Consider the following 57,671-nt stretch of genomic DNA (forward strand, 5'->3'; position numbering starts at 1 on the left):
CCGGTCATCGAAGGCCGCATGTTGCAGGCGCTGGATATGCAGCCGGGCGAAGACGTACTGGAAGTGGGCACCGGCGGCGGCTTTTCCACCGCCTGCCTGGCCGCGCTGGCGCGCGACGTCGTGAGCCTGGAGATCGACCCGGCGCTGGCGGCCGCCGCGCGCGCCAATCTGGACCGCACCGGCCTGGGCAGCAATGTCCGTATCGAAACCGCCGACGTGTTCGGCTGGCAGAGCGAGCGCCGTTTCGATGCCATCTGCGTGACCGGCGCGGTCGACACCCTCCCCGTCCAGTGGCTGCAGTGGTTGCGCCCGAACGGCCGGCTGTTTGTCGTGCGCGGTCACGAACCGGTGATGGAAGCGGTCTTGGTGGGTGGCGACGTCAACGCCCCGCGCATCGAATCGTTGTTCGAAACCGACCTCGCCTATCTCCAGGGCGCCGCACCGACGCCCCGATTCCAATTTTGATTCCCAAGGAAGCTTCCCCGATGATCCGCCGATCCCTCGTTCTGGCCCTGGCCGCCGCCCTGTCTCCGATGGCAGCAAATGCCACCGACCTGCTGCAGGTCTACGAAATGGCCCGCAACGGCGATCCGCAGCTGGCCGTGGCCGAGTCCACGCGGCTGGTCAATCGGGAAGGTCAGGTGCAGGCGCGTGCGGCGTTGTTGCCGCAGCTCAATGGACAGGCGGACTACAGCAAGGCGCATCGTGAGATCGAAGGGGTGCCTGGTCGCATCACCAACTCCTCGCGCTCCCAGCAGATCCAGGGCAGCCAGACCATTTTCAACTGGGCGCAGTTCTCCAACCTGCGCGCGCAGCGCGACGTCGCCAAGGCAGCGGATTTCACCCTGCAATCGGCCAACAACGACCTGATCACCCGCACCTCGGCGGCGTACTTCCAGGTGTTGGTCGGTATCGAATCGCTGGCGGCGGCGGAGACCAACGAAGCGGCGGCCAAGAAGCAGTTCGACTTCGCCGACAAGCGTCTGGAGGTCGGTCTGGCGCCGATCACCGACGTGCATGAAGCGCGTGCCCAGTACGATCAGGCACGCGCCGACACCATCAATGCGCGCAACCTGCTGAAGGATTACTATCAGGCGCTGACCGAACTCACCGGCCAGCCGGTAACGGCCCTGCGCGCTTTGCCGGAGAGTTTCCGCCCCGAAGTGCCGGCCGCCTACAGCAATGTCGATCAATTGGTCGCCACCGCCATCGCCGACAACCCGGAACTCAAGGCCCAGCAACTGCAGGTGAGCGCTGCCGAGGCGCAGGTCAATGCCGCGCGCGCAGGCCACCTGCCCACGATAAATCTGAACGGGAGCATCGGGCGTAGCAATAGCTGGGGTACCTCGAACGCGGAAGCCGGCCTATTCACTACGCAGGGGCGCAACATCGACTCTGATTCGATCGGCTTCACGGTATCGGTACCAATCTTTGCCGGCGGTGCCACCCAATCTGCCGTGCGCCAGGCGTTGTCGCGTCGCGACATCCAGCAGGACACCTACGAGCAGCAGAAGCGCGCGCTGGACCGCAACACGCGCAATGCCTATCAGACCGTGGTGGCCGGCATCAGTGAAGTGGAAGCGCGGCGCCTGGCCGTGGTGTCTGCTCAGGCCGCGTACGACGCCTCGCAGATCGGCCTGGAAGTGGGTACGCGGACGGTGTTGGACCTGGTGCAAAACCAGCGCACGCTGTTCCAGGCGCAACTGGATTACGCGCAATCGCGCTACACCTTCCTGCAGAACCGTCTGCTGCTGGGCCAGGCCATCGGCAAGCTCGACATCGCCGACCTGCAGGACGTCAATCGCCTGCTGTCGCAGGATGCCGAGTCCAAGCTTCAGCGCAGCGGCTCGCTGCAGTAAGACGACCTGAGATGTAACGCACAAGGCGGGCTCAGGCCCGCCTTTTTGCATGCGATTCGTCAGGCAGTGAGTTTCGACTGGCTTGCGAGGGGCTTGGACGCTATGAGCGCGTCGGTTGCAGAGCGAGTGATCTGTGGCTTCGCTGCAAGTACGTCCTTGTAGCTCTGGCGCGGCATCCATGCCGCTCAAGGTCCCGCAATGGTGAGCGGGCAAGGACCGGTCAAGTTGGTCGGTGCGCAGAGCTTTCAATCAAATAGCCTGCAAGCTGCCTGGTGCACCGATTCCGTTCTTCAATGGAGGCACCAGTAAAGTGCCTGGTGCGGTGTCCTCACCGATTGCGGGACCGTTGGCGGCATGGATGCCGCCATCGAGCCCCCATGGATGGGTTAACGGCGTGTCCCGCGAGCGGTGAGGGCAGCGCGCACGCGACTAACGCGGCTTGGAACTCATCAGCTGACGTGAAAAGCGGCCACCACCACCACGCGATCGTCAGGTTTTTTCAGTCGCTCCAAGCCCGCTTGATGATCTAACCTGGCAGGCCTGCAACGGGTGCTCTGCAACGACGCCGCGCGCACGCGAAGACATCTTTCAAGACGGCACAGTCTCAGTCACCACCGGCGGCAGATCCGCTGCGATCTGCACCAGCGTGCGGGCCACTGCGCCCTTGCCGTTGGCGACCAGTGCCAGGCCTGCGGCGGCCATCGCCTCGCGTTGTGCGGGGTCGCCGAGCAGGCGCGCCAGATCCTGGTACACGCCATCGGCGTCCTCGCAGATGGCGACCGCATCGGCTTCGCGCATGCGCCGCGAAATTTCCGAGAAATTATGCAGATGCGGGCCAGTGATCGCCGGTGTCCCGACAGCGGCTGGCTCGAGCAGATTGTGGCCGCCGATCGGTTGCAGGCTGCCGCCAACGAAGGCCACCTGCGCGCATGCATAGAAGCTCATCAGCTCGCCCAGGGTGTCGATGACGAACACCTTGTCGTGTGCCTGCGGCCATTGTTGCGCCTTGCGGGTGGCAACCCGCCAGCTGCGCTCGCGCGACAAGGCCTCCACCTTTGGAAAGCGCTCGGGATGGCGCGGCGCCCACAGCAACAACACATCAGGAAACTGCATCAACAAGCGCGCGTGGATATCGGCAACTGCGGCCTCTTCGCCTTCGTGCGTGCTGGCGGCAATCCACACCGGGCGTGTGGCCGGCACGTGGGTGCGAAATTGCGCAACCAGCGCCTGCAATTGTGCCGGCGCGGCGATATCGAATTTGAGATTACCCAATGCGATCACCTGATCCGGGCGCGCGCCCAAGGTGACGAATCGCTCGGCATCGTCCTGCGACTGCGCCGCCACGCAGGTCACCGTGCGCAGCGCGCGGCTGATCAAGGGCGCCAGCACGCGGTAGCCACGCAGCGAGCGCGCCGACAAGCGTGCGTTGAGGATGTACAGCGGAATCTGGCGATCACGACAACCGAACAACATGTTCGGCCATAGCTCGGTTTCCAGAATCAGCGCCAACCGCGGCCGAAAATGTTCAAGGAACCGACCGACGCTGCCAGGCACGTCGTACGGCAGGTACACATGGTCCACCGCATCTCCCCACACCGCGCGCACGCGCTCCGATCCGGTGGGCGTGATGGTGGTAATGACCCAGCGGATATCCGGGCGCTGCGCACGCAAGGCATTGACCAGCGGCGCAGCCGCATTGACCTCGCCCACCGACACCGCGTGCACCCACACCCGCGGGCGCCCGCAGGCATGCGTGTAGGAGGCATAGCGCTCGTTCCAGCGATTGAAGTATTCGCGCACACGAAAGCCGCGCCACACCAGGTGATACACCGTGACCGGCAACAACAGGTAGAGCAGCGCCGAGTACAGCCCGCGCAACAGCCATTCGATCGGGTCTTTCCGCATCCGTGCAGGATACGGGAGCGTTCGTGCGTGCGCATGTGCACGCTGCCCACTGGGCGCAATCCCTTAGAATTGGCGCATGTCCGAGTCCGCCAACGTCGCCATCCGCCCTTCCCTGCGCAACCCCAAGCATTGGCCGATGTACCTGGGCCTTGCGGTGATGGTGCTGGCCGGGCGCCTGCCCTGGACGCTGCAACGCGCAATCGGCCGTGGCGTTGGCTGGACCGCGATGCGCGTGGCAGGCACGCGTCGGCGCGCGGCCGAGGTCAACCTCAAGCTGTGCTTCCCCGAGCAGGACGATGCCTGGCGGGCGCGGCTGTTGCGCGACAGTTTCGACGCGCTGGGCGTGGGCTTGTTCGAATTCGCACGTGCCTGGTGGGGCAGTATCGAGGCCATTCGCCCGGGCGTGCAGATCGAAGGCCTGGAACAGCTGCAGCAGCTGCAGGAACAAAAGCGCGGCGTGCTGCTGGTGTCCGGCCACTTCATGACGCTGGAAATGTGCGGTCGGCTGCTGTGCGACCACGTGCCGCTGGCAGGCATGTACCGCAAGCACCGCAACCCGGTGTTCGAGTGGGCGGTCAAGCGTGGACGCTTGCGCTATGCCACGCACATGTTCGCCAACGAAGACCTGCGCGCCACCATCAAGCACCTCAAGCGCGGGGGGTTCCTGTGGTACGCGCCGGATCAGGACATGCGCGGCAAGGACACCGTGTTCGTGCCATTTTTCGGGCACCCGGCCTCCACCATCACGGCCACGCACCAGCTGGCGCGGCTGACCGGCTGCGCGGTGGTGCCGTACTTCCATCGCCGCGAAGGCGGCCGTTACATCCTCAAGATCGCACCGCCGCTGGCAGGCATTCCATCAGACGATGTGATCGCCGATACCACCCAGGTCAATGCGGCGATCGAGGACATGGTGCGCGAGGCGCCGGACCAGTACCTGTGGATCCATCGGCGCTTCAAGCGCCAGCCGGGCGGGCGCAGCGCGTTCTATCGCTGATCTCGGTTGGGCGAATGCGTGCCGCAGGCATCGGGGCATCGCGGTTCAGCACGCGAAGACCTACGACATGCCGACTGACAGCACGCGGCGCATTACGGCGGCGCTGACCGATCCGCATCGTCGTTGAGCAAGGCGCCGGCATATAGCCCGGCCAGCATCAGACTCAGCCCGCCCCAGAAACTGGAATAGAACGCCAGATGCGTGTTGAGCGGGAACACCGTCGCCACCAGCGCAATCATTGCCGGACGCGCCTGCTCACGCGCCACCACGCTTGAATAGCGCCAGGCGCGCCACGCCTGCGCCGCGCCGGCCAGCCACAACAGCAAACCGATCACGCCGGTTTCGGCCAGGACTTCCAGCACGATCTGGTGCGCATGGAAGGCCGGCCCGTCGCCCCACGCCGGCGCCTGATCGGGCGCTGGGTTGCAGGCCGGGTAGGCCTGCCGGAACCCGCGCGCGCCGACGCCGTTGAGCGGATGCGCGCGGATCATGCACAGCGCCGCGCCCCAGATCTGGGCACGCCCGGACAAGGCCTGGTCGACACCTTGCTGGCCATTGCCGAACGCCAGCGTGGTGCGCTGGATGCGCTCGCGCGCCTGTGGCGCCGCCGCCACCACCGCAACGGCCAGCAGCGCACCGATCAGCGCAACCCCCAGCAGACGGCGCCCACCCAATAACTGCCAGCCCGACAGCAGCACGATCACCGCGTAGGTGATCCACGATGCGCGCGAGCCCGCCAACACCAGCACGATACCGACCGCCGCCGCCGCACCAGCCCAGGCCCAGGCGTTACGCCGCCCCAGCGCCAGCAACAGGAACGGCGACAGGCTGGCCAGGGTCTGCCCGAACTTGAGGTTGCACGGCCCCAACACGCCGCTCAGCCGGTCCACCAGCGCCAGCTCCTGGGCCGTGCACAGGCCGTGGCCGCTGATCAGCTGCTTGATCTGATCCATACCGAAGAACAATGGGCTGGTACCGAAGACGGCCTGCAGCAGCGCATCCAGCGTCCACACCCCGCCGATCACCGCCAGCCCGGTAAAGGTGCGGCGCCGGCGCTGCGCATTGGCCACGGCGATGGCGCATAACCACATGAAAGGCAGATAGCGCAGATCGCTGGCCGATTTGCGCAACGCGCGCGCCACGTCCACCGCATCGAATGCCGACAGCATCTGCGGCAGCCAATACGCGAAGAACAGCACGCTGGTCAGCGCCCATGCCGCTCCGCTGAGCAGGCGCGTGCCGCCGCGAAAGCGCGCGTGCAACAAGCGATATGTCGCAAATAGCGCGCCCAGGGACAGCACCGTTTCTGCCAGGCCGGGCGTGGGCCAAAGCGCCACGAACAGAATCACCCACAGCGGTGCCCAGCGGCCGGCATCGGGCGTCAACACGGGCGCCTGCGCAAGGGCCTCAGTGGCGGAGTTCGTCATAGACCTTCAAGGTGGCCGTTTGCATGGCCTGCAACGTGTAGGGGAGCACGGCCGGCGCTGCCGGCGCCTGCTGCAGCAACTGCAGCGCCTGCGTGCGCAAGGCCTGGGTATCGAAGGCGGCAACCGCACCACTGGGCTGCAACTCGGCCAGCAATTCGCCGACGCCGCCATGCGCCCAGCCCAGCACCGGGCGACCGACCGAAAGCGCCTCCACCACGGTGCGGCCGAAGGCTTCCGGCTTGCGCGAGAGCTGCAGCACCAGGTTGCTGGCGGCGTAGGCCTCGGCAATGCGCGCGGTGGGCTCGGTAAAGGCGACTGCGCCGGCAACGCCCAAGCGGGCCGCCTGCGCTTCCAGTTCGCGCACGTAGGCTTCGCGCCCCGGCTCGCGCGCGCCCGGCAACCACAGGAAGGCCGGGGTACCCGCCGCACGCACGTCGGCGAGCAGCTGCAGGCCGTCGGCGTGCCCCTTCAGGCGCGTGCCGCGGCCCGGCAGCAGCAGCAACGGTGCATCGGCAGGCAGCCCTGGCAGCAGGGTCTGTGCCCACGCGCGGGCGCGGCGGTCGGGCTGCAGCCGGCGCGGAAACTGGGCGATATCGACCCCGCGCGCAATGGTGCGCAAGCGTGCGGGATCGGTTTGCGGATAGTGCGTGCAGACGTAATCGCGCACCGTCTGCGAGACGCAAATCACCCGCTCGCCGTAGGTCATCACCGCGCTGTAGCGGCTGGGCGAATTGAGCCCGTGCACGGTGGTGACCAAGCGCGGCCGCGTGGCAGCGGGCATGCCGCGCAATGCGTACCACCCCAGCCAGGCCGGCAGCCGCGAACGTGCATGCACGATGTCGGCTCCGAGTTCGGCGAACAAGCGGCGCAAACCGACTACATGGCGCAGCGTCAGCAGCGACTTGCGGCCGATATCCAGGGTGAGGTGTTCGCCGCCGGCATCCAGCAACGGTTGCACCAAGCGCCCACCGGCCGAAACGACCACCGCGCGATGGCCGGCCCGCACCAGCGCGGCGGCGATTTCCAGGGTGGAGCGCTCGACGCCGCCGGACTGCAGCGCCGGCAGCAGTTGCACCACGGTCAGGCGGTGCATCCGGCCAGGATCAGTCAGCGAGAACGAAGAGCGCGCCGCAATACGGGCACTTGGCTTCGCAGTTGGGTTCGTCTTCGATCGGCAGGTACACGCGCGGATGCGAGTTCCACAACGCCATCTGCGGGGTCGGGCAGCTCAGCGGCAGGTCGCCGCGGTGCACGGTGTAACGCGTTTGCGCATTGGCGGGCGCGGTGGCGGTCTGGCTCATGGCGTACATCGCAGGCGGGGGGAACGGCCGGTATTCTAGCAGCGCTAGCCGTTTCGAGAGCGGCTGCGGCACCGATCGATGTCGAAGCACGCCGCTTGGCGCTTCACTCGTTCCGCTTGCCAAAGTTCGGCTTGATCGGATCGGCACGCATGCCGGTGGACTCCGCTTGCTTGGAGGGATCGCAGCGTGAGTCGCGCAGGCTGCGCGCACCCGTTGCACCGGCCGGCGCCACCGGGCCATCGTCATTGCCCACCAGGCAATCGGCAGGCGCGGACGAGGCGCCTGCCGTCCCCCAATCGTCACTCGCGCAGCCCGCCAGCAGCATGCTGGCCGCTACCACGGCGCTCCTGAAACACATCGCCCTCCTCATTGTGCCTGCTCCACGTCAACCTCCCCGACCAGCGAGTTCTGGAGGGTTATATAACAGCATGACCATATGCGTGTTCGATATCTCGAGCGGGAAGCACGTCCGACAGCGCCGCGTGGGGACGAAACTCCTGTACCACGCGCCCTTGCTCAAGCACGATCACCCGATCTGCGCTGGCAATGGTCTCCGGTCGATGCGCCACGATCACCTTGGTTACCTTCAGCCGCTTGACCGCCTCATTGACCAGTCGCTCACGCATCACGTCGAGGTGACTGGTGGCTTCATCCAGAAACAGCAACTTCGGCTGACGGTATAGCGCACGTGCCAGGATGATCCGCTGTTTCTGGCCGCCAGACAGCGAGCTGCCCATGTCGCCAATCAATCCGTGATAACCCATCGGCATTGCAGCGATATCCTCATTGACCGCTGCCAGCCGCGCTGCCGACTCGATACGCTCAAGATCGAAATCCTGGTCGAAGAAACTGATGTTGTCGGCAATGCTCCCGGCGAACAACTGGTCGTCCTGCATCACCGCACCCACGATCGCGCGCACATTCCGCGGGCCGATCTTATGCAGGTCATGACCGCCGATGCGGATGACGCCTTCGGTCGGCTGCAGTAGACCAAGCAACAGCTTCAACAACGTGGTCTTGCCACAACCGGACGGGCCGACGATCGCTACCGATTCACCGGCCTGAATGCTCAAACTGCACTCCTTGAGTATCCAGGGCTCACCTTCTGCATACCGAAACGACAGCCCTTGCAACTCGATCCGCGGCTCCGCCGGTGGCAGCGTCTCCGGCAGCGCGTGATCGTTTTCAGGCTGCGTCAGCACGATATCGGCCAGCCGTTCACCATGCAGGCGCAGCATTCGGAATTCTATCCACTTGTCGATCAGCCCGCTCACCCGCATGGCAAACTGATCCTTGTAGGCCAAGTAGGCAACCAACATGCCTACCGAGAACACGTTATCCAGCGCCAGGGTGGCCCCGATCCAGATCACTGCGATACGTTCGAGGCCAAAAACCACTTGACTGGCCGTGCTGAACCCCAGCCCCATCCGGGCCAACCTCACGTCCTGATTGACGGTGTCGTTGAGCAGATTCTCATAGGTAGAGCGACGCTGCGATTCTTCGCCGGCTATTTTCAAACTCTGCATTCCGCGTAACGATTCCAGCAGATGCGTCTGCTGCTTGGCGGCAGCGACTAGTTGCTGCTCGGTGCGGTCACGCACCGGACGATATGCAACCGCTCGAATGGTCAGATACAGCGTGACCACCACTAATGTTACCAAGGCCAGCTTCCAGCTGTAGATCAGCATGAATCCCAGCGTGACTACTGCCATTAGTCCATCGATGATGGACTCGACGAAACTGGTCGTCAGCGTGCGCTGGATCGTCTGTACCGACGACATCCGCGAGGTGATATCGCCCAGATGGCGTTTTTCGAAGAAATCCAGCGGCAGCTTAATCAGATGGGCAAACACGTTTCCCATCCACTGTAGCCCCAGCCTGGAAGACAAATACACCACTGCCCATCCACGGAGCAGACCAATGCCGATCTGCAACAACAACGCCAGACCAAAGCCGAAACCAACCACTACCAAAAGATCGCGGTCGGCCGACACCAATACCTGATCCACCACCCACTGCATGTAGAACGGCGCCAAAATCACAAAGATCTGCAGCGCGGCAGACAACAGCAGTATCTGTGAGAGCGCGCCCCACAGCCCGCGGATCTGGCCAGTGAGCTGGCGCACAGAGAAGGGAGGCGCAGTCTTTTGTGGTTTGAACTCCGCAGTTGGCGTGAGCTCCAACGCAACGCCGGTAAAGGATCTTGATACTTCATCAAGCGACAAGATCCGCTCACCGATAGCGGGGTCAAGAATCGTCACCTTGGCCTTGCCGACCTTTGCCAGGACGACGAAGTGATTGAGATCCCAATGCAGGATGCACGGCAGCTGGAGCTGGCTCAGGTTCTCCATACCCAACCGCAGTGGGCGGGTCGCAAAGCCGAGTTTCTGGGCCATAGCGATCAGGTGATTGAGTCTGGCGCCCTTAAGCGATAATGGAAACCGGCGACGCAACTCTGATAGCTGAGTCCGCCCGCCATGTATAGATATAATAATCGCCAATGAAGCCAGCGCACATTCAGCAGCCTCAACCTGGCGGATAATTGACTTCATTTAATTCCGCTAGAAAAATTAATAAAAATAATAGCGCAACAATTCCAGGTGGCGTGCAACAGAAGAGTTGAAATGAATGCATTCCCACGCCCCCAACGCCTGGTCAGCCCATACGTGAAAGCGAGAATTCCGCCCCCAATCAATCCAGGAACCACCACTCTGCCCCCCCCCCCAGTATGCGCCAGTAGGAAGACAACCCACGAAACTGCAATAGAAATTTTCGCACCCCATCCAAATCGCAACACTAGCTCTTGGGTGATAAATTGGTACATAACTGTCTCAAGAAAAGGGTAGACGACCACATATAATAAAAATAATCCAAACTTATATTTACCAGAATCAACCGAGCCGAAGAAGAAATAAGTAACAGGGGCACTTAATATAAAAATTAAAGGTAGCAATTTTCTAATAAAAAACATTTGCATGCTCGCATCTAACACTGATATCGCCGGACGTTATAGCCCGGCGATATCGCGTTAAAAATTAAAATAGCTCGCCACGAACATAACCATCATTGATGGCCGCACCGTTTTCCCAGGCCCAGTGTGCTGCGTTACCGGCAAATTCTCCAATCGCACTAAAGACACCACACCCGCTTACCATAGCAGTTTCTTCTTCGGATATTTCCACTAGTGCAAATTCACTCATGACTACATCTCCCTATTAGAAATCTTGCAGTAAAGTTAAGTGAGTGGATGTGCTTTAGATTCGTTCCAGCCTTTAGCAAAACCTTGGCCAATGTGCCAGCTATCGGGGCAACCCCCCAAAACTATTTATCCCTGCCTACAATGCTATTAATCAACACAGCGACTCCCAAGTCCATTCCACCAATCCTCATTGATCTCCAGGGATTTCAGAATTTGTCAAAGTTACTAGAGCAGCTCTGAAAGATTTATCATGCCTAATGCTCATCCATCACTGGAATAAATCACTTGCCGAGTGTCAACAATGGCTCAAAAACCCACTCGATTAGCCTTCTCCGTTCTCCAATGATGTCGGCTTGCAACAGCATTCCTGGCTTGAGCATCTGGGGCTTGCCGTAGGCCATGACGCTTTGCCGCCCCAGGGCAACAGTGACGCGGTAACACGGCTCCCCCTGCCCGGCATTCCCGATCAACGGACCCGATGCACTCCCAACGAGCACGCCGCGGCTAACCTGGCTCAGGCGACCTTGCTGGTGACCAAACTTCTGATACGGGAATGCCTGATAGCGCAGCAATACCGTGTCCCCTGGAGCGACAAAGCCAATGGCACGGCTGGGCACAAGCAATTCGGCTTCCAGGCGCCCATCCCCCGGCACCACACTCAGGGATGGTCTGATCAACGGCGTCGGAGGATGATCTAAACCGCATCAGCCACTCTGATGGCACTCAGACCCTCGATTTTTTGCCATTTCCGCCGCGTTTGCGGGGTGTTGCCTGGATTACAGGCACACCGTCCCCACGACAGGCATCAACTGCTTTCGCTTCAGCCACAGGTTCGACAGCGCAAACAGCGTCAGCACCTGCGCGGTGTTCTTCGCCAAACCGCGATAGCGCACCTTGACGTCACCGAACTGGCGTTTGATCACCCGAAACGGGTGTTCCACCTTCGCGCGCAAGCTGGCCTTGGTGTGCTCCCAACGCTTGGCCCGCTTCAATTCGCGTTGGTTCTTGATCTGCTTCAGCTTGGAGGGCTTGGCTGCGATCAGGTAGCGCAACTTGCGCTTGCTCGCCATTTCCTCGCGCTTGTCCAGCCCGGTATATCCGCCATCCCCGCTGAGCGTGTCTTCCTTGCCATGCAGTAGCTTGTGCGCCTGCGTGATATCGGCGACGTTGGCTGCCGTGCATTCTACGTGGTGCACCAACCCGGACACATCGTCCACGCCGATATGCGCTTTCATTCCGAAGTAATACTGATTGCCCTTCTTGGTCTGGTGCATCTGCGGATCACGCTTGCCGTCCTGGTTCTTGGTCGAACTTGGCGCTGAAATGATCGTGGCGTCTACGATCGTCCCGCTGCGCAGGCTCTGTCCCTTGCGCGACAGGTGCGCGTTGACCCGGTTGAACAGCTTGCGCGCCACATCGTGTTGCTCCAGCAAGTGGCGGAAGTTGAGTATCGTCGTCTCGTCCGGCACCTCATCCAGGCCGCCGATCTTTGCAAAACGCCGCATCGACACCGTGTCGTACAGGGCTTCTTCCGCCGATGGATCGCTCAATGCGTACCACTGCTGCAAAAAGTGGATGCGCAGCATCGTCTCCAGCCGATACGGCTGTCGCCCTGGCTGCCCCGACTTTGGATAATGCGGCTCGATCAGCGCCAGCAGGTCTTTCCACGGCACCACCTGATCCATCTCGGCCAGAAATACCTCGCGCCGCGTCTGCTTGCGCTTGCCGTTGTACTCCGCATCGCCGAAGGTCAGCTGCATCGAAATCGTCCGCTCGGTTCGTTGATCGATTGTCGCAGATCATGCTGCTTTGTTCAGAGCTTCCTCAGCAGTGGTTGCCCGCCTTGGATCGCTTGCCCCGGTTTTGCCATCTGCGTCGCCACCACCCCTGCCACAGGTGCCGTCAGCACCAACGCGCCATTGGCCTGGGTTTGCACCTGCTCCTGTTCCACCGTCGCCGCATCACGGCGATAGTCGGCCTGCACCCCCCCGCGCTGCCCCGGCAATACACGCAATTGTTGTTCGATCTGCGCGGCGTTGCGTCGCATTTCGGTGGCTTGCCGCTGCAACGCCTGCAGCTGGCTGGTGTATTCCAGCGCGCTGGATTCCTGCTGCCTGATCTGCAACACGCTGACGTACTTGTCATCCTGCAACTGGCGCCAACGTTGCAGCACTTCATTGGCGAGGGCGATCTGGCTGCGACGTGTGGCGACTTCCCCGTTCACCTGCACCAATTCCTGCTGGATATTGGACAACTGCGCGCGCAAGCCCTGCTCCTGCGCATCCAACTGCTGCAGCTGTGCCTGTTCAGATGCCTTCAAGCCATCCCCGCGCTGATGCAGATGGCGCTGCAAGGCATGCTCGGTATCGCCACTGGCCAGCGTCGCGCGCGGAACCGTCACGACACCCAGGATCTGTCCGGCCTCGACTCGTTGGCCTTCGCTAACGTCTAGCCTGGTGACAACCCCGGTGGCGGGCGCAATCACCGTAGCCAGGCCTTTAGTTGGTACCAGTTGGCCGGTCACCGTGGACCGGTGCGTGTAGGTGCCAATGCACAGGTATGCAACCACCGCTGTCGCCACAATCGCAGCCACGCTTGCAACCACCCATGACTGCAACGGTTGCACCAACGATATGCCGCCCAGCCAACTGGTACGGCGAGCCTGCAACACCTCCTCGCGGAACAGGCCCTGGCTCATTCCGCATTGCCGCACATTGTGCCGCGCGCGGCATGGCGATTGAAAAGCGCAATCGCCAGCACGGAGGACGGCAGGATCAGTGCTACGACCCGGTGGAACGCGATGGAGATGGATTCGAGCACGCTACGATCCTTGGCAACGAGCAACGGGCGATGGCAACGGGGCCTGGGTCTCCGGCGGACCGAGCTTCCCTGACTCGGCCTTATTAGGCTCGCCACCTGAAGGCGATACAAGCGCTCGGGTGTGGCAAACCTGGCATGGTTTGCCACCCATGTCGCCTCAATGCGACACGGGTGCCGGCTTACTGCCAGCACCTCCATACCCAAGCCAGTCTGGTGCCACATCGCTTCCAAGACACATGGTTGCCGCGCCACCGCCGAGCAGGCGGGGATCACTCCATGAAAATGCTGGCACTCTCCAGTAGCGCAATGACCGTCGAGAGAAAGGACACCGGGGCATGGCGTGAGAGCTCAAGCAGGCGCGCCTCAAGATCGCGGCGTGAACTCGGTAAGGTACTGGACGGCTTCGGTTTGGCCTCATCAGCAATGCCGCCAACCGCCAGCCACTCGAAGCCCACCTGGAGCTCACGGCTTAGCGAGCGCAGATGCTCGACACTCGGAACAAAGCCACTCTCACGTTCCCAATGCGCAATCGTGGCGCGATGCACACCAAGGCGGGCGGCCAGGCTACCCTGCGACAGACCAAGTGCCGCACGCGCAGATTTGATGCGGCCGGATACCGCGACAAGATCCATCTGATCGTTGTTAATCGTGCTCTCCATGCGCATTACCATTTAAATGTGGTAACTGGATTTTGGCGTAAAGGTCGAGCTTGTCAATCGAGTTTCCGCGATTCGGCGAAAGCTTTAAACGGCAGGTCGGCAGGGGATTGCCGTGTGATCGTTTACCGAGGCGCTTTGTCTGGCAAATACCTTCTTCGGCCTATCAAAAAGCGAAATGAATTCCCCGATTGCGAAGGCGCCGGTAAATCCACAGCGATGACGACGCTGCATATCAGCAACAGGCCCAGCTCGCTTGTCTGTTTGAACGTCTTTGGCCAGCATCGAATTCCTCGACTTCGGCAACGGCGGGAACACGCTGCTGTCTAGTCCGCATTTCATCCCCCGCTGTCACCCATCCGCCGCTACTCCATCGCTCAGGAATCTGCACAACGTGATCCGATTGACCATCGCACAAGCAAGCCTGCTCGCTTCAATGCTTGCCTTGCAGCCTCTCACGACCAAGGCGAGCACAGAATCCGGGTTCGCTACGTCGTTCGAGCCAGAAGAGCCCAGTCCGGCGATGGACGCTGCGCAGCGCCTCAAGGTCAATGTCGGCGCCGGACCAGCGGCGCCCTACGCAGCCAGGCCCAATGCCGGCTACAGCGGCGTGCATGCGTTGCGCTATCACGGCGGCGATGCAGACGGCCGACGCACGCTGTTCAGCGTTGACCTCCTGATCGGTGCGGACACCACGCTGTCGTGGATGGTGCTTCCGGAAAGCATCGGCGCCGATCATGTTGCTTCGACCTATGTGTCGCTGGATCTGGTCTTCGACAATGGCACGCGATTGTCCGCTACCTCTGCGCGGGACCAGCAAGGCGTGGCGATGGGCGCGCTTGCGCAAGGTCAGTCGAAGACGTTGTATCCGCAGCAGTGGGCGCGCAAGCAGGTGCGATTGGGGGACGTGGCCGGGTTGCGCGGGCGGCGCGTCGTGGCGATCGAACTGGATGTGGCGCCGCCTGCGGGCGCGAGCGCAGCCGGCTGGGTCGACGATATCTCCATTGCCGAGGTACCGCTGACTCCGCCGGCGCGGCCATCGGATTGGGTGCTGACCACGCGCGGCACGCAGTCCAATGGTACGTTTTCGCGTGGCAACAATTTCCCGGCAACGGCTCTGCCGCATGGGTTCAACTTCTGGACGCCGGTGACCGATGCGGGAACGCTGACCTGGCTGTATCGCTGGAACGAACGCAACGGCACCGATAACCGGCCGCGTCTGCAGGCGCTGTCGCTCAGCCATCAGCCCAGCCCGTGGATGGGCGACCGGCAGACCTTTCAGGTGATGCCTTCGCTCACTGCCGGGGTGCCGGAAGCCGATCGCAGCAAACGCGCGCTGGGGTTTTCGCATGACGCCGAAAGTGCCCGCCCCTATCGCTACGCCGTGCAGCTGGATAACGGCATCCATGCGGAGATCGCGCCGACCGATCATGCGGCGCTGTTCCGCTTTCGCTTCCCGGCGCGGGGCGATGCCAATCTACTGTTCGACAACGTGGATGCGCGCGGCGGGCTACGCCTGGATGCGGCAACGCAGACCCTCTCCGGTTACACCGATGTGCGTAGCGGGCTATCGACGGGTGCCACGCGCATGTACATCTACGCCAGCTTCGATACGCCCTGGCACAGCAGCGGTGCGATCGACACCGGGCGCCCGACCGGCTGGATCAAGTTCGACGCCGGCAGCGCACGACAGGTGCAGATGCGCATCGCCACCTCGCTGATTTCGCTGGATCAGGCCAGGCACAACCTGGCGCTGGAAATCGCACCGCACGCGAGCGTCGAGCAGGTTGCCATGCGCGCGCAGGACGCCTGGGACACGTTACTGGGTCGCTTCGACGTGCCCGATGCCACTGCCGACCAGAAGACCACACTGTATTCCAATCTGTACCGGCTATACCTGTACCCGAACTCGGCGCATGAAAACGTGGGCACTGCGACTGCGCCGGATTGGCGCTACGCCAGCCAGAACAGTTGGTCGGACAACAACATCGACGGCAGCGCGGTGCGCAGCTTCGCACCGATCCGCGATGGCCGGGTATACGTCAACAACGGGCTGTGGGATACGTTTCGTACGGCCTGGCCGGCGTATGCGTTGTTTGCAGCCGATGACGCCGGTGCCTTGGTGCAGGGGTTTGTGGAGCAGTCGCGCGCGGGCGGATGGATCGCGCGGTGGTCATCGCCGGGGTATGCAGACCTGATGGTGGGCACCAGCTCCGACGTGGCGTTTGCCGATGCGTGGCGAAAGGGCGTGACCGGCTTCGACCCGGCCGAGGCGTATGCCGCCGCGCTGAAGAATGCCACGGTGGTCGCGCCGGACCGGCATGTCGGGCGCAAGGGCATGGCGCGTTCGACCTTCCGCGGCTACACCGATACCGACACGCACGAAGGCATGTCGTGGTCGATGGAAGGTGCGCTCAACGACTTCGGCATCGCCAACATGGCCGATGGGTTGTCCAACCAGGCCACGACGGCGGCAGCGCGCGAGCGTTATGCGACCGAGGCGTTGTATTTCCGTCACCGCGCGGCCGGGTATGCGGCGTTGTTCGATCCGGCAGTCGGCTTTTTCCAGGGCCGCACACCCGATGGTGCGTGGCGCGTGGCTGCGGCACAGTACGACCCGCGCGTATGGGGCAACGATTACACCGAATCCAGCGGCTGGACGTTTGCGTTCACCGCGCCGCACGATGGCGAAGGCCTGGCTGCGCTGTACGGTGGACGCGCGGCATTGGCCGCGAAGCTGGATACGTTTTTTGCCACGCCGGAAACCGCAGAAGCCCGCTTTGCAGGCTCCTATGGCGACACCATTCACGAGATGACCGAGGCGCGCGATGTGCGCATGGGCATGTACGCGCACAGCAATCAGACCGCGCACCACATTCCGTGGATGTATCTGTATGCCGGGCAGCCGTGGAAAACGCAGCGGCTCACCCGCGAGATCCTGGCGCGCCTGTATCTGGGCAGCGAGATCGGCCAGGGCTACGCCGGCGACGAAGACAATGGCGAAATGTCGGCGTGGTATCTGTTCGCCGCGCTGGGGCTGTATCCGTTGCGCATGGGCGCGCCGGAGTACGTGATCGGCTCGCCGTTGTTCAAGCATGCCAGCGTGCGGTTGCCCAATGGCGGGACGCTGGTAGTCGATGCGCCGCAGAATTCGCCGCAGAACGTCTATGTGCAATCGCTGAAGGTCAACGGCACACCCTGGCGCAAGAGCTGGCTGCCGCATGCGGCCATTGCCGACGGTGCCAGGCTGGACTTCGAGATGGGGCCGGCGCCTTCGCGCTGGGGCAGCGGTCCGGATGAAGTGCCGCCGTCGTTGACCCCTGCGGGGCAGCGCCCTGCCCCGTTGCGGGATTTGCTTGGAAACACGGCGCGCATCACGCTGGCCGATGGTGGCGATGTGGTTGCGTTGCATGACGACGATGCGGGGACGGTCGCTGCAATTGCAGCGACATCGACACTGACGCTTAGCGGCATTGCGCGCGGCACGCCAACGCTCTACACGCTGACCAATGGCAATGCGGCACTTGCGGCAAGTGGATGGACCTTGCAAGCACGCACGGCTGATGGCGCGTGGAAGGTCATCGACCAGCGCGGTGAGGAGACGTTCGAATGGCCGTTGCAGACGCGGCCGTTTCGTATTGCCACGCCTGGTGCGTATGCCGAATATCGGCTGCGCTTCAGTGCGCCGGCGAAGGTGCAGCTGGCGGAGATCGAACTGCTGGGGGTGGAGCCTGTGCTGCGTTGAAGAGGGCTTTTATCGAAATCTGCGGTCGCACTGCTGTTGATGGGCAGGTGGACTGATGCGGACGCACACAGCGGATGTGCACGACTGCTGCGGGGCTAGGGCCCACTGCAAGGTCGGCAGGTCTGGTGAACCGTACCCTCTCCCCAACCCCTCTCCCGGGGGGAGAGGGGCTTTAAGCCGCGCAGCAACTCTTAGCCGTTATGCTTTTCGACCACCGCGGTTTTCGACTACCGCGGTTTTCGGCTACTGCGGTTTTTCGGTTACTGCGCTTTTCGGCTAGTGCGCTTCTTAGCTTTTCGCTTCTTAGCTACCGCTCTTTTCGGCAGCGTTCTTTTCGGCATCGCGCTGCCGGCGGATCTGTGCGTCCACCGCCGCGATGGCGGTCATGTTCATCACGCGGCGCGAGGTGGCGCTGGTGGTGAGGATGTGCACGGGCTTGGAGATACCCATCAGGATCGGGCCGATTGCCACGCCGTCGGTGAACACGCGCACCAGGTTGTAGGCGATGTTGGCCGCTTCCAGGTTCGGCAGCACGAACAGGTTGGCACGGCCCTTGAGCGTGCTGTTGGGCATGATCTGCTTGCGCAGCGCTTCGTCCCAGGCGGTGTCGCCCTGCATTTCGCCGTCGATGTTGAGCTCGGGCTTGCGCTTGAGCAGGGCTTCGCGCACCTGGCGCATCTTCAGTGCGTCGCGCGAGTCGTGGCTACCGAAGTTGGAATGGGACAGCAGCGCGATGTTGGGTTCGATGCCGAACAATTTGAGGCGATATGCCGCCTGCAGCGTGGCTTCCACCACTTGCTCGACGGTGGGGTCTTCCTGCACATGCGTGTCCAGGAAGAAGAACACACCCAGCTGGTTGATCACACCGGTCATCGCCGAGGTGGAGCTCACCCGCGGTTCCAGCGGGATCACGCTGCGCGCGTAGCCCAGCTTCTTGTGGAAGCGGCCAACCACGCCGGACAGCATCGCATCGGCCTCGCCACGCGCCACCATCACCGCGGCGATCAGGGTCGGACGCGAGCGCATCAACTCCTTGGCGGCAGTGACGGTCACGCCGCGACGCTCGGTGAGCGCGTGGTAGTACTGCCAGTATTCGTTGAAGCGGGGGTCGTCGAGGATGTTGGTGATCTCGAAGTCCACGCCCGCGGTCAGGCGCAGGCCCATGCGTTCGATGCGCGCTTCGATCACGTCCGGGCGGCCGATCAGGATCGGGAACGCCAGGCCTTCGTCGACCACGTTCTGCACCGCGCGCAGCACCACTTCTTCTTCGCCTTCGGCATACACCACGCGCTGCTTGTCGGCGCGGGCGCGGTCGTAGACCGGCTTCATCATCAGGCTGGTGCGGTAGACGAACTGGCTGAGCCTGTCGCGGTAGGCTTCCATGTCGGTGATCGGGCGCGTGGCCACGCCCGAATCCATCGCCGCCTGCGCAACGGCAGACGACAACTCCACCAGCAGGCGCGGGTCCAGCGGACGCGGAATCAGGTATTCCGGGCCGAAGCTCGGGGTCTCGCCGCCGTAGGCTGCGCCCAGGTCGGAGGCCTCGCGCCGCGCCATCGCCGCAATCGCCTTGACGCAGGCGATCTTCATTTCCTCGTTGATGCCGGTGGCGCCCACGTCCAGCGCGCCGCGGAACAGGTACGGGAAGCACAGCACGTTGTTGATCTGGTTCGGATAGTCCGACCGGCCGGTGCCGATGATGCAATCCGGGCGCACCGCCTTGGCCGCTTCCGGGGTGATCTCCGGGTTGGGGTTGGCCAGTGCGAAGATCACCGGCTGGCGCGCCATGCTGGCGACCATCTCCGGCTTGAGGATGCCGGCAGCCGACAGGCCCAGGAAAATGTCCGCGCCTTCGACGATCTCGGCCAGGGTGCGCTTGTCGGTGTCGCGGGCATAGCGCTGCTTGTCCGGGTCCAGGTCGGTGCGGCCGGTGTGGATCACCCCGTCGCGGTCCAGCGCCAGGATGTTCTCCGGCTTCAAGCCCAGCGAGACCAGCATGTTGACGCAGGAAATACCGGCCGCGCCCATGCCGGTGGTGGCCAGCTTGACCTCTTCGATCTTCTTGCCGGTGACCACCAGCGCATTGAGCACGGCGGCGCCGACGATGATCGCGGTGCCGTGCTGGTCGTCATGGAACACCGGGATGTTCATGCGTTCGCGCAGCTTGCGCTCGACGATGAAGCACTCCGGCGCCTTGATGTCTTCCAGGTTGATGCCGCCGAAGGTCGGCTCCAGGCTGGCGATGATGTCCACCAGCTTGTCCGGGTCGTTCTCGTTGATTTCGATATCGAACACGTCGATGCCGGCGAACTTCTGGAACAGCACGCCCTTGCCTTCCATCACCGGCTTGGAGGCCAGCGGGCCGATGTTGCCCAGGCCCAGCACCGCGGTGCCGTTGGTGATCACCGCCACCAGATTGCCGCGCGCGGTGAGCTCGCTGGCCTGGGTGGGTTCTTCGACGATCGCCTCGCAGGCGAAGGCCACGCCCGGCGAATACGCCAGCGACAGATCGCGCTGGGTCAGCATCGGCTTGGTCGCGGTGACCTTGATCTTGCCGGCCGGCTGCTGGCGGTGATAGTCGAGGGCGGCCTGTTTGAAGTCGTCGGTGGACATCGGCTGTGTGGGTCTCGAAGGCGCAGGAGAGCTGAATTCTACCCTCCTGCCTGAACAAGGGCCTGTCGCGCAGCTGTCAGCGCGGCAGGGAAATTGCATGCTGCAGCGCGGCGCGGTGCAGCCGGGGTGCAGCACAAGGCGGCTAATAAAACGTAGAACGGCCCTGCATCCCGCCGGCAAGGCCGACGGAAGACAGGGCCGTAGGAAGCGTCAGCGTGCGCTGATCGGGGCAACCACGTCGGTCGAGGCCACCGGGGCCTGCAGCGGCGGCGAGCCGCCATCCAGCACCAGCTTGAGCTGGTCGCGGTCCAGCGCATTTTCCCAGCGCGACACCACCACCGTGGCCACCGCATTGCCGATGAAGTTGGTCAGCGAGCGGCACTCGCTCATGAAGCGGTCCACGCCCAGGATCAATGCCATGCCGGCTACCGGCACATCCGGCACCACCGACAAGGTCGCCGCCAGGGTGATGAAGCCGGCGCCGGTCACGCCGGCCGCGCCCTTGGAGCTGAGCATCGCCACTGCCAGCAAGGTGATCTGCTGCCCCAGGGTCAGGTCCACGTTGGTGGCCTGGGCGATGAACAGCGCCGCCAGGGTCATGTAGATGTTGGTGCCATCCAGATTGAACGAGTAGCCGGTCGGCACCACCAGGCCCACCACCGACTTCTCGCAGCCGGCCTTTTCCATCTTTTCCATCAGCGACGGCAGCGCCGACTCCGAGGACGAGGTGCCCAGCACCAGCAGCAGCTCGGCCTTGAGGTAGCGGATCAGCTTGAGCACCGAAAAGCCGCACAACCGGCACACCAGGCCCAGGATCACCAGCACGAAGAACAGCGAGGTGATGTAAAACGAACCGACCAGCCAGGCCAGATTGACCAGCGATTCCACCCCGTATTTGCCGATGGTGAAGGCGATCGCCCCGAACGCACCGATGGGGGCGGCCTTCATCAGAATGTGCACCAGGCGGAACACCGGGGCGGTCAGCGCTTCCAGGAAGCTCAGCACTGGGCGGCCGCGCTCGCCCGCCAGGGCCAGCGCGATACCGAACAACACCGCTACGAACAGCACCTGAAGGATGTTGCCATCGACGAAAGCGCTGATCAGCGTGGCCGGGATGATGTCCATCAAAAAGCCGACCAGGCTCAACTCGTGCGACTTCTGCACGTAGGTGTTGACCGCGCTCTGATCCAACTCGGCCGGGTTGATGTTCATGCCGGCGCCAGGCTGCACCACGTGCGCCACGACCATGCCCACGACCAATGCCAGCGTGGAGAAAAACAGGAAGTAGGTCATCGCCTTGGCGAACACCCGGCCCACCGTCTTGAGGTGGGTCATGCCGGCGATGCCGGTGACGATGGTCAGGAAGATCACCGGGGCGATGATCATCTTCACCAGCTTGATGAAGGCGTCGCCCAGCGGCTTGAGGCTTTCGGCGAAGGCCGGCTCGAAGTGGCCCAGCAGGGCACCCAGGACGATCGCCACCACCACCTGGAAATACAGCTGGCGGTAGAAGGGGACGGACGCCGGCAGGGGGCCGGCAGGCTTGCTGATGTGCATGACACCACTCCGAGGGGCGAGAGAGGGTGCCTGAGCAGGTACCCGATGCACGCATTCTGGCCGCACGTCACAGCCGTGGCCGATAGCCCATTGGTACTACCCGATGTGCACCGGCTGAACGTCGGCTTACACTTCAGCCGCGCCACCGCCGGCCGTTAATTCCGTTTAACCCGGACACCGATCCGGTGCTGTCGTCGTCCGGACCCTGCGCGCTTGCTGAAGACAGTCATTGCGACCGCCATGGCAGGACGCCCGGCCCCTTTCCTTGCCGAAGACCATTCCTATGCGCCTCAATCTGCTTGTCCTGGCGTTGGCCATTGCCATCGTCCCCGCCGCTGCCACTGCAGCCACCTCGATCGAAAACTGGCCGACCAAGGTCACCTTCGGTGACGGCACCGAGCTGGGCGTGACCGGCAACTACGCCTACGACGACAACAACTTCTCCGGCGACGACCGCCTGGAAGACCGCACCGACTTCCGCCGCAAGGAATTCGGCGCCACCATCAAGAAGAAGGGCGTCTACGATGCCATGGTGTACTTCGACTTCGAAGCCAAGCTGTGGCTGGACGTGTTCTACCGCTTCGAGACCAAGGCGCTGCTGGGCCAGGACTACGGCCGCGTGCGCCTGGGCTACATGAAGGTGCCGGTGGGTCTGGAAGCGGTGCAGAGCTCGCGCGCGGGCAGCTTCATGGAACTGGGCCTGCCGGTGCAGGCGGTGTTCCAGGGCCGCCGCACCGGCGTGGAGTGGACGCTGGAGCGCCAGCAGTACCTGCTGCAGGCCGGCGCTTACGGCGGCAAGGATCTGCAGGGCGACAACCCGGGCACCACCCAGGCCGTGCATGCCGCCTGGACCCCGTTCAAGGCCGAAGGCGACGTGCTGCACCTGGGCATCGCCGGCTCGGTGGAAAACCCGCGCGGTTTCAGCGACGGCCGCGGCGTGTCGTTCAGCCCGCGCGTGCGTCTGCGTGCCCGCCCGGAAGCCGGCCTGACCGACGTGCGTCTGATCGACACCGGCACCATCCTCGATGTGGACCACGTGATCCGTACCGGCGTGGAAGCGGTGTGGATCCATGGCCCGTTCTCGCTGCAGAGCGAAGCGCTGCGTGCCGAAGTGGCGCGTAATGCCGGCCAGCCGCACTTCATCGCCCAGGGTCAGTACGTGTACGGCACCTGGTCGCTGACCGGCGAGTCGCGCAGCTATGCCGGCGGCGTGCCGGGCAACATCAAGCCGGCGCACGACTACGGCGCAGTCGAGCTGACCGCCCGCTACAGCCGCCTGAACCTGGAAGACAACAACGTGCACGGCGGCCGCCAGCACGACACCACCATCGGCGCCAACTGGTACCTCACCAGCCACTTCAAGTTCCAGGCCAACTACAGCTGGGTGGATTCCTCGCGCAACGGCGTACATGAAACCCCGCACGTGATGGAACTGCGTGCGCAGGTGCAGTTCTAAGCAGCGCTGAGGCGCTGCAGCACGCCGGCGATTCGGTCCGGCGTGCGCTGCGGTACCTGCTTGCCTTGCGCTCGGCGCGCTGCTGCCATCGCTGAGGGCAACAGATGTTCGACACGGCCGCATTCCTGCACGGGTGCGGCCGTTGTCGTTTTTGGGCGTCTGCGCAGCGCACGGTGAGGCGATGGCTGCGCGATCCAGCGGCAGACCGCCATACTTGCAGCCATGTATGCCTCGCAACGCCGCCGCCTGCTGCTCACCCTGTCCATCGTGCTGGGCGGCATGGTCGTGGCCATGTTCGCGGCCGGGCACTTCGTCGAACAAAATGCACTGCACGACGAAAGCGCCACCGTGCGCCGGCAGCTGCGCCTCTACGCGCAGGCGCTGCAGCAGCGTATCGACCGCTATCGCACGCTGCCGCAGATTCTGGCGCTGGACCCGGAGCTGCGTGCGGCCGTGTCCGGCCCGCTGTCGCCAGAGCAGGTGCAGCGGCTCAATCGCAAACTCGAACGCGCCAATAACGTCACCCAGTCGTCCACGCTGACCTTGATCAACCACGACGGCGTGGCGCTGGCGGCCAGCAACTGGCAGGCGCCGCGCAGCAACGTCGGCGTGGATTACGCCTTCCGCCCGTACTACCAGCAGGCGCTGGCCACCGGCAGCGGCAGCTTCTACGGCATCGGCATGACCACCAGCGAGCCGGGTTATTTCCTGTCGCAGGCCATCGTCGATGCTGCCGGCCAGGTGCAGGGCGTGGTGGTGATCAAGATCGCGCTGGCCGCACTGGAACGCGAATGGCTGCAGACCCCGGACATCGTGCTGGCCTCGGACGCGCACGATGTGGTGTTTCTGGCCAGCCGGCCGGAATGGCGCTACCGCATACTGGCCCCGCTCAGCCAGCGCGATCGCCGCGAGTTGCAGAGTACGCGGCAGTACGCCGACCAGGATCTGCTACCGCTGCGGCGCCGGCTGATCGAACGGACCGGGTATGGCGGTGTCCTGGCCGACATCCACGACCCGCCGCTCGGCGCGCAGGTGCTGTGGCAGACCCTGGAAGTACCCGAAAGCGGCTGGCGCCTGCATCTGCTGCACGACACCCGCGCCAGTGCCGCCGCCGGGCGCGCAGCGGCAATTGCCGCAGCCGGTGCATGGCTGGCGCTGGCGTTGTTGTGGTTGTTCGTGCAGCAACGGCGGCGGCTGTCGGCACTGCGCCAGCGCAGCCGGCATGAGCTGGAAACGCTGCTGCAACAACATGCCGAAGAACTGCGCACCGCGCAGGACGGCGTGGTCACCGCCGCGCAGCAGGCCAATGCCGGCCTGAGCCGCAGCCTGGAACATCTGCCGCAGGGCGTGGTGGTGATCGACGAGGCGCTCAATCTGGTGGCGTGGAATTCGCGCTATGTGGAGCTGTTCCGCTTCCCGCCGGAACTGCTCAAGATCGGCCGCCCGATCGAAGACCTGTTCCGCTTCAACGCACGCCGCGGCCTGCTCGGGCCGGGGCCGATCGAAGCGGCGATCGAACGCCGCTTGAACCATTTGCGCAGCGGCAAACCGCATATGCGCGAGAGCGAAAAAGAAGACGGCACCGTGCTTGAGATCCGCGGCAACCCGCTGCCCGATGGCGGCTTTGTCACCAGCTATGCCGACATCACCAGCTACAAGAATGCCGCACGCGAATTGCGTTCGCTGGCCGATGCACTGGAACACCGCGTAGCCGAGCGCACCCGCGACCTGGCTGCAGCCAAGCGCGAGGCCGAAAGCGCCAACCGCTACAAGACCCGCTTCGTCGCCTCGGCAGTGCACGACCTGCTGCAGCCGCTCAACGCCGCGCGCATGTTCGTCTCGGTGTTGCGCGGGCAAGTGCACGAGGCTGGCAGCGCGCGCGTGGTCGACAACATCGACGGTGCGCTGGCTGCACAGGACGCCATCCTCAACAGCTTGCTCGACATCTCGCGGCTGGAAGCCGGCAGCCTGAAGACCCAGGTACGCGACTTTGCGCTGGCGCCCTTGCTGGAAACCCTGGCGCGCGAATTCGGCATCCTGGCCGAAGACCGTGGCCTGACGCTGGAATGGGTACCCACGTCGGCGGTGGTGTTGAGCGATGAAAACCTGCTGCGCCGCATCCTGCAGAACTTTCTTTCCAACGCAATCCGTTACACCCCGCGCGGACGCGTGCTGATCGGCTGCCGTCGTCGCGGCGGCTGGCTACGTATCGAAGTGCACGACCAGGGGCCCGGCATTCCCGACGCCTTGCAGCACGAAATCTTCGAAGAATTCCGCCGCCTGGACGACGGCGTGGCCAACGACCGCGGCGCGGGCCTGGGCCTGGCCATCGTCGAACGTATCGGCCGCCTGCTCGGCCACCGCATCGGGCTACGCTCCACGCTGGGGCGTGGCAGCGTATTTTCGGTGACCGTGCCGCTGGGCGAACGCGCCGCAATCGCACGGCAATTGCCAGCGCCTGCCAGCACCGCCGAACACGGCAACGACCCCATCCTGCACGGCTGCCGCGTGTGGTGCGTGGACGACGAGCCGCTGGTTTGCGAGGCCACCCGCACGCTGCTGGAGCGCTGGGAATGCCGCGTGGATTTTGCCGGCGGCCCCGACGAGGCATTGAGCGCTGCCAATGCCGACGAGGTGCCGGAATTGCTCTTGCTGGATGTACGCATGGGCGCGCATTACGGCCCCATGCTGCTGCCCCAGCTGGTGGAACGCTGGCAACGCGAACCGCGCGTGATTTTGGTCACCGCAGAGCCCGACCCCGCACTGCGCGAGCATGCGCTGGATCTGGGTTGGGGATTCCTTTCCAAACCGGTGCGCCCACCTGCCCTGCGTGCCCTGGTGACGCAGATGCTGATGCGGCGCGGGTGATGCCGCGTGCCATGTACCGAAGCACGTGGCGTCAAAGCACATGGCGTCGAAATGCTGCGTTGCCTGGGTTTCAAAATTTTGGCTTCTTCATTGTAGAAATAGCGAAATAACCGTGGTTTTTCTGATGGTTGCTATGCCGGCATTTGCTGTTACCCGTTGCGATACAGATGGCCGCGCTGTTGTCTGCAGGCTGCGCGGCAAGCCTGCCCGCACAGGCGACAACGCCTGCGGCTGGCGTGCAGCCCTCCGGGCCGATCCGTGCGGACATGAACCCCTACACCGTGCAACGCTTGGACACGGTGCTGGGCCAGGTCTCCCGGCATCGCGGCCTGAGCCCGGGACATCTGATCAAGCGCATCTCTGCACTGTTTCTCGACACGCCGTACCAGGCCAACATGCTGCAAGGCTCTGCGACCACACCGGAAAAACTGATCATCGACTTCACCGGCCTGGATTGCTTCACCTATCTGGGCTACGTCGAAGCGGCGCGCAGGGCGTCTTCGCAGCAGGATTTCGTCGATCGGCTGGTGCTGACCCGCTACGTCGATGGCATCGTCGGCTTTCCCTATCGCAAGCATTTCTTTTCGGATTGGGTGGCCCGCCCCTATGAGCTGGCCGACGACATCACCGCCTCAATCAGCCCCAACGCGGTCAGCGTGGACAAGGCGCTGAATCTGAAAGCCGATGGCAGCAACTACCTGCCCGGGTTGCCGGTGGTGCAGCGGACCATCACCTATATCCCGGTGGCTGCGGTGGACAGCAATGTCGTGGGTCAGCTGCGCACCGGCGACTATGTCGGCAGGTACTCGCCTGCGGACGGGCTGGATGTCAGCCATGTCGGCATCTTCAGCATGACCGACGCCGGCCCGGTGCTGCGCAACGCCTCCTCACGACCGGAAAACAACAAGGTCGTCGACTCGCCGTTCATGGAGTACGTCGCCAGAACAGCCGGCATCGTGGTCTATCGGCCCAAGCCCTGACCTCGACACGCGCGCAGAGCGCAGGAATAAATGTTGGATTGCGCGGTTATTTCCACGGCCGTTGCAGGAGCGGGCCTGGCCGCGAGGGCTTGCCCGTCACGGGGAAGGCCCTCGCGACCAGGGTCGCTCGTACAGGAGCAAGAGCGGCTAACAAAACGTAGCGAGCGGTTGGCAGGAATGTTCCCGATCGACCCCAGCAAGCGTTTGTGGTTGTACCGACGTCCACCCAATCCAGCGTGGCCAGTTCCACATCCTGGCGGTTGCGCCACGCGCGGCGGTGGATCACCTCGGCCTTGTACAACCCGTTGATCGTCTCGGCCAGCGCGTTGTCGTAGCTATCGCCCACGCTGCCCACCGACGGCTCGATCCCGGCGTCGGCCAGCCGCTCGGTGTAGCGGATCGACACGCACTGCACGCCGCGGTCGGAGTGGTGGATCAGGCCACCCTCGGTTGGGCGCCGCGCATGCAGCGCCTGCTCCAGGGCGTCCAGCACCAAATCCGTCTGCGCGGTCGGCGAGACCTTCCAACCCACGATGCGCCGCGCCTACACCTCGATCACGAAGGCCACGTACACGAACCCGGCCCAGGTCGAAACATAGGTGAAGTCGCTGACCCACAGTCGGTTCGGCGACGGCGCATGGAACTGTCGGTTCACCTTATCCAGCGGGCACGGCCGCTTGTCGCTGATCGTGGTCTTGACCACCTTCCCGCGCACCACCCCGTGCAGGCCCGGCTCGCCCATCAGCCGCTCCACCGTGCAGCGGGCCACTTGATAGCCCTCGCGCTTGAGTTGCCGCCAGACCTTGCGCACGCCGTACACCTGTCGGTTCTCCTCCCGGTGCGGTCGCCGCTGAAGCGGGCGCTTCCCCTCGCAGGTGGCGCTGGCCTGGACCTTGCGCCACCCGGCGGTGGTCTCGCCGGTGATGGGCGCACCTACCCTGCAGCAGGCCGAAGACAACTTCGGCGCGTTGGAGATCGTGCTCAGCGACGACCAGCTTGCGCGCCTGGATAGCGTCAGCGCCTTGCCGCCGATCTTCCCCGAACGCTTTATCGGCAGGCCGATGGCGCAGCAGTTGATCTACGGCATCCATCAGTTGCAGCTGCGCAGCTGATCACCACGGCGCAACCATGACCAGACCCTCAGCCATCGCGGCGGCAGCGCTGCTGGTCGCCGCAGCGTTCGCAGGCAACGCCGTTGCCATGTCGAAGGACGCTGCATCCGCACAGGCCTGTGCGGAGCAGCCGGTACACGTGTGCAACCAGCGCATCGTCGAAGCGACGTTTGCGCAGTGGCAGGCCGGCGGCAACGACTTCTTTCAGACGCTGCTGTCGCCCGAGGTGGTGTGGACCATCGAAGGCTCCGGCCCAAGCGCAGGCAGCTTGCGCGGCCGCGCTGCATTGATCGCCACTGCAGTCCGCCCGCTCGCTGGCCGAGCGCCTGGCCCCGCCACTGCGGCAGGTGCACTAGCTGTGTGCGCTGTGGGCCATGTGTGGTGCGGCTGCAGGCCGCTACCCGCAGCGCACGTGCAATCAACCCTCGCCTTCCGGCTCCAGCGCCTTGACCAGCACTGCCGCCTGCGTGCGGCTGTAGCAGTCGAGCTTTTTCAGGATCGCGGTGACGTGCACCTTGACGGTGTTTTCGGCCAGGCCCAGTTCGTGCGCAATCTGCTTGTTGAGTAGCCCATCGGCCAGGCTCAGCAGCACGCGGAACTGTTGCGGGGTGAGCTGGGCGAGCTTGGAGGCCAGTTGCGCGTCGGCCTCCGAGCGTTCGGCGGTCATCGGCGGGAACCAGGTGCCGCCTTCCAGCACGCTGGCCACCGCGGTGCCGATCGATTCGGCCGGGGTGGATTTGGGAATGAAACCGGCCGCGCCGAACTGCTGCGCACGCCGGATCACACGCGGATGATCGTTGGACGAGATCACCACCACCGGGATGTCCGGGTGCTCGCCACGCACATGCAGCAGCGCCGAAAAACCGCGTGCGCCCGGCATCGCCAGATCCAGCAGCACCAGTTCGGCCTGCGGGTGCGAACGCAGCATCGCGCTCAAGGTAGCGGCGCTGGAAGCTTCCACCACATTGGCCTGCGGCAGGGTCTGCTGCAGCACGTGGATCACGGCGGCGCGGAACAGCGGGTGGTCGTCGGCGACGAGAATGGTGAGATCGGCCATACACCAAGTCTGGCACATGGCCGCCGCCGCTGCCTTGCCCTAGCGCGTGCGATGTACCTTGAGGTGAGTGCGAAGCGTCCTGTGGCGCGTCGAGACAAGGCGTGCGCCTTGCCCAGGCTGGCTGCCTGGGCAAGGCGCGCAACGCGGTATCGGCGCGCCACAGGGCGCTTCCCGGAGGGTTGGCCGTCAGCGGCACGGAGCGCGCGCCGCGCGGCTTGCCTTGGCACAAGACAAGCCGCGCCACACAGCACCCGCTGCGCACCGCTGAGGGCCAACGCACCTCATCTCAACGTGCACCACACGCCCTAGCGCGGCGGCTGCGTGCTCGCGCGCCAGGCATCCAGAAACTGACGGCGTTTGAGCTTGTCCAGGTACACCAACAGGCCGGGGCCGAGCGGGATCGGGCGGAACGGCGGCTGCGCGGAGCCGCCGCGGCCGCCGGCCGCCGGCAGGATCGGCATCAGCCGGGCCTCGCGCGAGAGCACCTGCTGGCCGCGCGGCGAGAGCAGGTAGTCGAGGAACCTGCGTGCTTCCGGTGCGTGCGGCGCCGTCTTGGGGATCACTGCGGTGCGCAATGCCACCAGCGTGTAGTCCTGCGGCTGCACGATGCCCAGCGGCGCGCCGGCATCGATGCGGGTCTGCGCATAGGAGCCGAGCACGTTATAGGCCAGCAGCAACTCGCCACGGCTGACGCGGTCGAGCAAGGTGCCGGTGCGCTCTTCCAGCGCCACCCGGTTGGCCCCAAGCGCTGCCAGCAGCGCACCGGCAATGCTGCCCACCTGCCCGTCCTGGGTGGCGAACAGGTAGCCCACGCCGCTGCGTTCCACATCGTAGGTGCCCACCTTGCCGCGCAGCGGTGCATCGGGCGCGCGCAACAGGGCCAGCAATTGCCGGCGGGTGCGCGGCACGCGGGCGGCATCCAGCTTGCGCGTGTTGTAGACGATGGCCACCGGCTCGTAGCTGATGCCGAACACTTCGTGCCGCCACTGCGCCCACGCCGGCAGCGCTTCGGTCTGCGCGGAACGATGCGCCAGCGCATGGCCATCGTTCACCAGCTTGGTCTGCAGATCCATGCTGGCGCTGATCAGCATGTCGGCAACCGGTGCGCCCTTGCCCGGATGCAGATAGCGCGCGTAGATGTCCCAGGCAATCACGTCTTCGTAGATCACCTCGGTGCCTGGATGCAGGCGTTGATAATCCTGGATGACTGCGCCGAACACTTCCAGATCGGTGGAGCCCTGCACGCGCAATTGCGCATGCACCGGGCCCTGCGCAGGGAAGCGCCGCACGTCGCCGGGCGCCGCACAGGCGATTCCGTGGATCAGCAGCAACACCAGCACCCACATCAGCCGCATCACGCGCTTCCTCCAGGAAAATGCAACGACGCGATCAGCCCGCCGCCGATGCGGTTGGCCAGATCGATACGCCCGCCATGCGCTTCCACCACGCGCTTGACGATGGCCAACCCCAGCCCGGCGCCGCCGGCCGGCGCGTCGGGCCCACGCACGAACCGTTCGAACACACGTTCGGCCTCGGCGGCCGGAATGCCGGGGCCGTGATCGGCAATGGTGAGTACGTGCTGGTTGCCGTCGCTGGTGAGCGCCACCTGCAGCGGTGCACCGGCAGCGTACTTGCAGGCGTTATCGATCAGGTTTTTCAGCGCTTCGCGCAGCAGCAAGGCATCGCCACGCAGCAACGCCGGTTGCGGGTCGATGGCCAGTTGCACGCGCGGTGCGCCTTCGCTGCGCGGCAACGCTTCGTGCAAGGCCTGATGCAAGACCTCGGCCAGATCCACGGTGGCAAAGCGCTGCAGATTGGCGCGATGGATCACACTGGCATCGCTGAGCAACTGGTTGAGCAGCCGGCTCATATGGCTGGCATTGCGTTCGATCGCCACCAGGCTGCGTTGCATCTCGCGCGGGTCGTCGTCGTCCATCGCCAGCTGCGCCTGCGCGCGCAAGGCTGCCAGCGGTGTGCGCATCTGGTGCGCGGCTTCGGCCATGAATGCGCGCAAGGTTTCGTTGCTGGACGACAGCCGCGCCATGAAGCGATTGAGCGCGGTCACCATCAACTGCATTTCCTGCGGCGCCGGTACGCTGAGCGGTTTCAGCTCGGACGGTTCGCGCCGCGACAGATCGCGCTCGATGCGCTGCAACGGCCGCAACGCGCGGTACACCCCCAGCCATACCAGGCCCAGCGCCAGCAGCGACAGCACGCCGATCGCCACCAGGGCGTTGAGCACCACATCGCGCGCCACCGCATCGCGCGCACGCCGGGTCTGGCCTACCTGCACGCGCACCTCGCCCTGCCGGGATGCCGATGCCACCCGGTGCATCACCACCGCAAAGCGCACCGGCTCGCCACTGTACTGCGCATCGAACAACAACGGCCGCTCGTCGCGCGGCGAGCGCGGCGGCAGCGGCAGCGCCTCTTCGCCGGTGATCGTACGGCCCTGCGCATCGAACACGCGATAGAACACGCGGTCTTCCGGCGCCATGCCGAGCAGATCCAGCGAGGCGTAGGGCAGATCCACCTGCCAGTCGCCACCGACCAGGGCCACACTATCGATGATCGACAAGGCCGAGGAGACCAGCAGATGATCGTAAGAGCGATTGGCCGCGCGTTCGCCGTAATCGCGTGCGGCAAAGAACAGCACCACCGCACCCAGCAGCGACAGGCTGCCCAGATACAGCAGCAAGGTGCGCCGGATCGACGGCGCCACCGTCAGCGGCTCAGCCATCGACGCCCGGCTCCACCGGCGCGTGCGGGTCGGCCTCTTCGAGCTTGTAGCCGGCGCCGCGCACGGTGACGATGCGCAATGGCGCGCTCGCCAGCTTGCGCCGCAGCCGCCCCACATATAGCTCGATCGCATTGGGCCCGGCATCGTCGTCGAAGCCAAACAGGCCGTTGCCGATCTCGTCCTTGCCGACCACATGGCCCAGCCGCCCGATCAGGATTTCCAGCAGGCGGTATTCGCGGTTGGGCAATTCGATCGGCGCGCCATCGAGCATCACCGTGTGCGCAGCGTTGTCGAACACAAATCCGCCGATCTGCACCACCTCGCTGGCCTGGCCCCGGTTGCGTCGCAGCAACACGCGGCAACGCGCCTCGAACTCACGAAAATCGAACGGCTTGCCCAGGTAATCGTCCGCGCCCACGTCCAGCGCCTGCACGCGGTCTTCGATGCCATCGCGCGCGGTGAGCATCAACACCGGCGTGGTATCGCCACGCTCGCGCATCCCCGAAAGCACGCGCAATCCATCCAGCTTGGGCAGGCCGATATCCAGCACCACCAGATCGAAACTCTGATACCGCAACACACTCGCCGCCGCCAACCCATCAGCCTGCCAATCCACCGCATGCCCGCTACGGCGCATGCGCCGCACGATGGCATCGGCGAGGTCGGCATTGTCTTCGACTAGCAGCAGGCGCATGAATGGGGAATCGGGAATCGGGAATCGGGAATCGGAACGGCGATAGGTCGCGGCCGGAAGGTAACAGGCCAGGCGAACAAAAGCTTCTACGCCCCAACAATTCAGCTGCCCCAATCCCGCTCTTGCGATTCCCGATTCCCCACTCCCCCATTCCCATCCCCCCAACGACAGGTCCATGACAGCTTCGCCGGACTAGGCTTCCGCCAACGCGCCGCAGTGTGGTTGTGCGGTGCATCGCTGAACGTGATTTACACATGTACCTGGGAGGGTCTGTGAGCAACGACACTTTACGTCTGCGCGCCTTCACCGCCTGCGCTGCGCTCTGCCTGGCATCGGCTGCGCGCGCGGCCGATGAGGCAGGCCCGGTCACTGCCGAGGTAGGCGGGCGTGTGCACTGGGACTTCACCATGTTCGACAACGACGAACGCGGCACGCCCGAGCGTAACGACACCCAGTTCCGCCGCCTGTGGTTGGATGTGGCGGGCAAGTTCTACGGCTTCAACTACAAGGCCGAAGCGGAATTTGCCGGCCTGCAATACGAGTCCGGCGGCCGCGGCATCCTGGCGCGCGATGTATACATCGCCAAGAAGTTTTCTGCCGGCACGCTGACGGTGGGCCAGTTCAAGCAGTATTTTGCGCTGGACGATCGCACCGGTTCCAACTATGGCCCGTTCCTGGAACGCGGCTATGCCGCCACCACGCTGGCGCCGATCTATCGCAAGGCGATTTCCTGGCAGACCAATCGCCCGGATGCCACCTGGTCCACGGCCGCCTACAGCCTGGAAAGCATCGACAATTCGTCGACCAAGGGCGGTGCGCTGGGCACGCGCCTGACCTACGCCCCGGAAATGGGCCAGGCACGCTTGCGTCACCTGGGCGTCTCGCTGGCGCACGAGCGCTATTCGCATCCGGGCAGTAGCGGAGCGCCGCCGCTGCTGATCCGCCCGCGCGCCGAGAACGATCTGGCCAACAACAGCCGCATCACGCTGGCGCGCTTTGCCGATGGCCGCGATACCGATTTCGACAAATGGTCGCTGGAATATGCCGAAGTGCTCGGCTCGTGGTCATGGCAGACCGAATTCAGCGGCGGCCTGCTCGACGATGGCGCGCAGCGCGCCAAGGTGCTGGCCAGCTACGGGTTGGTGAGTTGGTTCGTCACCGGCGAGTCGCGCGGTTACGACCGCAAGACCGGGCGTTTCAGCCGCATCGCCACGCCCAATCGCCCGTCCGGTGCATTCGAGCTGGCGCTGCGCTACGACTACATGCGCGGCGACCAGCATCTGGATGGGCAACCGGACTTCCTCAATGCCAGCACGCAGTCGTGGACGCTGGGCGGCAACTGGTATTTCAAGCCGAATTTGCGCGTGATGCTCAATGTGATCGACAGCCGCAACCGCGATCGCATGTTCAATTCGGTGGTCGACCACACGCTGGCGGTGACCGGCCGTTTTCAATACGACTTCTGATGTGTCGTTCATGACCACATCCGTTTCAAGGCAACTGCAAACGCGTCATCGTTCCTGCGCTGCATGCGCACGCTCCACCCTCCCCCTGTTGCACGCCTCAAAGGATTTTCCCGCATGCTGACCGCGCTCGGTTTCGGAATGGTGATCACCTTCATGTACCTGATCATGAGCAAGCGGCTGTCGCCGCTGGTGGCTCTGATCACGGTGCCGATCGTGTTCGCGTTGCTGGGCGGCTTCGGCACCGGCATCAACGAGATGATGCTGGAAGGCATCAAGAAGATCGCGCCCACCGGCGTGATGCTGATGTTCGCCATCCTCTACTTCGGGGTGATGATCGATGCCGGGCTGTTCGATCCACTGGTCGGGCGCATTCTGCGGCTGGTCAAGGGCGACCCGCTGAAGATCGTGATGGGCACGGCGATCCTGGCGATGCTGATCTCGCTCGATGGCGATGGCTCCACCACCTACATGATCACCGTCTCGGCGATGCTGCCGCTGTACCAGCGGCTGGGCATGAACGCGCTCAACCTGACCTGCGTCACCATCCTGGCCAGCGGCGTGATGAACCTGACCCCGTGGGGCGGCCCCACTGCACGTGCGGCGACGGCGTTGCATGTGGACCCGGCCGATGTGTTCGTGCCGCTGGTGCCGGCGATGCTGCTGGCGATCGCCGGCATCCTGGCGCTGGCGTGGTACCTGGGCATGCGCGAACGTCGCCGCCTGGGCGTGGTGCGCTTGCCCGCCGATGGCAACTGGCTGGAGACCAGCATCCCCGAAGACAATGACGCCCTGCCGCGCGTGGAAGACACCGAGGACATGAAGCGGCCCAAGCTGCTGTGGGTGAACCTGATCCTGACCCTGGCGCTGATGGCCGCGCTGGTGGTGGGCATCCTGCCGATGCCGGTGCTGTTCATGATCGGGTTCGCGCTGGCACTGATGATCAACTACCCCAACCTGGCCGAGCAACGCCGCCGGCTGGTCAATCACGCCGGCAACGTGCTGTCGGTGGTGTCGCTGATCTTTGCCGCCGGTATCTTCACCGGCATCCTGTCCAACACCGGGATGGTGGAAGCGATGTCGCGCAGCTTCCTGGCGGTGATACCGGACAGCTGGGGCCCGTATCTGGCGGTGATCACGGCGATCGTCAGCATGCCGTTTACGTTCTTCATGTCCAACGACGCGTTCTACTTCGGCGTGCTGCCGATCCTGTCCGAAGCCGCCGGCCACTACGGCATCACCCCGGTGGAAATGGCCCGCGCCTCGCTCGCCGGCCAGCCGGTGCATCTGCTCAGCCCCCTGGTGCCCTCGACCTATCTGCTGGTGGGCCTGGCCAAGGTCGATTTTGCCGACCATCAACGCTTCACCCTGAAGTGGGCGGTGTTGATCTCGCTGTTGATGCTTGGCGGCGGGTTGTTGTTTGGCCTGTTTCCGTTGGCGCGTTAGGACACGGGACCCGGGACCCGGAAGCGGGGACCCGAAGAACGTCGCTCGCCAAAAACCCCGCCATCTGCGCTTGATTTTGCGGGACCCGGGACCCGGGACCCGAATCCCGATCCACCTCTAAAGGAATCCCAACCAATGACTCTCCGCATCGCATACGTCACCAGCGGCATGGGCAGTGTGGGCACCGCGATTTGCCAGAAGCTGGCGCGCAGCGGGCATACCGTGGTTGCCGGTTGCGGGCCCAATTCGCCACGCAAGGCGTCGTGGTTGCGCGAGCAGCGCGAACAGGGCTTCGACTTCGTGGCCTCCGAAGGCAATGCCGCCGATTGGGATTCCACTGTGGCTGCCTTCGCCAAGGTCAAGGCCGAAGTCGGCGAGATCGATGTGCTGGTCAACAACGCCGGCGGCAGCCGCGACACCTTGTTCCGGCAGATGACGCGCGACGACTGGAATGCGGTGATCGCCAGCAACCTGCATTCGCTGTTCAACATCACCAAGCAGGTGGTCGATGGCATGACCGCACGTGGCTGGGGGCGCATCGTCAACATCGGTTCGGTCAGCGCGCACAAGGGCCAGATCGGGCAGATCAACTTCGCCACCGCCAAGGCGGCGATGCACGGCTTCAGTCGCGCGTTGGCGCAGGAAGTCGCCTCGCGCGGTGTCACCGTCAACACCATTTCGCCCGGCTATATCGCCAGCGCCTCGATCAGCAGTTTTCCGCCCGACGTGCTCGACCGCCTCGCCACCTCGGTGCCCGTACGCCGGTTGGGCAAGCCGGTCGAAGTCGCCGGCCTGTGCGCGTGGCTGGCCTCAGACGAGGCCGCCTATGTGACCGGTGCCGATTACGCGGTCAATGGCGGGCTCTACATGGGCTGACACGGACAGTGGGCCGCAAGCGGTTGTCGGAGTGCACCCCGGCACGCCAGCCGCGATCACCCAATGCGACCAACAAAACGACGCCGCGGCCGGCAGACAGGAGCGGCCGGTGCTCGGCATCGGCAGGTACGACGCATCGCACTCCAGTTCCTGTACGCCGCCCACACCCGCCTGGCAGCCGCCCGCTTTTTATGACGGTTCTAAGCCCCGCATGTCCGGATGCACAATGACGCGCTGTCCAGCCGCGACACTCTCCCGGCACTCGATCCGCAACCGCGATCGCAAGGCTGGGACGCGTGTGCGCGATGGCGCGGCACCTTGGCGCACAAGCAGCCGCCACTGCGCGAACAACCCGCCTCTAGTGCGAACTGATTACACTCTGGCTTTTCCGCACTACGCTGCCATGGCCAAACCTTCAGAACGCACCACGCTCACTGCCCGCCCGCAGATGGCCGATATCGCGCGCATGGCCGGCGTGTCCGAGTCCACCGTGTCGCGCGCACTGGCCGGCAGCCCGGTCGTGGCCGAACGCACCCGCGCCTACATCAAGCAGATTGCCGCCGATGCCGGCTACCAGGTCGACCCGGTCGCGCGCAGCCTGCGCGCCAAACGCTCCAATACGGTGAGTGTGGCGGTGCCGATGATGCACGCACTGGATCAGCCGCTCTCCGACCCGTTCCTGATGACCATGCTGGCGTTGCTGGCCGAAGAACTCACCGGCCGCGGCTACAGCATGCTGCTGTCCAAACTGGACCGGCATCAGGATGGCTGGGTGGAACAGCTTGCGCGCGGCAGCCGCTCCGACGGCGTGATCGTGCTGGGCCAGAGTTCCGAGCACGCCGCGCTGGATGCGGCCGCACGCGACGGCCTGCCGATGGCGGTGTGGGGTAGCAAGATCGACGGGCAGTCGTACATCAGCGTGGGCAGCGACAACTTCCAGGGCGGCGCGCTTGCCACCGAACACCTCATCGCCAGCGGCCGCCAGCGCATCGCCTTCCTGGGCGACGACCAGTTGCCGGAAGTGGCGCCGCGGTTTGCCGGCTACCGCGATGCGTTGACGCGCCACGGGCTGGAATTCGACACGCGGCTGCATGCGTGCAGCCATTTCGTCAGCGAAGATGCCTACCGCCTCACCCGCGCGATGCTCAAGAAGGCCGACCCGCCGGACGGCTTGTTCGCCGCCTCCGACGTGATCGCCGTGGGCGCGATCCGGGCATTGGTCGAGGCCGGCCACCGCGTGCCGCAGGACATCTCGCTGGTGGGCTTCGACGATATTCCGCTGGCCGCCTACAGCCAGCCACCGTTGACCACGGTGCGTCAGGATCTGGGCCTGGCTGCGCGGCTCCTGGTGGACCGCCTGCTTGCCTTGATCGCAGGCGAAACCGTGCAATCGGTTGAAATGCCGGTGAAGCTGGTGGTGCGCGAGTCGGCGTGAAGCGGGGATTGGGGATTGGGAATTTGGAATTTGGAATTTGGGATTTGGGATTTGGGATTTGGGATTTGGGATTTGGGATTTGGGATTCGGGATTCGGGATTGCCGATTCGGAGACACCAGCCGGCAGCCCGCTTCCTTCTCCCGCCTGCGGGAGAAGGTGCCCGAAGGGCGGATGAGGGGGCAGGCAGCCGGCGACGTCAGCTAGGTAGTCCTAAGAATCTGTCAGGATCACTTTCGGCTTACGCAAGCGCACGCACAGCATCGCTACCGCGGCGGCCAGCATCAGCGCACCGGCCAGTTTGATCACGTTGCGCGGGTCCCCGTGCAGCAGGCGCTCGTAATACAGCGGCAAGGTGACGATCTGGATCAGCATCGGCAGCACGATGAACAGGTTGAACAAGCCCATGTACACGCCGGTGCGTTCGGGCGGGATGCTGTCGGCCAGCATCAGGTACGGGTTGCCCATCATGCTGGCCCAGGCCAGGCCAATGCCGATCATCGGCAGCAGCATCAGCCAGCGGTTCTCGATGCCCGGCAGCAGCCACATGCCGATGCCGGCGGCGACCAGACAGGCCGCATGCGTATATTTGGGGCCAAAGCGACGCACCACCGGCACCATCGCAAAGGCCGCCGCAAACGCGACGAAATTGTAGAAACCGCCGATCTGCCCGTTGACCAGGCTGGCCTCGCGGAAGCCGTGCGAGGTGGCATCGGTGGTGCCGAACAAGGTGGTCGACAACGACAGCACGATGTACTGCCAGTAGCAGAAGATCCCGTACCACTGGAACAGCATCACCGGCGCCAGCTGGCGCATGGTGGGCGGCATCGCGCGCAAGGCGCTGCCGATTTCGCGCACGGTCGCGCCCAGCCCGGCGCCGGTCTGGCGCATGCGTGCGATCTCCGCCGGCGCGATCGCAGGCTCGCGCACACTGCGCGCGGTGAGCAGGATCGAGGCCGCAGAAAAGCCCGCGCCGATCACGAACGCGGCGATGGTGACGTATGGAATATGGTGCGCGTTGGCCGCATCCTGGTTCATGCCCAGCCACACCAGCAACGGCGGCGTGAGGTAGGCCAGCGTCTGCGCCAGACCGGTGAAGGCGCTTTGGGTGAGATAGCCCAGCGGCCGCTGCGGCGGCGCCAGCACATCGCTGACCAAGGCGCGGTATGGCTCCATCGCCACGTTGTTGGCCGCATCCAGCATCCACAGCAGGCACACCGCCATCCACAGCGCGGTACTGAACGGCATCGCCAGCAGGCACAGGCTGCACACCAGCGCGCCCAGCACCATGTACGGCATGCGCCGGCCCCAGCGGGTCACCGAGCGATCGCTCCACGCGCCCACCAACGGCTGCAGCACCAGGCCGGTGATCGGCCCGGCCAGCCACAGGTACGGCAGGCTGGCATGGTCGGCGCCCAGGTAGTTGTAGATCGGGCTCATGTTGCTCTGCTGCAGCCCGAAGCTGTACTGCACGCCGAAAAAGCCGGCATTGAGCGCCAGGATGCGCGCGAAAGAGAGCGGAGGAACGGTCGACGACATGCAGAGCCCTGGGCATCGGTGCGGCTCCCAGTGGCCGCAGCGCACTGTACCCTGCCCTCTCTGCAATCGATTGTAACGCTGCGCCGCAGCACGCTTTAGCATTTCGGTGTAGCTAGATTAGAAAACGATCTCCATGCTGCAACGCAAGATTGCAATCGATTGTATTCGGGCGTATTACTGCGCTCGCACTGCAGGCCACACGGCCACTCCCTGGGAGGGGACGATGCAGGCGTCGGCACACCACTATCCGTGAGAGAGAGAATCGCAATGTCCACCTTGCACACCCTGCGCCTGCACGCCCTGGCCTGCGCGGTCGTTTCCTGCCTGTGCGCGCCTGCCGCGCTGGCCCAGGACACCGCCGCCGCTGCGCCGGCCACGCCGCCGGCTGCCGACAGCGCCGCGGTCAATCTGGATTCGGTGTTCGTCACCGGCACCTCCACCGCCACCACCAAGCTGAAATCCAGCGTCTCGGTCAGCACCGTCGGTGCCGAGGCCATCGAACAATCGGCGCCACGCAGCACTGCGGAAATCTTCCGCAACATCCCCGGCATCCGCTCCGAATCCAGCGGTGGCGAAGGCAATGCCAACATCGCCGTGCGTGGCCTGCCGGTGGCCTCTGGTGGCGCCAAGTTCCTGCAGTTGCAGGAAGACGGCCTGCCGGTGATGGAGTTCGGCGATATCGCCTTCGGCAACGCCGACATCTTCCTGCGTTCGGATTTCACCCTGGACCGTATCGAGGCCATCCGCGGCGGCTCGGCGTCCACGTTCACCAGTAACGCGCCCGGCGGCATCATCAACTTCATCAGCAAGACCGGTGATACCGAAGGCGGCAGTGTCGGCGTCAGCCGCGGCCTGGACTACGACAACACCCGCATCGACTTCAATTACGGCGCGCCGTTCGCCGAGCAGTGGCAGTTCAACATCGGCGGCTTCTTCCGCCAGGGCGATGGCGTGCGCGATGCCGGCTACACCACCGACAAGGGCGGCCAGATCAAGGCCAACCTCACCCGTTTGTTCGACAACGGCTACGTGCGCCTGTACGGCAAATACCTCAACGACCGCGCCGCCGGCTACCTGCCGGTGCCCACCTCCGTGCGTGGCCGCGACGGCTCGCCGGACCTGGGCGGTTTCCCCGGCTTCGACCCCGGCAACGACACCTTGTACAGCCGCAATTTCCGCAGCGATGTCGGCCTGGATGGCAACAACCAGCCACGCCGCACCGACCTGGGCGACGGCATGCATCCGATCTCGCGCACCATCGGCGCCGAGGCCTGGTTCGACCTGGGCAACGGCTGGAACCTGAGCGAAAAATTCCGTATTGCCGACAACAGCGGCCGCTTCGTCAGCCCGTTCCCGGCCGAAGTCACCGACGCGGCCACGCTGGCAGCGTCCATTGGTGGTGCCGGTGCGCAGTTGGTACAAGCCAGCGGCGCCGACGCCGGCCAGGCCTATACCGGCAACGCCATCCGCACGCATCTGTTCAACGTGGCCATCAACGACCTGGGCAACGTCACCAACGACCTCAGCGTCTCGCGCGAGTTCGGCGGCGACGGCCGCACGCTCAACCTGCGCATGGGCTATTACAGCTCGCGCCAGACCATCGACATGGACTGGACCTGGAATTCCTACGTGCAGACCCTGGGCCGCGATTCGCGCCTGCTCAACGTGGTCGACGCTGCCGGCGTGTCGCGCTCGCAGAACGGCCTGTACGCCTACGGCACCCCGTTCTGGGGCGACTGCTGCATCACCCGCAGTTACGACGTGCGTTACGACGTCAATGCACCGTACGTGGCGCTTACCTTCGACAGCGGCAAGTTCAGCGTCGACGGCAGCCTGCGTTACGACATGGGCGACGCGCGCGGCACCTACAACGGCACCGCCATCGCGCAGAACCTGGACGTCAACGGCGACGGCGTGATCCAGCCGGTGGAGCAACGCGTGGCCACGGTCGACACCGCCAACTCCCGCCCGGTGGACTACGACTGGAACTACCTGTCGTACTCGCTGGGCGGCAATTACCTGATCACCGACGACCTGGGCGCCTTCGCGCGCATCAGCCGCGGCGCACGCGCCAATGCAGACCGGTTGTTGTTCGGGGTGGTGCGCGACGACGGCTCGGTGTCGTCCGACGAAGGCGTCAACGTGGTGCGCCAGGCCGAAGCCGGCCTGAAGTGGCGCCGCGATGGATTGAGCCTGTTCGCCACCGCATTCTCCGCGCGCACCCAGGAGCAGAACTTCGAAGTCACCAGCCAACGCTTCTTCAACCGCAGCTACGAAGCGCACGGCGTGGAGCTGGAAGCCAGCTACCGCTACGAGGGTTTCACCGTCAACGGCGGCCTGACCTGGACCGATGCAGAAATCTCCCGCGACCAGATCACCCCGGAAAACACCGGCAATGTGCCGCGCCGGCAGGCCGATGTGGTGTGGCAGTTGACGCCCAGCTATCGCGGCGACGGCTACCAGTTCGGCGTGAACCTGATCGGCACCACCGATGCCTATACGCAGGATTCCAATCAGCTGAAGATGCCCGGCTATACGCAGGTGAATCTGTTCGGCGACTACCGCGTGACCGATGCGCTCACCGTCGCACTCAACGTCAACAACCTGTTCAACACCTTCGGCCTGACCGAAGCCGAAGAGGCCACCATTCCGGCCAACGGCATCATTCGCGCGCGCTCGATTGCCGGCCGCACCACCAGCATCAGCCTGCGTTACGACTTCTAAGGACCCCGCGCCGGGTCCAGGCTCGGCGGCTTCCAATGAGCACCTCCCCCATCGATTCCACCGCTCTGCGCGCGGCCTTCGCCGCGCCGCTGGATGCACAGCGCGCCGACCCGTTGCTGGCACGTTTTGACGAACACGCACCGCGCCTGCTGCATGCGCTGCAGTCGCTGTATGGGCAACGCCCCGATTACGCAGCGTGGTTGACGCAGTGGCTGGCCGCGCTCGGCAGCAACGCGCAACAACGTCCGCACGCATTGCAACAGCTCGATGCCACCCGCAAGCCCGGCTGGTTCGGCGCACAGCACATGCTGGGCTACAGCGCCTACGTGGACCGCTTCTCCGGCACGTTGCAGGGCGTGGCCGAGCGCGTGCCTTATCTGCAGGAGCTAGGCGTGCGCTACCTGCATCTGCTGCCGTTTCTGCGCGCACGCGCCGGCGACAACGACGGCGGCTTTGCGGTCAGCGATTACGGCCAGGTAGAACCGAGCCTGGGCAACAACGACGATCTGGTCGCACTCACCACCCGCTTGCGCGAAGCCGATATCAGCCTGTGCGCGGACTTCGTGCTCAACCACACTGCCGACGATCACGCCTGGGCACAGGCGGCACGCGCCGGCGATGCACGCTATCTCGACTACTACCATCACTTTGCCGACCGCACCCTGCCCGATCAGTACGAAAGCACGTTAGGACAGGTGTTTCCGCACACCGCGCCCGGCAACTTCACTTGGGTGGACGACACCGCGCAGTGGATGTGGACCACGTTCTACCCCTATCAATGGGATTTGAACTGGAGCAACCCGGCCGTGTTCGGCGACATGGCGCTGGCCATGTTGCGGCTGGCCAACCTGGGCGTTGAGGCGTTTCGCCTGGATTCCACCGCCTACCTGTGGAAGCGCACCGGCACCGATTGCATGAACCAGCCCGAGGCGCACACCTTGCTGGTGGCGTTGCGCGCGGTCACCGACATCGTTGCGCCGGCGGTGGTGATGAAGGCCGAAGCCATCGTGCCGATGACGCAGCTGCCGCCCTACTTCGGCACAGGTGCGGACCAGGGACACGAGTGCCATCTCGCGTATCACAGCACGCTGATGGCAGCCGGCTGGTCGGCACTGGCGTTGCAACGCGGCGACATCCTGCACGACGTCATCGCGCATAGCCCGCCATTGCCGCGCAATTGCGCATGGCTAAGCTATGTGCGTTGCCACGACGATATCGGCTGGAACGTGCTGCAGCACGAAGCGGCCGGCAATGCCGAGCAGCCACCGTTTGCGTTACGCGATGTCGCGCGTTTCTATGCCAACGATGTGCCAGGCAGCTACGCGCGCGGCGAGAGCTTCCAGAGCAGTGGCGACGGCGTGCATGGCACCAATGGCATGGCCGCTGCGCTTGCGGGCATTCAGGCGGCACAGGAGGCAGGCAATGCGGTGGCATTGGACACTGCGGTGGATCGGTTGGTACTGCTCTATGCGATCGTGCTTGCAATGCCGGGCGTGCCGTTGATCTATATGGGCGACGAACTCGCCTTGCCCAACGACATCAGTTATCGAGGCGACCCGCTTCGTCAGCACGAAGGCCGCTGGTTGCATCGTCCGGCGATGGATTGGCAGGTTGCTGCTCAACGTGAGGCTGCGGATAGTTTGAGCGGCAAGGTGTATCGCCGATTGCGTGCATTGATCCAGCAACGTGCTGCGCTTTCTGCACTCGCTGCCGATCAGGCGTTGGGCAGCGTTCCGCTGGGCGATCCGCGACTGTTTGCGTTGACGCGTGGCGATGGTTTCTTGGCCGTCCACAACTTCGGCGATCAGCCCCTGACGGTGGAGCTTGCTGCGATCGGGCATGGCCGATGGACGTTACTGGCTGATGACAGCGACGCAGCGGTCGAATCGCTGAGCGATGACATGCGGCTGGTGCTGCCGGCTTATGCGGTGCGCTGGTTGGAGCGTAGTGCCTAAGCGGTTTTGGGCAGTAGTGAACGCACTTCAAAGCGGATGATCTGCCAGAGCGGGCGATCTGCGGCCTGACTGCAGGGCCCTTGCCCGCCCACCATCGCAGGACACGCCGCAAGTACGTCCATGTAGGCTCTTACGCGGCATCCATGCCGCGTGAGGTCCCGCGACGGTGGACGGGCAAGGGCAAGGGCAAGTCGAGATCGTGGGTGCGCTTGGTTGCGAGCACTGGATTGCGTTGAGCTATCGGACGTTGCGGCATTCTGAAAACGCAAGACCAAGAGCAGCTAAAAAACTACTGCTCTCACCGTCAGTCAGGTGCAGCCGGTGCTCGGCATCGGCATGTATAACTCGTACATGCCAGCTCCTTCGCCCCGTCCGCACCCACCTGACGACTAATCGCTACGTTGTGTCAGCCGCTCCAAGTCGAAAGGCGCGACTTCCTCCGGCGGTCGATGCACGACCACACGACAACCGCAAAATCAGCGCTTCAACAGCTCGAGCAAGGTCTCGGCGGCTTTTTCGGACGAGGCCGGATTCTGCCCGGTCACCAGCGTGCCATCGGCCACCACATGCACGCCCCAGTCGGCGCCCTTCTCGTAACGTCCACCGAGTTCGGTCAGCATGTCTTCGACCAGGAACGGCACGATCTTGGTCAGGCCAACGCCCTCTTCCTCGCCATTGGTAAAGCCGGTGACGCGGCGGCCGTTGACCAGCGGCTTGCCATCGCTGCCCTTGACCCGACGCAGTACGCCCGGCGCGTGGCAGACCAGGGCATGCGGTTTGTCGGCAACGGCGAAGGCTTCGATCAAGGCGATCGACTGCGCGTCTTCGGCCAGATCCCACAACGGCCCGTGGCCACCTGGATAGAACACGGCATCGAAGTCCTCGGCTTTGACGTCCGCCAGACGATGCGTGCTGGCCAGTGCCTGCTGCGCGTCGGCGTCCTGCTTGAAGCGCTTGGTGGCATCGGTCTGTGCGTCAGGCTCGTCGCTCTTGGGATCCAGCGGCGGCTGGCCGCCCTTGGGCGAGACCAGGGTGATGTCTGCGCCGGCGTCCTTGAACACGTAGTACGGCGCGGCGAATTCTTCAAGCCAGAAGCCGGTTTTCTTGCCGGTATCGCCGAGTTGGTCGTGGGAGGTGAGCACCATCAGGATGTTCATCGCATTTCCTCGTGTCGTTGCCCATCTCGGGCGAGGTGACCAGTGTGTGGATCAGCCCGTTGCAACATCGTGTAGAACGTGTCGCCGCGATGCATACGGTTCAGCGCCACTTGCAGAAGGCCACGCAATCGCGAGGCCCGCTACATCCGCACGGGACGCGCGACTACCAAGAGCGGCTAACAAAACGTAGCGAGCAGTCCACAGGTGGTGCAGACGGCACGGAGGAACCAGGGTGTACGAGTGGCTATGCCGATTCCGAGCATCGGCCGCGACCGCCTGACGGTGAACGCAGTCGTTGTTTCAGCTGCTCTAAAATCGCGGTGCGTGTTCGCAGCTACCCGGCAAGTGGTCGCACCCTGTCGTAACGATTCTCAGACATTCATCGCCGGCGGCTGCAGCTGATCCATGCGGATGCGATTGGCGAACAACGAGAAGGCCAGCATGCCGGCCAGCCCGCTGACCCGGCTCACCCACGGCGGCAGCCAGCGCGGTGCAACCAGCACGCCGCTATCGAACAAGGGCGCAAAGCGCGCCACATCGCCCAGCGCCATCTTGCCGGCAAACAGGTACCGGCACAGCTGCAGCTGATCGCGCTGCAGGGAATGCCGGAAAAACGTGTGCACCGCCACCAGCCCGCGCAGGTAAACGGTGTCCTTGGTGAAGGCACCGCCGCCGCTGGTGGGCACCCCGCGGAACACGCGCTGCGCGGACGAGAAACTTTCTGCAGCGCTCTGGCCACCTGCAGTGAAATAGCGGAACACCTCGATGAAATCCGCACCCGAGCGCGCCATCGCAATCGCCTCGATACGCAGGCTGATGCGCTTCATGCGTTCGATATCGATGCTGCCGGTGATCTGCTCGGCAAACGTCGCCAGGCCTTCCTGCGTCGCGGTGGTCCGCGGCGAGGAAATGCCCAGGCTGGGCAGGTGCACCTGCGCACGCCCGTTGAGCGCGGTTAGCGAATGCACCAGCGCCTCGTGATGGAACAGCTGCGCACGATCGTAATCGCTGAAGGTGGCGCCGCTGCGCAGGCGGATGCGATGCGCGCCGGCCGCCGCCTTGGCCAGCAGATCCGGATCCAGCGTAACGGTGATGACGCGCCCTTCGAAGAAGGCGTCCAGATCGTTCTGCAGCTGCATGCGCAGGGCGGTTGCCGAGACCGGCACCTGTTCTTCCGGCGCCAGCAGTTCGCGGTCCAGCTCCTGCGCGATCTGGATGAAGTGCCGCGCTGCCTCGCGCGTGCTCGGGCCGTTGCCCGGCATCGGGTCGTCGGGCACGCCGAACAGCTGCGCCGAGTAATCGCTGACTGCGGGAGTGCCCAGCGATTCCAGCAGGCCGGCGGCCAGGCCCCAGCTATGCGTCGAGTCGATCAGGTAGGGGCCCAGCGGGTGATGCGGATCGGCCTGCTTGGCAATGGCCGCCAGCTCGCGCCGGGTATCGCCGAAATCCAGTCGCGGATACTCCACCCGCGGCAGCTCCGGCTGCCCACGCGTCACGCTCTGCAGGAACGGCTCCTGCAGCGAGCGCGGCCAGCTGGCCAGCGCGAGGAGGCGCACGCCGCGCACGGCCTTGACCAGGCGCGCATCCAGCGCCGCATGATGGACGATGTCCGGCGGCCCCTTGCGCAACGGCATCAGCGGCGTCCGTTGCGATCGACGCTGGCAGGCCGCCGGCCCGATCCCTTGCCCCGGTTGTTCTGCGCCAGGCGTGTGGCGAGCTTTTCGGCCGCTGCGGCCACTTCCATGCGCAGCTTCATGTAATTGGCCACCCGCTCCGGATCCAGCGTATCGGCCTCGATCGCCGCACGCACCGCGCAACCGGGTTCGGCGATATGCGCGCAATCGTTGAAGCGGCACTGCGCCGCCAAGGCTTCCACATCGGAAAAGCCGCCCTCGGCCAGATCTTCTTCACCGGTGGGCTTGAGCTCGCGCATGCCGGGCGTGTCGATCAGGCACGCACCGGACGGCAGCGGGATCAGCGCACGATGCGTGGTGGTATGCCGGCCGCGCGAATCATTTTCGCGCACCGCATTGGTCTTCATCTTCTGCGTGCCGAGCAGCGTATTGGTCAGCGTCGACTTGCCCGCACCGGACGAGCCCACCAGCACCGCCGTACGCCCATCGCCCAGCCATGGCCGCAACGCGGCCACACTCTCCGGGTCCTTGGCATTGACCGCAAGCAGCGGGATGTTCTGCGCCTCCAGCTCCTCCAGCACCGCCAACGCATCCTCGGCGTATTCGGTCTGGTCGGCCTTGGTCAGCACCACCACCGGTTGCGCCCCGCCACCGCCCACCAGCAACAGATAGCGCTCGATACGGCGCGGATTGAAGTCCGCATCCAGCCCGCACACGATGAACACCGTATCGATATTGGCCGCGATCACCTGCTGGTGATAATGCTCACCGGCCGCACCGCGCTTGATCGAGGTGCGCCGCGGCAGCAGCGCCACGATGCGCTTGCCCTCCATCAGCACCCAATCGCCCACCGCCGCCCGCTCATGGCTCGGGAAGCGCGGCCGCTGCCACTTCGGCAAGGACTCCGCCTTCAGGCTGGCCTCCGGCGTATCGGCCACCACGTAACCGGTGCGGTGCTGCTCCACCACCCGCGCCGGCAACGCCTGCGGATGCGCGGCGAAGACCGCCCGCCAGGCGGGGTCTTCCGGGGGACCAGGCCAGGGCCAGCCGATGGATTGGAGGGTGGGGTAATCGGGGGATGTGTCGCTCATGGGGCGATTCTAGCTGGCCGGCCGCAGCGGCTTGTGCAATCGGTATGCGCGGCAGGCCTGAAGCCCCACTTGACATCGTTGCCGATGCAAGCATGCCCGCATGGCGCATTTCCGCTACCATGCCAAGCCTCACGCCTACAACCGGCCCGTCGCATGTCCACTGCCCCGCAAAAGCCGCTCGCCATCCGCGAGCGTCTGTCCGAAGTCCGCTACGAAATCCGGGGCGAGCTGGCGCGACGAGCGCGGGAGTTGGAGGCGCAGGGCCGCAAGCTGATCAAGCTCAATATCGGTAACCCGGGAGCGTTCGGGTTCCGGGCGCCGGAGCATCTGCAGCGCGCGATCGCCGACGACATGGGCCGCACCGATCCCTACACGCATCAGCAAGGCCTGCCGGAAGCGCGCGAGGCGATCGCCACCGCGTATTCGCGTCGCCAGCACCCGGATGCGCACCCGGACCGTATTTTTGTCGGCAACGGCGTCAGCGAGTTGATCGACCTGTCGCTGCGGGCGCTGCTCAACCCTGGCGACGAAGTGCTGGTGCCCTCGCCCGACTATCCGCTGTGGTCGGCGGCCACCATCCTCAACGATGGTCGCCCGGTGTATTACCGCTGCGCGCCGGAAAACGGCTTCCAGCCAGACCCGGTGGAGATTGAAACGCTGGTGTCTTCGCGCACCCGCGCCATCGTGCTGATCAACCCGAACAACCCCAGTGGCGCCAGTTATTCGCGCGAGCTGCTGGAGCGCATCGTGGCCATCGCCACCAAGCACAATCTGCTGCTGATGGTCGATGAGATCTACGACCAGGTGCTCTACGACGGCGCAGCCTTCGTGCCGGTGGCGCCGCTGGCCGGCGCGCACCCGTGCATCACCTTCAGCGGCTTGAGCAAGGTGCACCGCGCCTGCGGCTGGCGGGTGGGCTGGGCGCTGCTGTCCGGCGAGCAGGCGCGCATCAACGACCTGCGCAACGCGATGGACCTGCTTGGCGCTCTGCGCCTGTGCGCCAACGTGCCGGGGCAGTACGCCATCGATGCGGCGGTGAACGGGCCCGACACCATTTCGGCGCTATGCGCGCCGGGCGGGCGCCTGTATGAGACCCGCCGCGCGGTGATCGAGGCCTGTGCGGCGAGCGAGCATCTGTCGCTGGTGGCACCGGCCGGCGCGCTGTATGCATTCCCAGCGGTGGTCGGCCCGGCCGCACGCAACTTCGACGACCACACATTCGCGCTCGATCTGATGAACGAAGAAGGCGTGCTGGTGGTTCCCGGTTCCAGCTTCAATGTGCCGTACCGTCACCACTTCCGCGTGACCTTGATGCCGGAAGCCAGCGTGATGCGCGATGTGTTTGCGCGCATCGACCGCGCCCTGGCACGCCGCGCCGAAGCGGTGACTAAAGTGGTGCCGCTCAAGCCGCGCAGCGTGGCGTGATGGCGGCACCCGGCACGCCGCTGCGCTATCTGGCGCTAGGCGATTCCTACACCATCGGCGAAGGCGTCGCCCCCGCGCAGCGTTGGCCGGTACAACTGGTCGAGGGGTTGCGCGCTTACGGCTGGAACGTGGCGCCGCCGCAGATCATCGCCACCACCGGCTGGACCACCGACGAACTGCAGGCCGGCATCGATGCTGCCGCACCGCAAGGCCCATTCGAGCTGGTGAGCCTGTTGATCGGCGTCAACAACCAATATCGCGGGCGCTCGCTGGACGAGTACCGCAGCCAGTTCGATGCGTTGTTGCAGCGCGCGATCGCGTTTGCAGGCGCGCACTCCGCACGCGTGTTCGTGCTGTCGATTCCCGACTGGGGGCTGACCCCGTTTGCACACGCGCAAGGCGGCGATGCGCCGTTGATCGGTGCGCAAATCGATGCGTTCAACGCGGTTGCTGCCGACCGCTGCCGCGAACGCGCGGTGCGCTTTGTCGATATCACCGCCACCAGCCGCGATGGCGGCGATGCGGGAGACATGCTGGTCGACGACGGCCTGCATCCCTCCGGCGCGATGTATGCGCGCTGGACCGCGCTGGCGCTGCCTGCGGCGCGCGATGCGCTGGGCGCGGTGGGATCCTTGGACTCGACTGTCTAAATCCCAACGCTCATTTGGCGGGCATCTGCGGTGTGCCTTCGCGTACAAATCGCTGAACCTGCGTTTGTAGCGCAAGATATCGCGCGTGATGTCAGTTGCTTCGCTGGCGCGTAGATGCGGTTGCACTCGCGTCTTCGTCAGTAAGCGCGCCGCAGCACCGCCCCGCCGCGTGCGATTTCGAGAAGAGCGTGCCTTCAAACACGGCCACGCCGCTCAAAACGGTACTCGGCCCTACCCCGATCAGGCCAACAGGCCCTAAGCTAGCCGCGCAGCACGCCTGATTGCCAAGGAACGACATTGCACAGCACCGCCACCCAACCGATGAGCCGCGCGCAGGCGCTGACGATTGCGCGCGCGTTTTTGCCACCGCACCCGCTGGGCAACCGCTACGACTATTACTACACGCAGGCCAAGCTGCGTACCGACCCGCTGTATCCGGGCGTGCTGGCCGAGCTACGCACTACCACTGCGCCGGTGCTGGATCTGGGCTGCGGGCTGGGCTTGCTGGCCCATGCGCTGCGTGCCGATGGTCAGGCGCTGACGTATCACGGCGTGGATGTGGATGCCTCCAAGATCCGCCGCGCTCAACACATCGCGCAGCGCTCGACGCTGGGCAATACCAGGTTCGAGGTGGTCGACCTGAGTGTGGCGTGGCCGCAGCATCAGGGCAGCGTCACCATCCTGGATGTGCTGCAGTATCTGCAATCGGACATGCAGGCCAGCCTGCTGCGCAGCGTGGCGCAGATGCTCACGCCCGGCGCGAAGTTGGTGATCCGCAGCGCATTGGGCGATGCCAGCAGCCGCGGCCGCACCAGCCGCGTGACCGACGTGTTGGCGCACCTGAGTGGCTGGATGCAACGCATGCCACGTAGTTACCCCACCCGCGACAGCCTGCAAGCGCAGCTTGATGCGGCTGGTCTGCGCGCGACGTTTGCGCCCCTGTATGGCAATACGCCATTCAATAACTGGCTGATCGTGGCCGAGCCGCGCTGAGCGCCGCGCCGGGAGCGACCAACGATACGTCACGTGCATTCGTCGAGCGGGCGGAGACCACGCGCAGGAATTGGCGCGCGTAAACGGCACATGTACTCACGCGTACCAGCTGCGCCGCCTGCGGTGGGCGCAACCGTTTTTGGTCGGCCGCTTCGAGTGCCTGGTTCGAGTCGACTCACTCTAAGAACCTGTTCACAATCTTCTGAGTAACAGTGCCAAGAAGGCCAAATGGATGAACTGCAGGCTGGTGTTGAGTTTGCGCTCGCAGTTCTTCCATAGCCTTCGGTTCTTCTCCAGCCAAGCAAAACTACGCTCGACAATCCATCGCTTGGGCATGACCTTGAAGGTGTGCAGTTCGCTGCGCTTGGCAATCTGCACCGTGAGCTGCTCGCCTAAAATCTCTCGCGCGCCGCTGGCAAACGGTACTCCGGTGTAACCGCCGTCGCACAGTAAGCTTTGTACAAGCGTCAGGTTTGACTGACAGCGCTCCAACGCCTGCAGCGCACCTTTGCGGTCGGTCACCTCCGCCGTCGTCACCGCGATTGCGTGGGGCAACCCCTGACTATCAACAGCGATATGCCGTTTGATGCCCGACACCTTCTTGCCTGCGTCATACCCCTTTTGCCCAGCTGTGTCCGTGTTCTTGACGCTCTGCGCGTCCACGATCAAGAACCTGGTGCAAGCGTTGCGCCCCTGTCTCACGCGGGCCACGCCAACCTGATTTTTTGAGCGCCCGCTCCAGCAGGCTCACCCCCTCATCGTCGCACTCGCTCCACTTGGCAAAGTACGAGTGCACGGTCCGCCACTTCGGAAAGTCGCTGGGTAGCGCTCGCCATTGGCAACCGGTTCGCAGCACGTACAACACTGCGCACCACACCTCATATAAATCCACACGGCGTGGCTTGGTGCGCTTGCGCGCTTGTTCCAGGATCGGCAGCACGTGTGCGAACTGCTCCCGGCTCATGTCACTCGGATAGGTCTTTTGGCGCATCCGCATAGTCTGCACTGATCTGCGAAGATCGTGAACAGGTTCTAAGACAACTAACGCATGCACGCCGGATGCAGACGCCCGACAAGTCCGCAGCAACAGCTCTGGCATGCAGCGGTCACCGGCGACCTCGTTGCAGGCGCTGTCAGCCGCCCCCTGAGAAGGGCAGTCGGCGCCCCGCAACGGCTCAGAGCTTCCGGGACACCGTCAACTCCACATCGCGCGGGTCGCCGTAGATCAACTGGCTCTGGTAGACGATGTTGGCGTAGTACTTGCGATCGAACAGGTTGCGTACATTGAGCTGCGCCGACCAGGCCTGGTTGATGTCGTAACGCGCCATCGCGTTGGCGAGCAGCACGCTGCCCTGGGTCAGCCGTTGGGTGTTGCCCTGCGGCCCGGCCATCAGTTCGTGGATGGCCGACTGCCAGCTCACGCCACCGCCCAGACGCCACGGCCCGGTCTGCCGCTGGTGAACAGCGTCGCCTCGCGCCGCGGGCTGGTCGGGTTCACGTCCACACCCGCAGCATCGTTGGCATCGAACTGCGCGAAACCGAATGCGATGCGCCATTGCTCGGAAAGTTGCCCATCGAACTGGACTTCCACGCCCTGACTGACGGTGCCCTTGGCAGCCAGATAGGCTTGATCGGTAGTGCCGGGCACCAGTTGCCCGGGGTCATTGACCGCAAGATTGTCCTGCTCGATCCGGAATAGCGCCACCGCTGCATTGAGCTGGCCGCCGAGGTAGGCACCCTTCGCGCCGATTTCGTAACTATTGCCTTCCAACGGGTCGATGTAGCGCCCGCCGCGGTCGCGAGTGTTCTGCGGTTTGAAGATGCCGGTGTAGCTGGCATAGAGCGAATGGCGGTCGTCCACATCCAGGATCAGGCCGGCGTATGGCGTGGTGCGGCCACGGCGTTCGTAGGAGTTGGCCGGCACCAGTTGGTCGGCGCTTTTCCAGTCGGTGACGCGTGCGCCGACAATGGCCTTGAGCGCATCGGTCAGGCTGAAGCGGCCCGCAGCGTAGGCAGCCACCTGGCGCACATCGCGGTCTTCGCCCTTTGTCAGTGGCGTCCATTGCGGCTGCGCCATCCTGCCGGTCCAGGCATAGACGCTTTCGGCAGTCAGCGGTTCCAGCGGTGCGTTTGACCAGCTGCGCACGTTGCGATTCATCCAGGTCGCGCCGGCCACGACCTCATGCTCGCGCCCCCACAAGGTCAGCGGCAGGCTGGCGAAAGCATCCAGGCTGTTCTGCGCATTGAGCATGGGATAGCGCCCGCCAAAGTTGCTGGTCAGCCCCAGCCCGGTGTCGCGGTCCGGATAGTCGAGATAGCCGAACAGCACCGATTTCCAATCGGTTGCAAACCGCTGATGCGAGTACTCCACATGCAGCTGTGCACCGTTGTCGAAACGGTGGGTAAGCCCGGCAAAGGCATTGGTGGTGTCGGCCACGCCACGCGCCCAGCGCGGGGTGAACGAATCCGAGCGCGCAAAATCGGTGCGGCGACCGTCGCTGAAATACGCAGGGACGCCGCCCCAGGTGGTGCCGCGCCCATCATTGCGCTGCTTGTTGACGCCGATGTAGCCGCTGGTGGCATCGCTGAAGTCCGCATCGACAATGCCGTAGAACAGCGACGACTGCTTGCTGTAGTGATCGCGGAACGACTGCTTGTCTTCGTAACTGGCCACCACGCGGCCACGCACGTTGCCGGCGGCGTTCAATGGCGATTGCAGGTCCGCGCTGCCGCGATAGCGATCCCAGCGCCCGGCCGACAGATCCACCCGGCCGGTGAACACAGCGCTGTCGGCGTGCTTGCGCAGCAGGTCGATCGATGCCGCCGGGCTGCCCGCACCAGAGGTCAGTGCGTTGGCACCACGGACGATCTCGACGCGATCGTAGATCGCCATGTTCTGCTGCACATCGCCGCTGTAATCGGTGGGAATACCATCGATGCGGTAATAGTCCACCTCGAAACCGCGTGCGTTGATGTAGGTGCGCTCGGTATCCCAGGTCGGCGAGTTGAAGCCGGCCACGGTGTCGGTGACGTCCTGCAGCGACTGCAGGTTGCGGTCGACGATCTGCTGGCGCGTTACCACCACCACCGACTGCGGCGTGTCGCGCAAGGAGAGCGCAAGCTTGGTCGAACTGCGCGCGATATCGGCGGTGTAGGAATCGTTGCCTTCGGTGGTGGCGCTGCGATGCGCACTGATCTGCATGCGATCCAGATCGACCGGATCGCGCGCGCTCGACTGCGCCATCGCCGCCAACGGCCACGCACAGGCCAACGCAAGCACGGAGTACGCCACGCGCAGGTGCGGCGAACAGAACGGTACACGCACGCCAACACGCGCGGAAACGATGCAACAGAACATGCAGTCAGCCTCATGAGTGAAACACTGCCGTCGATGACGGCCGATGAGGCTGGCGCGGGCGCACCCTGCAGGGTGGGCACAACAGCTGGCTGGGCGCGCATGGTCGATCCGTGCCGAATCGCTGTCAATAGAGCCGTGCATCGAACACGCTGCAAATGATGATCACGGCATTGCGCTGGTTTGCCTGAAACCTGGCAGTCGCCATCGAACCGAAGCAGCCAGCGCGCCGATCAGATGCACTGCACTGCACTCTCATTCCTGGCGATGCGCGATGCATGCCAGGATGACTTCGCAGCAAGCTCAGCAAACCGATCAGCGCCACAGACAATCCAGCGCCACATCACACAGAGAGTCACAGCGTCAGTAACAGCGAGGACGCCCAAGCGAAACGCCCGCCGTGACGGGCACATTGCTGCATAGCGCTCTACCGCCCAACCTGCGTGTACGGCCAGCGCGTGTCCGAAAGCAGGCTGATACACCGTAGCAAGCAGCCGTCAGGCGGGGGTGGATGGCGTTGACCAACCGCAGCGTCCACGCGCTACGTGCCGATGCTGAGCAGCAGCCACGCCCGCCTGGCGGTGAGCGCAGTCGTTTCGTCGGCCGCTCTATTCCGGCCGCCGCCCCACCAGCCCACGCGCCTGCATCGCCTCCAGCACGCCGCGCAGGATGGTGAGGTTGTGGCCGTGTGCGGCGCCTTCATGCAGCAGCACGATGGCGCCGGGTTGCAGGTCGCGCACGATACGCGCCACGGTGGCGCCCGGTTCGCAACGCACGCCGTCGAAGCCGCGCGCGCTCCAGGCCACGCGGGTCAGCCCGTGCGCGCGCAGCGGCGAGGCGACGAAGGGGTTGGTCATGCCGACCACCGAGCGGTACAGCCGTGGCGCCTGCCCGGTGATGCAGGCCAGTACGCGCTGCGCCTGGCCGATTTCCTGGGCCATGCGGCGCGGCCCCAGCGCCCAGAACCAGGCCTGCGGATGGGTGTGGCTGTGGTTGCCGATGCCATGCCCGCGCCGCACGATCTCGCGCACCAGCTCCGGCCGCTGTTCGGCACGGGCGCCGACCACGAAGAAAGTGGCACTGGCATCGTAGGCATCCAGCAGATCGAGGATGGCCGGAGTGTCGTCGGAAGGGCCATCATCGATGGTCAGCCACACCTGCGGCGCACCGCCGGGCAGGCGCGTCACGACCGGCGCATACAGGCGCGCGCGCGGCAGGAACACAGGCACCACGAACAGCGCATGCGACAGCAGCAACGCCGGCACGCCCCAGGCCCAGCCCAGATGCCACCACAGCGGCGCCACCGCGACCTGCGAGAGGGCAAACAAACCCACCCAGCGGTAGGGGTGGGAGGGGATGCGATACAGCGTTTCCGGCGTGGTCATGCCGCATGATGCCACGCGGCGTAGAATGCCTGCTCTCCACGCTCTTACCGAAGTGCTGCCATGTCCCTCGATCCCGCCCTGCGTTCCCGTATCGATACGCTGCTGCAATCCAGCCGCGTGGTGCTCTTCATGAAAGGCCAGCCGGGCATGCCGCAATGCGGCTTTTCGGCCAAGGCGGTCGGCGTGCTGGACGGGCTGGGCATCGACTATGCCCACGTCAACGTGCTGGCCGACCAGGAAATCCGCGAGGGCATCAAGGCCTACGGCGACTGGCCAACCATTCCGCAGCTGTACGTGGATGGCGAGCTGATCGGCGGCAGCGACATCATCCTGCAGATGGCCGACAGCGGCGAGCTGAGCAGCATGCTCGGCCTGCAGGCGCCCGACCGCAGCCCGCCCAAGATCACCATCACCCCGGCCGCGGTCGAGATGCTCAAGGGTGCGCTGGCCGATGCGCCGGATGCGTCCTTGACGCTGTCCATCGATGCCGATTTCCAGCCCAACTTCCAGCTGGCACCGACCAACCCGAACGCCATCGCAGCCGAATCCAACGGCCTGCGTGTGCAGTTCGACCTGGCCAGCGCGCGCCGCGCCGAGGGCATCACCATCGACTGGGTGGACGACATCCGTGGCCGCGGTCTGGCCATCGACAACCCCAACGCGCCCAAGCCGGTGCAAGAGCTGTCGGTGCGCGATGCCGACGACCGCCTCAAGGCCGGCAACCTGACCCTGGTGGACGTGCGTCCGGCCGACGAACGTGCGCTGGCTACGGTGGCCGCACCGTTCCGCACCCTGGATGCGCATGAGCGTGCCGCCATCGAACAGCTGCCCAAGGACACCCCGCTGGCGTTCCTGTGCCACCGCGGCGGGCGCAGCCTGCAAGCGGCCGAACATTTCCGCGGCATGGGCTTTACCAACGTCTACAACGTCACCGGCGGCATCGATGCGTGGTCGGACGAGGTGGACAACGGCGTAGCGAAATACTGAGCAAGCGCGAGCCGCCCAAGCATCACCAATTGGGCGACTTTAAGAACCTGTTCACAATCTTCTGAGTAACAGTGCCAAGAAGGCCAAATGGATGAACTGCAGGCTGGTGTTGAGTTTGCGCTCGCAGTTCTTCCATAGCCTTCGGTTCTTCTCCAGCCAAGCAAAACTACGCTCGACAATCCATCGCTTGGGCATGACCTTGAAGGTGTGCAGTTCGCTGCGCTTGGCAATCTGCACCGTGAGCTGCTCGCCTAAAATCTCTCGCGCGCCGCTGGCAAACGGTACTCCGGTGTAACCGCCGTCGCACAGTAAGCTTTGTACAAGCGTCAGGTTTGACTGACAGCGCTCCAACGCCTGCAGCGCACCTTTGCGGTCGGTCACCTCCGCCGTCGTCACCGCGATTGCGTGGGGCAACCCCTGACTATCAACAGCGATATGCCGTTTGATGCCCGACACCTTCTTGCCTGCGTCATACCCCTTTTGCCCAGCTGTGTCCGTGTTCTTGACGCTCTGCGCGTCCACGATCAAGAACCTGGTGCAAGCGTTGCGCCCCTGTCTCACGCGGGCCACGC

44 protein-coding genes, 3 other RNA genes and 5 pseudogenes (2 of these 52 only partly in view) are annotated in these 57,671 nt (G+C 64.5%); 20 read left to right on the forward strand and 32 right to left on the reverse strand.

The window, feature by feature from the left end; all coding sequences use genetic code 11:
• A protein-coding gene (locus M3O59_RS16700; RefSeq protein ID WP_116905906.1) for a protein-L-isoaspartate O-methyltransferase family protein crosses the window boundary here: on the forward strand, nt 1-465 show its 3' portion. Its footprint begins 192 nt before the window's first position; only the last 465 of its 657 coding nucleotides appear in the window; its start codon lies beyond the left edge, outside the window; its stop codon occupies nt 463-465.
• Between the two features lie 20 nt (nt 466-485).
• Nucleotides 486-1,859: a TolC family outer membrane protein gene (locus M3O59_RS16705; RefSeq protein WP_064629241.1), complete on the forward strand. Its 1,374-nt coding sequence runs from the start codon at nt 486-488 to the stop codon at nt 1,857-1,859.
• A gap of 588 nt (nt 1,860-2,447) precedes the next feature.
• Here M3O59_RS16705 and waaA read toward each other — a convergent pair.
• Nucleotides 2,448-3,764: a lipid IV(A) 3-deoxy-D-manno-octulosonic acid transferase gene (gene waaA / locus M3O59_RS16710; RefSeq protein ID WP_064629243.1), complete on the reverse strand. Its 1,317-nt coding sequence runs from the start codon at nt 3,762-3,764 to the stop codon at nt 2,448-2,450.
• Between the two features lie 76 nt (nt 3,765-3,840).
• Here waaA and M3O59_RS16715 point away from each other — a divergent pair, with 76 nt between their 5' ends.
• Nucleotides 3,841-4,761 carry an LpxL/LpxP family Kdo(2)-lipid IV(A) lauroyl/palmitoleoyl acyltransferase gene (locus M3O59_RS16715; RefSeq protein ID WP_064629245.1) on the forward strand — a complete coding sequence of 307 codons (921 nt, stop codon included), beginning with the start codon at nt 3,841-3,843 and terminating at the stop codon, nt 4,759-4,761.
• Nucleotides 4,762-4,853: 92 nt separating this feature from the next.
• On the opposite strand, the gene M3O59_RS16720 is transcribed toward M3O59_RS16715, so the two are convergent.
• From M3O59_RS16720 to M3O59_RS16775, 12 genes and pseudogenes are all read right to left on the reverse strand, one after another.
• Nucleotides 4,854-6,188, reverse strand: a complete 1,335-nt coding sequence (locus M3O59_RS16720; RefSeq protein ID WP_249047078.1) for an O-antigen ligase family protein — start codon at nt 6,186-6,188, stop codon at nt 4,854-4,856.
• A complete protein-coding gene (locus tag M3O59_RS16725) occupies nt 6,169-7,281 on the reverse strand; it encodes a glycosyltransferase (protein ID WP_249047077.1) in 1,113 nt (370 codons plus the stop codon). Before M3O59_RS16725 ends, M3O59_RS16720 begins: the two co-directional genes overlap by 20 nt.
• A 10-nt stretch (nt 7,282-7,291) precedes the next feature.
• On the reverse strand, nt 7,292-7,489 hold the full coding sequence (locus M3O59_RS16730; RefSeq protein WP_014504522.1) for a zinc-finger domain-containing protein: 198 nt from the start codon (nt 7,487-7,489) through the stop codon (nt 7,292-7,294).
• Nucleotides 7,490-7,592: 103 nt separating this feature from the next.
• Nucleotides 7,593-7,814, reverse strand: a complete 222-nt coding sequence (locus M3O59_RS16735; RefSeq protein ID WP_064629250.1) for a hypothetical protein — start codon at nt 7,812-7,814, stop codon at nt 7,593-7,595.
• Between the two features lie 91 nt (nt 7,815-7,905).
• Nucleotides 7,906-10,041 (reverse strand): peptidase domain-containing ABC transporter, encoded by a 2,136-nt coding sequence (locus M3O59_RS16740; RefSeq protein WP_249047076.1) that lies wholly within the window; start codon nt 10,039-10,041, stop codon nt 7,906-7,908.
• Nucleotides 10,038-10,466, reverse strand: coding sequence for a CPBP family glutamic-type intramembrane protease (locus tag M3O59_RS16745; RefSeq protein ID WP_249050276.1), 429 nt, complete (start codon nt 10,464-10,466; stop codon nt 10,038-10,040). Before M3O59_RS16745 ends, M3O59_RS16740 begins: the two co-directional genes overlap by 4 nt.
• A 58-nt stretch (nt 10,467-10,524) precedes the next feature.
• Nucleotides 10,525-10,689 carry a hypothetical protein gene (locus tag M3O59_RS16750; RefSeq protein ID WP_249054694.1) on the reverse strand — a complete coding sequence of 55 codons (165 nt, stop codon included), beginning with the start codon at nt 10,687-10,689 and terminating at the stop codon, nt 10,525-10,527.
• 280 nt (nt 10,690-10,969) lie between these two features.
• Nucleotides 10,970-11,359: pseudogene (locus M3O59_RS16755) on the reverse strand (HlyD family efflux transporter periplasmic adaptor subunit); the annotation flags it as partial.
• A 105-nt stretch (nt 11,360-11,464) separates the two neighbouring features.
• Entirely contained in the window at nt 11,465-12,448 is a 984-nt protein-coding gene (locus M3O59_RS16760; RefSeq protein WP_330462230.1) for an IS5 family transposase, read from the reverse strand.
• A gap of 65 nt (nt 12,449-12,513) precedes the next feature.
• Nucleotides 12,514-13,386 (reverse strand): annotated as a pseudogene (locus M3O59_RS16765) (HlyD family efflux transporter periplasmic adaptor subunit); the annotation flags it as partial.
• Entirely contained in the window at nt 13,383-13,508 is a 126-nt protein-coding gene (locus M3O59_RS16770) for a hypothetical protein (protein ID WP_258872258.1), read from the reverse strand. The gene M3O59_RS16770 and the pseudogene M3O59_RS16765, both read right to left, overlap by 4 nt.
• Before the next feature lie 269 nt (nt 13,509-13,777).
• Nucleotides 13,778-14,167 (reverse strand): helix-turn-helix transcriptional regulator, encoded by a 390-nt coding sequence (locus M3O59_RS16775; protein ID WP_239686927.1) that lies wholly within the window; start codon nt 14,165-14,167, stop codon nt 13,778-13,780.
• Nucleotides 14,168-14,687: 520 nt separating this feature from the next.
• Between M3O59_RS16775 and M3O59_RS16780 the strand changes: the two genes are divergently transcribed.
• Nucleotides 14,688-17,909, forward strand: a complete 3,222-nt coding sequence (locus M3O59_RS16780) for a GH92 family glycosyl hydrolase (RefSeq protein WP_249047094.1) — start codon at nt 14,688-14,690, stop codon at nt 17,907-17,909.
• Nucleotides 17,910-18,212: 303 nt separating this feature from the next.
• Here M3O59_RS16780 and M3O59_RS16785 read toward each other — a convergent pair whose 3' ends face one another.
• Both M3O59_RS16785 and M3O59_RS16790 read right to left on the reverse strand, forming a co-directional pair.
• On the reverse strand, nt 18,213-20,522 hold the full coding sequence (locus M3O59_RS16785) for an NADP-dependent malic enzyme (protein ID WP_116905891.1): 2,310 nt from the start codon (nt 20,520-20,522) through the stop codon (nt 18,213-18,215).
• Nucleotides 20,523-20,732: 210 nt separating this feature from the next.
• Nucleotides 20,733-22,079: a dicarboxylate/amino acid:cation symporter gene (locus tag M3O59_RS16790; protein WP_064629261.1), complete on the reverse strand. Its 1,347-nt coding sequence runs from the start codon at nt 22,077-22,079 to the stop codon at nt 20,733-20,735.
• Nucleotides 22,080-22,362: 283 nt separating this feature from the next.
• On the opposite strand from M3O59_RS16790, the gene M3O59_RS16795 reads away from it, so the two are divergent.
• Nucleotides 22,363-23,535, forward strand: a complete 1,173-nt coding sequence (locus tag M3O59_RS16795) for an OprO/OprP family phosphate-selective porin (protein WP_064629263.1) — start codon at nt 22,363-22,365, stop codon at nt 23,533-23,535.
• Between the two features lie 222 nt (nt 23,536-23,757).
• The gene (locus M3O59_RS16800) at nt 23,758-26,403 is read left to right on the forward strand and encodes a hybrid sensor histidine kinase/response regulator (RefSeq protein ID WP_116905890.1); all 2,646 of its coding nucleotides are present in this window, start codon (nt 23,758-23,760) and stop codon (nt 26,401-26,403) included.
• A gap of 70 nt (nt 26,404-26,473) precedes the next feature.
• On the opposite strand, the gene M3O59_RS16805 is transcribed toward M3O59_RS16800, so the two are convergent.
• Nucleotides 26,474-26,671: a hypothetical protein gene (locus M3O59_RS16805; protein WP_249047626.1), complete on the reverse strand. Its 198-nt coding sequence runs from the start codon at nt 26,669-26,671 to the stop codon at nt 26,474-26,476.
• On the opposite strand from M3O59_RS16805, the gene M3O59_RS16810 reads away from it, so the two are divergent.
• Nucleotides 26,670-27,383 (forward strand): DUF1460 domain-containing protein, encoded by a 714-nt coding sequence (locus M3O59_RS16810; protein WP_249050106.1) that lies wholly within the window; start codon nt 26,670-26,672, stop codon nt 27,381-27,383. The two genes, M3O59_RS16805 and M3O59_RS16810, sit on opposite strands and share 2 nt — an antisense overlap.
• On the opposite strand, the pseudogene M3O59_RS16815 reads toward M3O59_RS16810, so the two are convergent.
• Nucleotides 27,365-28,218, reverse strand: a pseudogene (locus M3O59_RS16815) (IS3 family transposase); the annotation flags it as partial. The gene M3O59_RS16810 and the pseudogene M3O59_RS16815 overlap by 19 nt on opposite strands.
• A 2-nt stretch (nt 28,219-28,220) precedes the next feature.
• Between M3O59_RS16815 and M3O59_RS16820 the strand changes: the two are divergent.
• Together M3O59_RS16820 and M3O59_RS16825 are read left to right on the forward strand one after the other, a co-directional pair.
• Nucleotides 28,221-28,495: pseudogene (locus tag M3O59_RS16820) on the forward strand (aldo/keto reductase); the annotation flags it as partial.
• Nucleotides 28,496-28,511: 16 nt separating this feature from the next.
• Nucleotides 28,512-28,829, forward strand: a pseudogene (locus M3O59_RS16825) (nuclear transport factor 2 family protein); the annotation flags it as partial.
• 84 nt (nt 28,830-28,913) lie between these two features.
• Here M3O59_RS16825 and M3O59_RS16830 read toward each other — a convergent pair.
• The 4 genes from M3O59_RS16830 to M3O59_RS16845 form a co-directional block, all read right to left on the reverse strand.
• Nucleotides 28,914-29,552: a response regulator gene (locus tag M3O59_RS16830; protein WP_003483405.1), complete on the reverse strand. Its 639-nt coding sequence runs from the start codon at nt 29,550-29,552 to the stop codon at nt 28,914-28,916.
• Nucleotides 29,553-29,857: 305 nt separating this feature from the next.
• On the reverse strand, nt 29,858-30,907 hold the full coding sequence (locus tag M3O59_RS16835; RefSeq protein WP_064629269.1) for an ABC transporter substrate-binding protein: 1,050 nt from the start codon (nt 30,905-30,907) through the stop codon (nt 29,858-29,860).
• Entirely contained in the window at nt 30,907-32,292 is a 1,386-nt protein-coding gene (locus tag M3O59_RS16840; protein WP_116905887.1) for a sensor histidine kinase, read from the reverse strand. Before M3O59_RS16840 ends, M3O59_RS16835 begins: the two co-directional genes overlap by 1 nt.
• Nucleotides 32,285-32,986 carry a response regulator transcription factor gene (locus M3O59_RS16845; protein WP_064629273.1) on the reverse strand — a complete coding sequence of 234 codons (702 nt, stop codon included), beginning with the start codon at nt 32,984-32,986 and terminating at the stop codon, nt 32,285-32,287. The genes M3O59_RS16840 and M3O59_RS16845 overlap by 8 nt, the downstream gene beginning before the upstream one ends.
• Nucleotides 32,987-33,258: 272 nt before the next feature.
• Between M3O59_RS16845 and M3O59_RS16850 the strand changes: the two genes are divergently transcribed.
• From M3O59_RS16850 to M3O59_RS16865, 4 genes are all read left to right on the forward strand, one after another.
• On the forward strand, nt 33,259-34,452 hold the full coding sequence (locus M3O59_RS16850) for an OprO/OprP family phosphate-selective porin (protein WP_116905905.1): 1,194 nt from the start codon (nt 33,259-33,261) through the stop codon (nt 34,450-34,452).
• A gap of 114 nt (nt 34,453-34,566) precedes the next feature.
• Entirely contained in the window at nt 34,567-35,895 is a 1,329-nt protein-coding gene (locus M3O59_RS16855) for a CitMHS family transporter (protein ID WP_064629278.1), read from the forward strand.
• A gap of 135 nt (nt 35,896-36,030) precedes the next feature.
• Nucleotides 36,031-36,771, forward strand: a complete 741-nt coding sequence (gene phbB / locus M3O59_RS16860; RefSeq protein WP_064629280.1) for an acetoacetyl-CoA reductase — start codon at nt 36,031-36,033, stop codon at nt 36,769-36,771.
• A 403-nt stretch (nt 36,772-37,174) separates the two neighbouring features.
• Complete coding sequence (locus M3O59_RS16865) at nt 37,175-38,206, forward strand: LacI family DNA-binding transcriptional regulator (protein ID WP_116905886.1); 1,032 nt, start codon at nt 37,175-37,177, stop codon at nt 38,204-38,206.
• Between the two features lie 211 nt (nt 38,207-38,417).
• On the opposite strand, the gene M3O59_RS16870 is transcribed toward M3O59_RS16865, so the two are convergent.
• A complete protein-coding gene (locus M3O59_RS16870; RefSeq protein ID WP_064629284.1) occupies nt 38,418-39,743 on the reverse strand; it encodes an MFS transporter in 1,326 nt (441 codons plus the stop codon).
• 267 nt (nt 39,744-40,010) lie between these two features.
• Between M3O59_RS16870 and M3O59_RS16875 the strand changes: the two genes are divergently transcribed.
• From M3O59_RS16875 to M3O59_RS16885, 3 genes are all read left to right on the forward strand, one after another.
• Nucleotides 40,011-42,467 carry a TonB-dependent receptor gene (locus M3O59_RS16875; RefSeq protein ID WP_181920552.1) on the forward strand — a complete coding sequence of 819 codons (2,457 nt, stop codon included), beginning with the start codon at nt 40,011-40,013 and terminating at the stop codon, nt 42,465-42,467.
• A gap of 35 nt (nt 42,468-42,502) precedes the next feature.
• The gene (locus M3O59_RS16880) at nt 42,503-44,422 is read left to right on the forward strand and encodes an alpha-amylase family protein (protein WP_116905883.1); all 1,920 of its coding nucleotides are present in this window, start codon (nt 42,503-42,505) and stop codon (nt 44,420-44,422) included.
• A 336-nt stretch (nt 44,423-44,758) separates the two neighbouring features.
• Nucleotides 44,759-44,834, forward strand: a non-coding RNA gene (locus tag M3O59_RS16885) — sX9 sRNA.
• A gap of 64 nt (nt 44,835-44,898) precedes the next feature.
• Here M3O59_RS16885 and M3O59_RS16890 read toward each other — a convergent pair.
• From M3O59_RS16890 to rsgA, 4 genes are all read right to left on the reverse strand, one after another.
• Nucleotides 44,899-45,579: a type 1 glutamine amidotransferase domain-containing protein gene (locus tag M3O59_RS16890; RefSeq protein ID WP_064629291.1), complete on the reverse strand. Its 681-nt coding sequence runs from the start codon at nt 45,577-45,579 to the stop codon at nt 44,899-44,901.
• A 174-nt stretch (nt 45,580-45,753) separates the two neighbouring features.
• A non-coding RNA gene (locus M3O59_RS16895) (sX9 sRNA) lies at nt 45,754-45,827 on the reverse strand.
• Nucleotides 45,828-45,950: 123 nt separating this feature from the next.
• Entirely contained in the window at nt 45,951-47,213 is a 1,263-nt protein-coding gene (locus M3O59_RS16900) for a flavohemoglobin expression-modulating QEGLA motif protein (protein WP_116905882.1), read from the reverse strand.
• Entirely contained in the window at nt 47,213-48,304 is a 1,092-nt protein-coding gene (rsgA, locus tag M3O59_RS16905; protein ID WP_116905881.1) for a ribosome small subunit-dependent GTPase A, read from the reverse strand. Before rsgA ends, M3O59_RS16900 begins: the two co-directional genes overlap by 1 nt.
• Before the next feature lie 153 nt (nt 48,305-48,457).
• Between rsgA and M3O59_RS16910 the strand changes: the two genes are divergently transcribed.
• The 3 genes from M3O59_RS16910 (at nt 48,458) to M3O59_RS16920 (ending at nt 51,372) form a co-directional block, all read left to right on the forward strand.
• Nucleotides 48,458-49,729: a pyridoxal phosphate-dependent aminotransferase gene (locus M3O59_RS16910; RefSeq protein ID WP_064629300.1), complete on the forward strand. Its 1,272-nt coding sequence runs from the start codon at nt 48,458-48,460 to the stop codon at nt 49,727-49,729.
• Nucleotides 49,729-50,379, forward strand: coding sequence for an SGNH/GDSL hydrolase family protein (locus tag M3O59_RS16915; protein ID WP_116905880.1), 651 nt, complete (start codon nt 49,729-49,731; stop codon nt 50,377-50,379). The genes M3O59_RS16910 and M3O59_RS16915 overlap by 1 nt, the downstream gene beginning before the upstream one ends.
• 321 nt (nt 50,380-50,700) lie before the next feature.
• Entirely contained in the window at nt 50,701-51,372 is a 672-nt protein-coding gene (locus tag M3O59_RS16920; RefSeq protein WP_116905879.1) for a class I SAM-dependent methyltransferase, read from the forward strand.
• Between the two features lie 192 nt (nt 51,373-51,564).
• On the opposite strand, the gene M3O59_RS16925 is transcribed toward M3O59_RS16920, so the two are convergent.
• The 5 genes from M3O59_RS16925 to M3O59_RS16945 all read right to left on the reverse strand — a co-directional run bounded on the left by M3O59_RS16925 (nt 51,565) and on the right by M3O59_RS16945 (nt 56,112).
• Nucleotides 51,565-52,363, reverse strand: a protein-coding gene (locus tag M3O59_RS16925) for an IS5 family transposase (protein WP_373419007.1) whose coding sequence is annotated in 2 segments (ribosomal slippage) — nt 51,565-52,093 and nt 52,092-52,363 — 801 coding nt in all. Because the reading frame shifts where the segments join, the coding sequence is not laid out codon by codon here.
• 184 nt (nt 52,364-52,547) lie between these two features.
• A complete protein-coding gene (locus tag M3O59_RS16930) occupies nt 52,548-52,793 on the reverse strand; it encodes a TonB-dependent receptor (protein WP_258872271.1) in 246 nt (81 codons plus the stop codon).
• On the reverse strand, nt 52,790-54,664 hold the full coding sequence (locus tag M3O59_RS16935) for a TonB-dependent siderophore receptor (protein ID WP_345778809.1): 1,875 nt from the start codon (nt 54,662-54,664) through the stop codon (nt 52,790-52,792). Before M3O59_RS16935 ends, M3O59_RS16930 begins: the two co-directional genes overlap by 4 nt.
• A 534-nt stretch (nt 54,665-55,198) precedes the next feature.
• Nucleotides 55,199-55,274: non-coding RNA, sX9 sRNA (locus tag M3O59_RS16940), on the reverse strand.
• 61 nt (nt 55,275-55,335) lie between these two features.
• On the reverse strand, nt 55,336-56,112 hold the full coding sequence (locus tag M3O59_RS16945; RefSeq protein WP_116907007.1) for a polysaccharide deacetylase family protein: 777 nt from the start codon (nt 56,110-56,112) through the stop codon (nt 55,336-55,338).
• 60 nt (nt 56,113-56,172) lie between these two features.
• Between M3O59_RS16945 and grxD the strand changes: the two genes are divergently transcribed.
• Complete coding sequence (gene grxD / locus M3O59_RS16950; protein WP_116907008.1) at nt 56,173-57,099, forward strand: Grx4 family monothiol glutaredoxin; 927 nt, start codon at nt 56,173-56,175, stop codon at nt 57,097-57,099.
• A gap of 51 nt (nt 57,100-57,150) precedes the next feature.
• Here grxD and M3O59_RS16955 read toward each other — a convergent pair.
• Nucleotides 57,151-57,671 (reverse strand): IS5 family transposase gene (locus M3O59_RS16955; protein ID WP_373419014.1); it runs 278 nt beyond the window's last position. Within the gene, nt 57,151-57,671 belong to an annotated coding region that runs on past the window's edge; the region does not span the whole gene.

The organism is Xanthomonas nasturtii (assembly GCF_023337365.3).
Lineage (GTDB): Bacteria > Pseudomonadota > Gammaproteobacteria > Xanthomonadales > Xanthomonadaceae > Xanthomonas > Xanthomonas nasturtii.

What these genes read in the sequence shown, in the direction of transcription:
- rsgA (WP_116905881.1), bottom strand. Translation starts at nt 48,304, where the DNA reads ATGAGCGACACATCCCCCGATTACCCCACCCTCCAATCCATCGGCTGG.
- M3O59_RS16725 (WP_249047077.1), bottom strand. Translation starts at nt 7,281, where the DNA reads ATGCACCGCCTGACCGTGGTGCAACTGCTGCCGGCGCTGCAGTCCGGC.
- M3O59_RS16780 (WP_249047094.1), top strand. Translation starts at nt 14,688, where the DNA reads ATGGACGCTGCGCAGCGCCTCAAGGTCAATGTCGGCGCCGGACCAGCG.
- M3O59_RS16775 (WP_239686927.1), bottom strand. Translation starts at nt 14,167, where the DNA reads ATGGAGAGCACGATTAACAACGATCAGATGGATCTTGTCGCGGTATCC.
- M3O59_RS16730 (WP_014504522.1), bottom strand. Translation starts at nt 7,489, where the DNA reads ATGAGCCAGACCGCCACCGCGCCCGCCAATGCGCAAACGCGTTACACC.
- phbB (WP_064629280.1), top strand. Translation starts at nt 36,031, where the DNA reads ATGACTCTCCGCATCGCATACGTCACCAGCGGCATGGGCAGTGTGGGC.
- M3O59_RS16705 (WP_064629241.1), top strand. Translation starts at nt 486, where the DNA reads ATGATCCGCCGATCCCTCGTTCTGGCCCTGGCCGCCGCCCTGTCTCCG.
- M3O59_RS16740 (WP_249047076.1), bottom strand. Translation starts at nt 10,041, where the DNA reads ATGAAGTCAATTATCCGCCAGGTTGAGGCTGCTGAATGTGCGCTGGCT.
- M3O59_RS16880 (WP_116905883.1), top strand. Translation starts at nt 42,503, where the DNA reads ATGAGCACCTCCCCCATCGATTCCACCGCTCTGCGCGCGGCCTTCGCC.
- M3O59_RS16870 (WP_064629284.1), bottom strand. Translation starts at nt 39,743, where the DNA reads ATGTCGTCGACCGTTCCTCCGCTCTCTTTCGCGCGCATCCTGGCGCTC.
- M3O59_RS16750 (WP_249054694.1), bottom strand. Translation starts at nt 10,689, where the DNA reads ATGAGTGAATTTGCACTAGTGGAAATATCCGAAGAAGAAACTGCTATG.
- M3O59_RS16875 (WP_181920552.1), top strand. Translation starts at nt 40,011, where the DNA reads ATGTCCACCTTGCACACCCTGCGCCTGCACGCCCTGGCCTGCGCGGTC.
- M3O59_RS16720 (WP_249047078.1), bottom strand. Translation starts at nt 6,188, where the DNA reads ATGACGAACTCCGCCACTGAGGCCCTTGCGCAGGCGCCCGTGTTGACG.
- M3O59_RS16785 (WP_116905891.1), bottom strand. Translation starts at nt 20,522, where the DNA reads ATGTCCACCGACGACTTCAAACAGGCCGCCCTCGACTATCACCGCCAG.
- M3O59_RS16715 (WP_064629245.1), top strand. Translation starts at nt 3,841, where the DNA reads ATGTCCGAGTCCGCCAACGTCGCCATCCGCCCTTCCCTGCGCAACCCC.
- M3O59_RS16810 (WP_249050106.1), top strand. Translation starts at nt 26,670, where the DNA reads ATGAACCCCTACACCGTGCAACGCTTGGACACGGTGCTGGGCCAGGTC.
- M3O59_RS16865 (WP_116905886.1), top strand. Translation starts at nt 37,175, where the DNA reads ATGGCCAAACCTTCAGAACGCACCACGCTCACTGCCCGCCCGCAGATG.
- M3O59_RS16760 (WP_330462230.1), bottom strand. Translation starts at nt 12,448, where the DNA reads ATGCAGCTGACCTTCGGCGATGCGGAGTACAACGGCAAGCGCAAGCAG.
- M3O59_RS16800 (WP_116905890.1), top strand. Translation starts at nt 23,758, where the DNA reads ATGTATGCCTCGCAACGCCGCCGCCTGCTGCTCACCCTGTCCATCGTG.
- M3O59_RS16835 (WP_064629269.1), bottom strand. Translation starts at nt 30,907, where the DNA reads ATGCGGCTGATGTGGGTGCTGGTGTTGCTGCTGATCCACGGAATCGCC.
- M3O59_RS16900 (WP_116905882.1), bottom strand. Translation starts at nt 47,213, where the DNA reads ATGCCGTTGCGCAAGGGGCCGCCGGACATCGTCCATCATGCGGCGCTG.
- M3O59_RS16890 (WP_064629291.1), bottom strand. Translation starts at nt 45,579, where the DNA reads ATGAACATCCTGATGGTGCTCACCTCCCACGACCAACTCGGCGATACC.
- M3O59_RS16845 (WP_064629273.1), bottom strand. Translation starts at nt 32,986, where the DNA reads ATGCGCCTGCTGCTAGTCGAAGACAATGCCGACCTCGCCGATGCCATC.
- M3O59_RS16915 (WP_116905880.1), top strand. Translation starts at nt 49,729, where the DNA reads ATGGCGGCACCCGGCACGCCGCTGCGCTATCTGGCGCTAGGCGATTCC.
- M3O59_RS16830 (WP_003483405.1), bottom strand. Translation starts at nt 29,552, where the DNA reads ATGGCCGATCTCACCATTCTCGTCGCCGACGACCACCCGCTGTTCCGC.
- M3O59_RS16795 (WP_064629263.1), top strand. Translation starts at nt 22,363, where the DNA reads ATGCGCCTCAATCTGCTTGTCCTGGCGTTGGCCATTGCCATCGTCCCC.
- M3O59_RS16910 (WP_064629300.1), top strand. Translation starts at nt 48,458, where the DNA reads ATGTCCACTGCCCCGCAAAAGCCGCTCGCCATCCGCGAGCGTCTGTCC.
- M3O59_RS16855 (WP_064629278.1), top strand. Translation starts at nt 34,567, where the DNA reads ATGCTGACCGCGCTCGGTTTCGGAATGGTGATCACCTTCATGTACCTG.
- M3O59_RS16745 (WP_249050276.1), bottom strand. Translation starts at nt 10,466, where the DNA reads ATGCAAATGTTTTTTATTAGAAAATTGCTACCTTTAATTTTTATATTA.
- M3O59_RS16735 (WP_064629250.1), bottom strand. Translation starts at nt 7,814, where the DNA reads ATGCTGCTGGCGGGCTGCGCGAGTGACGATTGGGGGACGGCAGGCGCC.
- M3O59_RS16945 (WP_116907007.1), bottom strand. Translation starts at nt 56,112, where the DNA reads ATGACCACGCCGGAAACGCTGTATCGCATCCCCTCCCACCCCTACCGC.
- M3O59_RS16805 (WP_249047626.1), bottom strand. Translation starts at nt 26,671, where the DNA reads ATGTCCGCACGGATCGGCCCGGAGGGCTGCACGCCAGCCGCAGGCGTT.
- waaA (WP_064629243.1), bottom strand. Translation starts at nt 3,764, where the DNA reads ATGCGGAAAGACCCGATCGAATGGCTGTTGCGCGGGCTGTACTCGGCG.
- M3O59_RS16920 (WP_116905879.1), top strand. Translation starts at nt 50,701, where the DNA reads ATGAGCCGCGCGCAGGCGCTGACGATTGCGCGCGCGTTTTTGCCACCG.
- grxD (WP_116907008.1), top strand. Translation starts at nt 56,173, where the DNA reads ATGTCCCTCGATCCCGCCCTGCGTTCCCGTATCGATACGCTGCTGCAA.
- M3O59_RS16840 (WP_116905887.1), bottom strand. Translation starts at nt 32,292, where the DNA reads ATGGCTGAGCCGCTGACGGTGGCGCCGTCGATCCGGCGCACCTTGCTG.
- M3O59_RS16790 (WP_064629261.1), bottom strand. Translation starts at nt 22,079, where the DNA reads ATGCACATCAGCAAGCCTGCCGGCCCCCTGCCGGCGTCCGTCCCCTTC.